A 54,898-nucleotide genomic window follows, 5' to 3' on the forward strand; every position below is an offset into this window, starting at 1 on the left:
CCCCCCGGCCCATAGTCAAATTAGCCTTTGGCGGGCCATATGACACGCGGTTTGGAATGAAATGCATATTGTTTTCTTGAACGGCAACGAATTCAAAGGCAGCTGGCAGGATTTTATGCGCGCCTTGCGCCATCCGTTGTTCGTGGCGCTGATCCTTGGGATGACGGGCATCGTGTTTTTGCTGGGCCCGTATGACCATATTTTGCCGGACGCGGTGATCGCGCGGGTGTTGATCGTGGTGAGTTCGGTCTGCGTGTACATCGCCACCGCGGTTGCATGGGTCGCGCAGTCGCGCCGATGGGCATTCATGGCATTTTCATTCCCAACATTGCTGACGGCGGTGATGGTGACATCGCTGTGGGGCGTCAACATGAGCGTGGCAGCCGGGGGCCAAGCGATTGACGCGATGCAATGGGTGCAACTGATCGCGTTCAACATTGTTTTTTGCGTTGTTGGCGAACTGGTGCTGGCAAGCTTTTTGATCGAACGGATTGCGGCGGAAACGGGGATGAAGGCGCGCCCGATTCTGGCCTATGGCAGCGAGGAGGCCGCGAGGTTTGTGCCGCCCGCCGCAACTGAAATCGCAGCCAAAATTGCAACCGAAATCGCAGCCGAAATCGTACCAGAATGGGCGGATATTTTGGGCGAAAAGCTGGCGATTGACCATATTTGGCACATCAAAGCTGAGGAGCATTATGTGGCCGTTGGGCTGCGCTGCGGGCGGTCGGTGCTGCTGCGTGGGCGGCTGGCCGATGCGATTGCACAACTGCCGCCGGGCGCGGGGATGCAGGTGCATCGCAGCCATTGGGTGGCGGTGGCAGCACTGGCAAAGGTGTGGCGCGCGCGGGAAGGGTGGCGGCTGCGGTTGCAAACCGGGCATGAAGTGCCGATTGCGCGCAACCGAACGGTGCAAGCCCGCGATTGGGCAACGGCGGTTTTGCAGGGCAAATAACGGCGGGAAGGCGCAAAAAAAAGCCCCCTGCACGCGCGGTGCAAGGGGCGATAAAGCGGATGCGTGCCGGGTTATTTGGACCGGCGCGGGGCCTTGCCGTCGTCTTCGTCTTCATCCTCATCATCTTCGTCTGCGTCGGGCAGATTGAAGAAGCTGTCGGCATCGGAATAATCGGCTGATTTCTCCTCCGGCTCGGACAGGGTGAAGTTTTCAAGGCCTGCGATGGAAGATGGCATTTTCGGTTCATCCGGCATGGCCAGCGACTGCTCGGTGCTGACCAGCTTGCGGCGTTCATCATCCGACATCACACCGCCCGCTGCGGCCTTTTTACGCACGGCGATTTGCACGGCGGCGTCAAGTTCGGTCTGTTTGCACAGGCCAAGGGCGACCGGATCAATCGGGGTGATGTTGTTGATGTTCCAATGCGTGCGTTCGCGAATCGCCAAAATGGTGGGTTTCGTTGTGCCAACCAGCTTGCTGACTTGACCATCGGTCAATTCCGGGTGGAATTTCACCAGCCACAAGATGGACGCAGGGCGATCTTGACGTTTGGACAAGGGCGTATAGCGCGGGCCACGGCGTTTCTCCTCGCCCACCGCGGACGCGATGAATTTAAGGCGCAGGCGGTAGGCAGGATCGGCCTGCCCTTTTTCAATTTCGCCCGGTTCCAACTGGTTGTTGCCAACGGGATCAAAGCCTTTGACGCCGGTTGCGACGTCGCCATCCGCAATGCCCTGCACCTCCAGCTCGTGCAGACCACAAAAGTCTGCGACCTGTTTGAAGGTCAGGGTCGTGTTGTCCACCAGCCAGACGGCGGTTGCTTTGGACATCAGTGGCTTGTTCATCGCAACACTCCTTTACAAATCCCTTCCATGCCGGGAAAACGGTTGCGGGCCGAGGCACCGCGTCGTGTTCGTTTTCGGGGAAGTCACGGTGCGTATAATCGCCCCAGAGGGCAGAGGAAAGAGAAAATGCGTGTATTTGCAGTGGTGATCGGGTTTGTGATGGCTTTTTCGGGGGCCGTGGCGCGGGCAGAGGGCGAAAAAGCGGGAGAATTTGACTATTATGTGATGGCGTTAAGCTGGTCATCGAACTGGTGCGCGCTGGAAGGCGATGCGCGGGGCGAGGACCAATGCCTGCCCGGCAAGGGGTTGACGTTCACGTTGCACGGGCTGTGGCCGCAATACGAATTGGGCTGGCCGGATTTTTGCCGCACCACGGCGCGGGACCCGTCGCGCGCGCAATCGGCCGGGATGGAGGATATTATGGGCAGCGCGGGGCTGGCCTGGTATCAATGGAAAAAGCATGGGCGCTGCACGGGGTTGGCGGCGGATGCGTATTTTGCAACATCGCGCAAAGCGTTTGCGAAGGTTAAGCAGCCAGAGATTTTTGCCAAGATTAGCAATACGTTGGAGGTGCCTGCGGCTGTGGTGGAGGAGGCGTTTTTGGCCGCCAATCCGGCGTTGACGCGCGACATGATCACGGTGACGTGCCGGGCGGGGATGATCCAAGAGGTGCGGCTGTGCCTGACCAAAGATTTGGAGCCACGGGTGTGTGGAGCCGACACGGTGCGCGATTGTACGATGCAGGATGCGGTTTTGGGGGCTGTGCGATAAGGGGCCTATCAAACTGGCCGCCCGTGTGTGACGCGGGCGGCGCAGAGGTATTTAAGCCAAGGCGAATTGGGGATTAATCCGCGACCTTGAGGACGATCTTGCCGATATGGCCCGGGGTTTCGATCCGCCAATGGGCGGCGGGGGCCTGATCCAGCGGGTATTCGCTGTCCATCACGGGTTTGAACGCGCCGCGGGCGATCATGGGCCAAACGTGTTGTTCGACGGCCGCTGCGATGCGCGCCTTTGCCAGATCGGATTGCGGGCGCAGGGTGGAGCCGGTGAGGGTGAGGCGGCGGATCATAATCTCGGCGAAATTCAGTTCCATTTTCGCGCCGGTGAGGAAGGCGATTTGCACAAGCCGGCCATCATCGGCAAGGCTTTGGATGTTGCGGGGCAGGTATTTGCCGCCGACCATGTCAAGGATAAGGTCGGCGCCGCCTGCGGATTTCATCATCTCCACATAATCATCGGTGGTGTAGTCGATGGCTTGTTCGGCACCCAGTTCCTTGCAAACATTGACCTTTTTATCCGACCCGGCGGTGGCGAAAACGCGGGCGCCAAGAGCGTGGGCGATTTGGATGGCGGTGGTGCCGATGCCGGAGGTGCCGCCGTGGACAAGGAATTTCTCCCCCGCCTTGAGCCGCCCGCGCATCACGATGTTGGACCAGACGGTGAAGCAGGTTTCGGGCAAACAGGCCGCTTGGTCCATTGGCATGCCGGGGGGCACTGGCAGCGCGTGGTCGGCGGCGGTCAGGGCATATTCGGCGTAACCTCCGCCCGGCAGCAGCGCGCAAACCGCATCGCCCACAGCCCAGCGCGTGACGCCCGGACCCACAGCGGCGACATAGCCCGAACATTCCAGCCCCGGCAGCGGCGATGCGTTGGCGGGTGGGTTGTAACTGCCCGCGCGTTGCAGCGCGTCAGGGCGGTTCACGCCCGCATAGGCAACCCGGATGAGGATTTGGCCATGCAGCGGCACGGGTACTGGCACCGAGCAAGGGTGCAGCACATCGGGGGGGCCGGGTTGTGTAATCTCAATCGCGAGCATGGCATCGGGTACGGACATGGCGGCTTCTTTCTGTTTGGGCGGTTAGCGGCGGGTGCGGCCCGGCAAATCATCTGGCCGTTTTGGCATCTTTACCTTTTCCATCCAGTTAACCACCCCTTGAATTGGCCCCGAAAGTGGGCCGTTTTGCAGGAAATTTGCCACGGGGTTATCGCGCAGGGCGGATTTGGCCTTTTCGATCTGCATCACGTTGGCGATGCGGCGGTCCAAAAACTCCCATGTGTTGCTGTGGTTTTGGCTGTCATCTCCCAGCCAGAACAGCACGGTCGCGGCGTAGACGCCCGACAGGGTGGCGCGTTTGGTGTACCAATTCACATCGGTGCTGGTGTCGCCCAACGCGCGCCAAATCGCATCGGCGGTGCCCCAAATGGCCTTTGCCCCCTCGCCCGCGTTTTGCGGCAGGGCGAACAGGGTGGTGCCCCGGCGCACCAGTTCTTTATCCCCCACCAATTCCAACCGGGTGCGAATGGCAAAGGCCACGCGGTCGGAATAACGGTAAGTGCCGAGGTTGGCGGTGGCCAAGCGGTCGGTCATCGCATCATCGCCCGCGTGGTGAAAGGCCAGCGCAAGGTCGATGCCGCCGCGCGGGAACAGCGCGCGGGCCAGACCATCCGCCACGCCCGAATCAGTGATCGCCGCGCGAAAAGTGGTTTCGGTCCACCCATCAAAGGCGACATGCGGCAATGCTGCCTGCAAAATGGCCTGTTTTGTGGCATCGGTTCCGGTGGATTGGGTTTCATTAGTCATCATCGGTCCCCTTTGGTCGCTATGGTAGACAAGCCTACCCCCCTTTGATATAGGGCGAATTGCCTGCACATCCGTGCAAATTTAACTTAGAAAGGTGGTGAAAACCACATGCAGGTCAGCGTCCGCGACAATAACGTCGAACAAGCCCTTCGGGCCTTGAAGAAAAAGCTCCAGCGCGAAGGCGTGTTCCGCGAAATGAAACTTAAACAGCATTTCGAGAAACCGTCTGTCAAAAAAGCCCGTGAGCAAGCTGAAGCCATTCGACGTGCGCGCAAACTCGCGCGTAAGAAGCTCCAGCGCGAAGGCGGAATGTAAATTCCCTTTTCGACGCGTGTACACTGGGCAAGGTAACTTGCCGGTCTAAAATCACCCCCTTGCGCAAGCCGGGGGGTTTTTCTTTGCCGCCATTGTTTTGGGGTGCTATTTGTGCAAAACCGCACGCCGATAGTCCCAAACAAAGGCCGCCCCTGAAATGTCCGCAAGCATGATGTCCACCGTGATTAAGCCCATTCATCGCGAAGGGTGGCGGTTTATTCCGATTTTTGCGGCTGTGACCGTGGTTTTGTTTATCATTTGGCAACCACTGGGCTGGATTGGGCTGGGCCTGACCATTTGGTGTTATTACTTTTTCCGCGACCCAAAGCGGGTGACGCCCACGCGCGAAGGGTTGATTATTAGCCCCGCCGATGGCGTGATTTCGTTGTTGGAACCCGCCGTGCCGCCCACCGAATTGGGACTGGGGCCAGAGCCGATGATGCGGGTATCGGTGTTTATGAACGTGTTTAACTGCCATGTGAACCGCCTGCCGATTGAAGGGCAGATCACGAAAATCGCGTATCGCCCCGGCAAGTTCCTGAACGCATCGCTGGACAAGGCAAGCGTGGACAATGAGCGCAACGCGCTGGTGGTGCGGATGAATGATGGGCGCGATTTGGCCGTGGTGCAGATCGCAGGTTTGGTGGCGCGCCGCATTGTGTGCGAGGTGCCCGAGGGCGCGCGCCTGCAAACCGGCGAACGGTTTGGCATGATCCGCTTTGGGTCGCGGCTGGATGTGTACCTGCCCGAAGGGGTGGAGCCGTTGGTCTGTCTGGGCCAAACCATGGTCGCGGGCGAGACGGTTTTGGCCGATATTCATGCGGTTGAGACACCGCGCCTGGGCCGCGAGAGATGAGCGTGGAGCCGCAAAAAAAGCGTGACAGCCTGTCGTTGATCCTGATGTTGCCCAATATGGTGACGATTTTGGGGTTATGTGCGGGGCTGACATCCATCCGGTTTGTGCTGGTGGGGCGTTACGATATTGCGGCGGCGTTGATTATTTTTGCAGCCCTGATTGATGGGTTGGACGGATTGCTGGCGCGGCGGTTGAACGCGGCCAGCGATATTGGCGGCGAGTTGGACAGCCTGTCGGATTTTCTGTGTTTTGGCGTGGCACCCGGCATTTTGGTGTTTCAATTTGCGTTAAGCCGCGATTTCACGACCGGCTGGATGTTCGTGCTGATCTATGTTTGCTGTGCCTGTTTGCGGCTGGCGCGGTTCAACGTGTCGCGCGATGACCCTGCCCCCACGGGCAAGCCGCATTTTGTGGGCGTGCCTGCGCCTGCGGGGGCGATGTTGGCGCTGTTGCCGCTGTTTTTGACCCAGCAAGGCGCGATTGATGCGCGCGATTACCCCGAGGTGTTTGGGATTTGGATTGTGATTGTGGCGTGGCTGATGGTCAGCAAAGTGCCCACAATTTCGTCCAAGGCAATCCGGGTGCCGCGCGAATGGCAGTTGGTGGTGTTGCTGGCGGGCGCAGTCGTTGTGGGCCTGATGGTAACGCGGTTTTGGCTGCTGCTGGTGATTTTGGATTTGGCCTATGCTGCGGTGACGGTGGTGGCCGTGGTGCGGCATTTCCGGGCGCGGCGCGCGGGTTGATCAGCGGACCCCTTGCGCGGTAGGGTTTACCGAACAAGGGAGGTGTCTATGATTATCGGCTGTCCAAAGGAAATCAAACCGCAAGAGTTTCGGGTGGGCCTGACGCCGGGGGCCGCCCTTGAGGCGGTAAAGCATGGCCACCAAGTGATGGTGCAAACCGGGGCCGGAATTGGTGCCGGGTTTGAGGATGCCGATTATCTGGCGGCCGGCGCACAAATTCTGGGCACCGCCGAGGAGGTTTTTGCTAACGCGGAGATGATCGTCAAGGTCAAGGAGCCCCAAGCGGCGGAGCGCGCGCGGTTGCGCAAAGGCCAAGTTTTGTTTACCTATCTGCACCTTGCGCCCGACCGTGCGCAGACCACGGATTTGCTGGCATCAGGTGTCACCGCGATTGCCTATGAAACCGTGACGGATGCGCGGGGCGGCTTGCCGTTGCTGGCGCCCATGTCCGAGGTGGCGGGCCGGTTGGCGCCGCAGGTGGGAGCGTGGACGCTGCAAAAGGCCAATGGTGGGCGGGGGATTTTGCTGGGCGGTGTGCCCGGTGTGCTGCCCGGCAATGTCGTGGTGATTGGCGGCGGCGTGGTGGGCACGGCGGCGGCACGCGTGGCGATTGGGATGGGGGCCAATGTGACGGTGCTGGACCGCTCGCTGGCGCGCCTAAGCTGGCTGGATGATCTGTGGCAGGGGCGGTTGATCACGCAATACGCATCGGCGGCGGCCACGGCGGAGTCGATAAAAACCGCCGATATGGTGATTGGCGCGGTGTTGGTGCCGGGGGCTGCAGCGCCCAAATTGATCAGCCGGGCGCAGTTGGCAACCATGCGGCCGGGTGCGGTGCTGGTCGATGTGGCGATTGACCAAGGCGGGTGTTTTGAGACGTCACGCGCCACCACCCACCAAGACCCGATTTATGAGGTGGAGGGCATCATGCATTATTGCGTGGCGAATATGCCGGGGGCCGTGGCGCGCACATCGACGCTGGCCTTGGGCAATGCGACCATGCCGTTTATGCTGGCGCTGGCGAATAAGGGCTGGAAACAGGCCTGCGCCGATGATGCGCATTTGCTGGCGGGGCTGAACACGCATGCGGGCCATCTGACCTATGCGGCAGTGGGGGCGGCGTTGGATTTGCCGTCCATCACGGGCGCGCAGGCGTTGGCGCAGTAACAAAAAGGCCCCCGGTTTGGGGGCCAATCATCGCTTGCCCATGTGGCAGGCTTATTTCTTTAGCGCGGCCAAAATTTCGGCCAACAGTTCGGTTTCGGTTGGCCCGGCGGGGGTTTCGGGGGCTGCAGCCTCCTCCTTGGCGGACGCGTCTTTCAAACGGTTCACCCCTTTGACCAACATAAACACCACAAAGGCGATGATCACAAAGTTGATGCAAGCCGTGATGAATGCCCCATAAGCAAACACCGCCGCCCCGGATTCGCGCGCGGTCTCAAGGCCAACACCTTGTACAACAGTCCCGCTGAGGACCACATACATATTGGCAAAATCAACGCCGCCCAGCACCAAACCAACAAGCGGATTGATCAGATCGGCAACAAGTGAGCTGACGATGGCCGTAAACGCCGCCCCGATGATAATCCCCACAGCAAGGTCCATAACATTGCCCTTGGCGATGAAATCCTTGAATTCTTTGATCATTTTTGGTTCCTTTGGTTTTTTGGGATCAGTACGGCCAATGCCCAGTGTTCACATACGCACACCTTGGCGCGCATAATGCCCGAAATCCAAGGGTTAATCAGGGGGGAAAAGCCCCCTATACTGGGCAAAATCCATAAAAGGACATCTGACATGCTTCCCTTCCAAAACCATCCTATCCAAACCCGCTGGCCCGCCAAATCGCCGCAGCTGTTGCAACTCTATTCCCTGCCCACCCCCAACGGCGTCAAAGTGTCGATCGCGCTGGAGGAGATGGGCATCGCATACGAGCCGCATCTGGTGGATTTCGCGACCAACGATCAAATGACACCAGAATTTTTGGCCTTGAACCCCAACAACAAAATCCCCGCGATCATTGACCCGAACGGGGCAAACGGCCCGGTTGCGCTGTTTGAAAGCGGTGCGATCTTGATTTATCTGGCGGAAAAATCGGGGCAATTGCTGCCGGATGCCAACCGGTACGAGGTGCTGCAATGGCTGATGTTTCAAATGGGCGGGCTTGGTCCGATGTTCGGGCAATTGGGCTATTTCCACCATTTCGCGGGCAAAGAGATTGACGATCCCCGCCCCAAAGAACGCTACCGTGCGGAAGCCGCGCGGCTGCTGATGGTGCTGGACGGCGCATTGGCGGGGCGCGATTGGATTGCGGGCGACTATTCCATCGCCGATATCGCGATTGGCCCGTGGCTGCGCACCCTGCGCGATTTCTACAAAGCGGGCGATATTGCAGGCTGGCAAGATTTGAAAAACGTGCCAGCCTATCTGGACCGTTTTCTAGCCCGCCCTGCGGTGCAAAAGGGGCTGACCATCCCGGCCCGCCCTGCTTAAACCGCGTGCCGCGAAAACCGCCCCCTGATTTCATCTTGGTCCAAATACCTCTCCACCCTTTGCCACGCGGGCGGGGGTGGGTCAGGGGCGCGGGGCGGCCGCCCGGCGCAAACGGTCGTTGATCGCGCGGCCAAGGCCCACTTCGGGCACCGGCGCAAACGCGATGCCGCCCGCGCCCGCCAGATCATCGGCCTGTCGCAAGATGTGAAACAGGTTCGCCGCCGCCTGCACCAAATCGCCCGTTAGTGACAGCGACAGCGCGGCACCGGCGCAATCGCCAAACCCCACCCATACTTCGCCAGCGCGCGGTACGGCGACACCCAACCGCACCCCCGCGACAGGCGCGTAATGTGAGGCGAGTTGCCCCGGCGCGCTGGGTTTCATCGCATCCCCGTCCGCATCCCCCCCTGCGGGCAGGGCCATGCCCAAAGCGGCCTCCAACGCCTCGGCCGGCACACCGCCGGGGCGCAGCAGTACGGGGTCGCCGACCAGCCCCAAAATCGTGCTTTCTACACCCACGCCGCAGGGGCCTGCATCCAGTACCGCGTCGATGCGCCCCGAAAGCCCCGCCAAAACATGGTCCGCGCGGGTGGGTGACACGCGCCCTGACGGGTTGGCAGATGGGGCGGCCAGTGGCCCGCCAAACGCGCGCAGCAGCGCCAGCGCCACTGGATGCGCGGGCACGCGGATTGCCACACTGTCCAGCCCCGCCGTGACCAGTGGCGACAGCCCTGCATCTGCGCGCAAAGGCAACACCAGCGTCAAGGGACCGGGCCAAAACGCGCGGGCAATCGCCAATGCTTGGTCAGAAAAATGCGCATAGGCGCGCGCGCTGTCCAGATCGGGCACATGCACGATCAGCGGATTGAACTGCGGCCGCCCTTTGGCCGCAAATATCCGCGCCACCGCCACATCATCCCGCGCATCGCCGCCAAGGCCATACACCGTTTCGGTGGCAAACCCCACCAGCCCGCCTGCGCGCAGAACCGCCGCCGCCGCCGCGATTCCCCCCGATGTTGCATCAAAATTTTGGGTTTTCATCGACATTGTGACGCAGCGTTGACCTTGAAGGGGCGGGGGGCGGAGTTAAACCTTGAACCAATGCCCCGACATACTTGGGCAGCGGTGTTTTGCCAAGTCTGCCTCGCCTGCCCTGAAATGGAGAATGTGATGCCTTACCGCGCCCCCCTGACCGAATATCGGTTCTTGCTGGATCATGTTGTGGGGTTCGACCAAGTGGCGGCCATGCCGTTGTTTGCCGATGCCACCCCCGACACGGTTGGCGCGGTGTTGGGGGAGGCGGCGAAAATGTGCGAAGGCGTGCTTGCCCCCTTGCAGCGCGTGGGCGACCAGCACCCGGCGCGGTTGGAAAATGGGGGGGTGCGCACGCCGCCCGGCTTTGCCGATGGATACCGCGCGATTGTGGATGGGGGCTGGGTGTCAATCTGCGCCAGCCCGGAATTTGGCGGCATGGGCTTGCCAATGGCGCTGACATCGGCGGTGAATGAGATGATAGGCTCGGCCTGTCTGTCGTTACAGTTGAACCCTTTGATGACCCAAGGCCAGATTGAGGCGTTGGACCATCACGCATCGGACGCGATCAAGGCGCTGTATATCCCCAAGCTGATTTCGGGCGAATGGTGCGGCACGATGAACCTGACCGAGGCGCAGGCGGGGTCTGACGTCGGCGCGCTGCGCACCAAGGCCGAGGATAATGGCGACGGGACCTATGCGGTTTCGGGGCAGAAAATCTATATCAGCTGGGGGGATAATGATTTTACCAGCAATGTGTGCCATTTGGTCCTGGCGCGTTTGCCGGGTGGCGGGCCGGGGACCAAGGGCATCAGCCTGTTTATGGTGCCGAAATTCATCCCCGATGCGCAGGGCAATGCGGGCCTGCGCAACACGCTGTCGGTGGTCAGTTTGGAACATAAGATGGGCCTGCACGGCAGCCCCACCGCCGTTATGCAATATGACCGCGCCACAGGCTGGCTGATTGGTGAGGCGCACAAGGGCATGGCGGCGATGTTCACCATGATGAACAACGCGCGGTTGGGGGTTGGCGTGCAGGGCGTCTCCGCCGCCGAAGGAGCGTATCAACACGCGCTGGCCTATGCGATGGGACGCAAGCAGGGGCAAACGCCGATGCCCGGCAATGACGCCATCACGGGCCACGCCGATGTGCGCCGGATGCTGGCCACGATGAAGGCCGAGGTGTTTTCGGCGCGTGCGCTGGCGCTGGCCTGTGCGGTGGCGATTGATATGGCGCGCGCCACCGATGCGCCCGAATGGCACGCCCGCGCGGCATTGTTGGTGCCAATCAACAAGGCATTTGGCACGGATACCGGCATCGCCGTGGCCGATATGAGCATCCAAGTGCATGGCGGCATGGGATTTATTGAAGAAGCGGGGGCCGCCCAATACTTGCGCGATGTGCGCGTGACAGCGATTTATGAAGGCACCAATGGCATCCAAGCGATGGACCTTGTGGGTCGCAAGATGATGGATAACGGCGAGGCGGCGTTCCGCCTGATCGAAGAAATCCAAACCAACGCCCATGGCGTGCGCGCGCAATACCCCAACATGGCGACCGCCGTGTGGAACGCCGCCGAAAGTTTGCGTGAGGCGACCGAAGGTTTGGTGGCCCAAAATATGAACGACCGTTTTGCGGGGGCTGTGGCGTATCAGCGGGCCTTTGGCCGTATCCTTGGCAGCCATTACCATCTGTGCGCCGCCATGGCGGAATTGGGGGCCGCAGGGGTCGATGGCCCCCGCACAGCCCTTGCCCGCGTGGCGATCAAACGGTTGTTGCCCGAACATGCAGCACTGCTGGCGCAAGTGCGGGAAGGGGCTGCGGGCCTTTATGCGCTGTCGGATGCGGACCTGTTGGCGTGACCGACACCAAAACAGGCATCCGATACCCGTTTGACACCCCACCGGCCGAAGGTGAGGCAACCGAGGTGGCCCCCGGCGTTTTATGGATGCGCCTGCCGCTGCCCATGGCGTTGGACCATGTGAATGTCTTTGCGCTGGATGATGGTGACGCGTGGACCATCATCGACACCGGGTTTGACAGCAAACGGGGCCGCGCGATTTGGGGGCGGTTGCTGGCGGGGCCGTTGGCGGGCAAACCCGTGGCCCGCGTTGTGGTCACGCATCACCACCCCGACCACATCGGCCTTGCCGGCTGGTTTCAGGCGCAAGGCGCGGAGTTGTTGACCACCCGCACCGCATGGCTGTATGCGCGGATGCTGACCTTGGATGAACAGGCCCTGCCGCTGCCGCAGCAAATCGCGTTTTGGCGCGCAGCGGGGATGCCAGACGACATGCTGGCGGCGCGTGCCACCCAACGCCCCTTCAACTTTGCCGATGTGGTGGCCCCCCTGCCCCTTGGGTTCACCCGGTTGAACGAGGGGCAAGTGGTCACGCTGGGGCAGCGGCGCTGGCGGGTGCATATGGGCAACGGCCACGCGCCCGAACATGCCACGTTTTGGTCGCTGGATGATAACCTGATCCTTGGCGGTGACCAATTGCTGCCGTCGATTTCGGCCAATATCGGGGTGTATCCAACCGAACCGGACGCGGACCCGCTGGGCGAATGGTTGACCAGCTGTGCGGCTTTTGCCCCCATGGCGCGCGCCGACCATCTGGTGCTGCCGGGGCATAAACTGCCTTTTACCGGGCTACCGCTGCGCTTGCACCAAATGGCCGAAAACCACCACGGTGCCTTGGCGCGGCTGCGCGCGCACCTGTCCACCCCCCGCACCGCCGCCGATTGTTTTATGCCGGTTTTCAAACGCGAAATTTTGGGCGATGCGTATGGTTTGGCACTGGTCGAGGCGGTGGCGCATTTGAACCACCTGTTGCATCAAGGCGCGGTTTGCCGGACCATGCAGGACGGTGTTTGGCTGTGGAAGGCACAGAATGGGGAGGGCAACAGATGGATGAGATTATGACCGCAGCCGAGGCGATGGAGGCATCCGCGATGCCCTGCGCCCGCGTGGTGCATTGCGACGATGGTACGGCACCCACCCCCGAACAACTGCCCCTGCCCGCGGCACTGGCGAAAAAGCCCGTTGGCGACAAAGGCCAAGCGGAATGGGCGTATGAACGGCTGGTGCTGTACCTGAAAAACTTTGAGGACCAGCTGGACAAGAATCATGAAATTGCGATGGGATTCGCAGGCGGCACCGCAGGCGTGTTGCGCATCGAAGGGGTCGGGTATTTCAACCCCGACATCGTCACCTTTTATGGCGCGGATGAGGCGGGGACCAAAATGCAGTTGATCCAGCACGTCACCCAACTGAATGTGGTGTTGCGCGCCGTGACAAAAGCCACCCCCGAGGCCGAACCCCCGCGGCGCATCGGCTTTCGCCTTGTTCAAGATTTGGACGAGGCGGCCAAAATCACAACCGCCGATGCGTCCAAATAGCATCGCTTGCCCCCGTGACAGGGCGGCGATATTCGGCTATGGGCAATGAAACGACTTGAACAAAGGGAGATATCCGATGGCCGAACATAAGCATGGCAGCATGGACACCAAAGAGCAGGAAAAAACCTTTGATGGGTTCATCCGTTTGGTGACTTGGGGCAGCGTTATTTCCATTGGCGTGTTGATTTTCATGGCATTGGCCAACGGTTAAACCACCGCTACCAGATTTTCGGCGCGGATCAGCTGCGCCCAAGGGATACCTATGCGCCGCATTCTTGTAAGTTTGATCGCCGTGTTGTTTGTTGCTGCCTGTGGCGCTGCGGAACCCAAATGGGCCCCCGATGCCGATGTGGCGCAGGCTCGTTATGTGCATGATGGCCCCAAATCCATCACGCTGTTCACCGTTTTGACCACGGAAAACGGGTCGGGCGCGCATGCGGGGTTGTTGATCAACGGTTCGCAGCGCGTGATATTTGACCCGGCGGGCACATGGCACCACCCGCGCCTGCCCGAACGCAACGATGTGCATTTCGGGATGCGGCCTTTGATGGTGGATTTCTACATCGACTATCACGCGCGCGAAACCTATGATGTGATTGAACAAACCGTCACCGTATCCCCTGCGGTGGCCGAGGCGGCGCTGCGGGCGGTTATGGCCTATGGTGCGGTGCCAAAGGCGCAATGCACGTTGGCGATATCGTCGGTTTTGCGCGATTTGCCGGGATTTGAAAGCATCCGCACCACATGGTATCCGAAAAATCTGATGGATGCGTTTGGCGCCTTGCCGGGGGTGAAAACCCGCAAAATCACCGACACTGACACCAATGACAACCACGGCGTTTTGATGGTGCAAGCGGGTGATCCGCGGCTGCAATGACCGCGCGCATTCACCACGGCCTGCCCGACACGCTGCGCGATGCCGCCGCGGTTTTATATTGGGAGGCGTTTGGCGCAAAGCTGGGCCGCGTGATGGGCCCCACCCCAAAGGCGCTGGCGTTTTTGGCCCAGACATTGCGCAGCAATCATGCCGTTGTGGCGATTTCCCCTGCGGGGGAATTGCTGGGCATCGCCGGGTTCAAATCCTATCACGGGTCGTTTGCGGGGGGCGATTGGGCCGATCTGCGCGCGGTTTACGGGGTGCCGGGTGCGGCGTGGCGCGCGGCTGCGCTGTCGCTGTTGGAGCGCGATGTGGAAAATGAACGGTTTTTGATGGATGGGATTTGCGTGTCGGCGCAAGCGCGCGGCCAAGGCGTGGGCACCTTATTGCTGAACGCGATCTGCGCAGAGGCGCGGGCGCGCCATTACCGCGCTGTGCGGCTGGATGTGATCGACACCAACCCCCGGGCGCGCGCGCTGTACGCCCGCATGGGATTTGTGGAGGGCAAAACCGACCGGATGGGGGTGTTGCGCCATATCTTTGGGTTTGAGGCGGCGACGACGATGATCAAGACGCTGTAAGGGTTGCACGCAACGCTTTAATCAAACGTGCCTGTAACGCGGCCCAGCAGCATAAATGCGCGGGCAGTGCGGGTTTCGGCCAGATCGGCCAGTTCGGCGTCGGTCGCGTTTTTCTCAAATTCCGCGAAAGTTTTGTCGAAACTGCGCAGGAAATGATGCGCGGCGTCGCGAAACACCGGATCTTCGCGCATGCGAGAGGCGGACAATGCAAGGCTGGACCGATCGCGAATCCCCCCCAAGCCCGCAATTTCACGCCCGCGTTCGCCGCTGGCAAAACGGCGCCACACTTCGGGGCGGCAGCGTTCGGGTTTCAGGTCATCCATATAGATGCCTTCTTGGCTTAGCAGGGTCAGCACATCTTGGGCGGCGCGAATAAGGCGCGATGTTTGACGATCTTCCAGTGCAAGGCGCAGGGCGCGAAAACCTGCTTTATCTTCGGGGTTTTCGGGGAAATGCAGCGCGCGCACAAAATCGCCCACCGACAACGGCGCGCGCAGATCATCGGCCGGAGTGCCCAACGCAAACGATGGTTCGGCGTCACTGACGCGTTTCACGGGCAATGCCAGCGCCGCCTTACGGTCCGCCGATGGCACGGTCAGCGCGGTATCGCGGCGCGAGGTGAACATGGCCAGCGCGGTTTCGGTTTTGCGCTGCGCCGCTGCAATTTCATCCAACTTTTTTTCAACTGACGGCTGGCTGCCACCTTGTTGGCCCAAAACATACGCATGGCGCATGGCATCGACGGCAACTTGCAAATGCTGCGCCTCATCGCGCAGGGCGCGGATGGTGCGGGCGGTGGACACGATACCCCAGATCAGCGCCAGCGGCATGAACACCACCAACAGCAGCATTAAAAACGACAAAGGCCCGGTCAAAACCGCGCCGGGCGACAAGATCAATTGCACCGCAATCGCGATCACCCAAACCACGGCCAGCGCCAAAGCAACCATTTCCGACACCCCAAGGGCGTTGGCGTCTGGCGCAGGGGCCTGTTTTGGCTTGGATCGGTCGATCATCCGTCTGTCTCGTCCATTTTGGCGTTAGGCGTTAGCTGTATTTGATGGACAGCACTTCGTAACTGCGCCGTCCGCCGGGGGTGTTCACCTCGACCGTGTCGCCTTCGTCTTTGCCGATCAGCGCGCGTGCCAGCGGAGATTTTAGGTTCAACAGGCCGCGTTCCAAATCCGCCTCCGGTTCCCCCACGATTTGGAACTTACGTTCTTCATTCGTGTCTTCATCCACCAAGGTCACATGCGCGCCAAATTTGACGGTGCCGGAGAATTTGGAATAATCAATGACATCGGCCAGCGACAAAATCGCCTCCAGCTCCTTCACGCGGCCTTCGATAAAGCTCTGTTTTTCGCGGGCGGCGTGGTATTCGGCGTTTTCCGACAAATCGCCATGTTCGCGCGCCTCCGCAATCGCGCGGATCACGGCGGGACGTTCCACCGATTTCAACTGCCTCAATTCGGTGTCCAGTTCGGTGAAACCACCGCGTGTCATCGGAATTTTTTCCATGGGCCTACACATAAAAGTAAAAGCCACAGTCCTTTCGGGCCATGACCTTGGTTAGGGTTGCTGCGTTTCACCCAACAGCAGCGCGCGCCCAATTGCAAGCGGAATGGGATGCCATGCGCGGCGCATTGTCGCGTGGGGGGCCGCGTGCGCGCTGTGCTACACAACGTAGGGGCTGAAAACCGCGCAAAAACCCCCTATATTTCATCGGTAAAGATTGAATTGGCGCGCAGCCTGCGCTAGCCAGCTTTCAATGGTTTTGCCCGTGCCCCGCACGCGCCACAATGATGCAAAGGACACCCGATGGCCCAGATTGAACGCGAAACGATGGACTATGACGTGGTGATCGTGGGCGCGGGGCCTGCGGGCCTGTCGGCGGCGATCCGGTTGAAACAACTGGACGCCGATCTGTCGGTCGTGGTGCTGGAAAAAGGGTCCGAGGTGGGGGCGCATATCCTGTCGGGCGCGGTGCTGGACCCGAGCGGTTTAGACGCCCTGCTGCCCGATTGGCGCGCGATGGGCAGCCCGATCAAGACCGAGGTGGTGGCGGATGAATTTTTCATGCTGGGCGAAGGCGGCAAAATCCGCATCCCCAACTTTCCCATGCCCCCGTTGATGAGCAATCATGGCAATTACATCGTGTCGATGGCCAATGTCTGCCGCTGGATGGCCGAAATTGCCGAAGGGTTGGGCGTGGAGGTGTTCCCCGGCATGTCCTGTTCGGCGCTGGTGTATGGGGGTGACGGGTCCGTAAAGGGCGTTGTGGCGGGCGAAATGGGGCTGGCCGCGGATGGCACGCCGGGCCCAAACTATGAGCCGGGCATGGAGCTGCACGGCAAATATGTGTTCCTTGGCGAAGGGGTGCGCGGGTCGCTGGCCAAAGAGGTGATCGCGAAATACGACCTGGCCGCAGGCCACGAGCCGCAAAAATACGGCCTTGGCATGAAGGAAATTTGGGAAATTGACCCCGCAAAGCATCGCCTTGGCACGGTGACGCATACGATGGGTTGGCCGCTGGGCAGCAATGCGGGTGGCGGGTCGTTTATCTATCATATTGAAGGCAATCAGGTTTATGTCGGGTTTGTGGTTCATTTGAACTATCAAAACCCGCATCTGTACCCCTACATGGAATTTCAGCGCTTCAAACATCACCCGATGGTCGCGGAGTTGTTGCGCGGCGGCAAGCGCGTGGCTTACGGCGCGCGCGCGATTTCCGAAGGTGGTTATCAGTCGATGCCCAAAATGGTGGCCCCCGGTGTGGCGATGCTGGGCTGTTCGGTGGGCATGGTCAACGTGCCGCGCATCAAGGGCAACCACAACGCCATGCTGTCGGGCAAGGCCGCAGCCGAGGCGGCGTTTGCCGCGATTCGTGCGGGGCGCGCAGGCGATGAATTGGCGGCCTATGAGGCGGATGTGCGCACCGGCGCGATTGGGCAAGATTTGAAAAAGGTGCGCAACGTCAAACCCTTGTGGTCCAAATTTGGGCTGGTGGCATCCTTGATGGGTGGGGGCCTTGATATGTGGACCAACACGCTGGGGTTTTCGCTGTTTGGCACGCTGAAACATGGCAAAACCGATGCGGCGGCCACCGGAAAGGCCAAGGATTTTGCACCCATCACCTATCCCCGCCCCGATGGTGTGCTGTCGTTTGACCGCCTGACCAACGTGGCGTTTTCATTCACCAACCATGAGGAAAGCCAGCCCGCGCATTTGCACCTGAAGGATGCCAGCATCCCGATCATGGTCAACTTGCCCGAATACGCCGAGCCCGCGCAACGCTATTGCCCGGCGGGGGTGTATGAGGTGGTATCTGAGGCAGGCAAAGACCCGCGTTTCGTGATCAACTTTCAAAACTGCGTGCATTGCAAAACCTGCGACATCAAGGACCCCAGCCAGAACATCAACTGGACCACGCCGCAGGGGGGTGACGGCCCGAATTATCCCAATATGTAGGCCCGCTTGGGCAAGGATCGTCGCGCAAGCAGTGACAATCGCGCGAGGGGCGGCAGTTTGCCCCCGCGCCGCATTGCCACGGCCCGCACAGCACCCTAAGTTCGCGACATGCCAATGGGAGGCCATTTGATGAAGTTTCGCCCCGTTCTTGCCGCCACGCTGCTGGCCCTTTGGGCGCAGCCCATGGTTTTACAGGCCGAAACAACCGCCACAACGCCCGCCGAAACGCTGGACATCGAAACACTCGATTCGGGCGCTTATTTGGCCGCGCGGGTGGCTGGCGCGGATAATGATTACCGCGAGGCGGCGCATTGGTTCACCCGCGCGTTGCTGGCCGACCCCGACAACCTGTGGCTGATGGATGGGGCGATCGCCGCGCATCTGGGCGCGGGCAATTTTGACGCGGCGACTGCGATTGCCCAACGCCTAAAGGCCAAGGGCGCAAAATCGCAAAGCGCCGAAATGCTGGCGATTGCGGACCTTGTGAAACGCGAAAATTTCGACGTGCTGCGGGCGTTGCCACCCGCGGATAAAACGGGGGCGTTGCTGCTGGACGGTTTGGTGCAGGCCTGGGCGGAACTGGGCGCTGGCAAAATGTCGGATGCGCAGGCCGCCTTTGACAGCTTGACAAAAACCGAAGGGTTGCAGGTGTTTGGCCTGTTTCACAAAGCGCTGGCGCTGGCATCGGCAGGCGATTTTGAAGGGGCCGAAGAAATTTTGTCGGGTGAGGCGGGCGCGGCGATCACCAGCATGCGGCGCGGCACCTTGGCCCATATCCAAATCCTAAGCCAGTTGGAGCGCAACCCAGACGCGCTGGCCCTGCTGGACACGGCGTTTTTGGGCGATACTGACCCCGCCCTGACCGCCCTGCGCGCGCGTTTAACCGCAGGCGAACCCCTGCCGTTTGATGTGGTGCGCAACGCCACTGACGGCTTTGCCGAGGTGTTTTTCACCCTTGCGCTGGCCCTGAACGGCGAGGCGGATGATGCCTTTACCCTGCAATATACCCGCATCGCCACCGCCTTGCGCCCTGACCATGCCGAGGCGCAATTGCTGACGGGCGCGTTGCTGGAAAACCAAAAACAGTTCGATCTGGCGTCCGAAGCCTATGCAAAAGTGCCGCCCACCGATGCCGGGTTTTTTGCCGCCGAAATTGGCCGCGCGCGGGCGTTGAACGGCGCGGACAAGCTGGAGGAATCGCTGGGCGTACTGAACGCGCTGTTGCGCACCGACCCCACGCTGTTGCCCGTGCAACTGGCGCTTGGCGACACGTTGCGCGGCGCGGAACGCTGGCCCGAGGCGTCTGCCGCCTATGACGCCGCCGTGGCCCTGATCCCGCAGCCCCCCACGGCCAATTTTTGGTCGGTCTATTACAGCCGCGCCATCACTTTGGAACGCCAAAAGCTATGGGAGCGTGCAGAGGCTGATTTTCGCCAAGCCCTTGTTCTTGCCCCCGATCAGCCGCAGGTTTTGAACTACCTTGGCTACAGCTTTTTGGAACGCGGTGAGAATTTTGTCGAAGCGTTGGACATGATCGAACGCGCGGTCAAACAGCGCCCCGACAGCGGTTATATCATCGACAGTCTGGCTTGGGGGTATTTCCTTGCGGGGCGGTATGCCGAGGCGGTGGAGCCGATGGAACGCGCATCGGTGCTGGAACCCGTGGACCCGGTGGTGACCGACCATTTGGGCGATGTGTATTGGGCCGTGGGCCGCAAACGCGAGGCGAATTTCCAATGGCGCCGCGCCCTGTCGTTTGAGCCGGAGGAGGAGTTGGCAATCCGCATCCGCCGCAAGCTGGAGATTGGGCTGGACGCCGTGCTGGATGCCGAAGGCGCGCGGTCGCTGGCGGATGTGGCGGCAGATCACGCGAATGATAAATGAATTCGGCTATGCCAAGGTCAATCTGACGCTGCATGTGACGGGCCAGCGGCCCGACGGTTATCACCTGTTGGACAGTTTGGTGGTGTTTGCGGGCATTGGTGACAGACTTTACGCCGCGCGGTCGGGGGTGTCATCGCTGACCGTTGAAGGGCCGTTTGGCGCAGATATTCCCACCGATATGGGCAACCTTGTGCTGCGCGCGGCGGCGCTGTTTTCGCCGCATCAAGGGGTCGCGTTCACGTTGCAAAAAAACCTGCCGCCCGCGTCTGGCATTGGCGGCGGGTCCGCCGATGCGGCGGCGGCCATTCGTGCGATTTTGAGGATGCTGGCAGATGAAAACGACGCCACCGCGACCGATGATATTTTTGCGGGGCTGGACCGAGACGCCGTGCTGCGCCTTGGGGCCGATGTGCCCGTGTGCCTATATTCCCGCCCCGCCCGGATGCAGGGGATTGGTGATAATGTGGCGCAAGTGGCCTGCCCGGAGTTTTGGATAACGCTGGTCAATCCGCGAGTGGCGGTGCCAACACCCCAAGTGTTCGCGGGCCTTGCCAGCAAAACCAACGCGCCCATGCCCGATTTGCCCGTTTGGCCCGATGCGGCGGCGCTGGCCGATTGGCTGCACAGCCAGCGCAATGATCTGGAAGCGCCCGCGCTGCACATCGCCCCGGTGATTGCCGATGTGCTGCGCGCCTTGCGCGCCCAACCCGGCACGCTGATTGCCCGGATGTCGGGGTCTGGGGCGACCTGTTTCGCGCTGGCCGCGGATGAGGCCACAGCAAAGGCCACCGCCACCGCCATCCAAGCCGCCCACCCCGGCTGGTGGGCCGCCGCGGGCCGGGTGTTCCCCAGTTAGCTGATGCGTTCCACCACATAATCGGCCAAATCTGCCAGCATATCGCGCAATTCATGCGCGGGCAGCGTGCCAATCGCCGTGCGCGCCTTGGCGGCCCAAGCCAGCGCATCTTGGCGCGCCGCCTCCATCGCGCCGTGCCGCGCCATGATCGCCATGGCCTGTGCCAAATCACCGTCCTGCTGGTCGCCCTTGGCGATGGTGCGGGTCCAAAACGCGCGCTCGGTCGCATCTGCCTGCGCCACGGCTTTGATCACCGGCAGGGTCAATTTACGTTCACGAAAATCATCGCCGGGGTTCTTGCCAATCGCCGCTACCGTGCCGCCGTAATCCAGCAAATCGTCGACAATTTGAAACGCCACCCCCAGCGCATCGCCATAATCAAACAGCGCGCGCACATGGCGCTCATCCGCGCCCGCAATCACGCCGCCCACTTCGGTCGCCGCCGAAAACAGCGCCGCCGTTTTGCCGCGCACCACTTGCAAATACACACCTTCGGTCGTGGCCAAATCCTGTGCGGCGGTCAGTTGCAACACCTCGCCTTCGGCAATGGTGGCGGATGCGTTGGCCAAAATATCCAAAACCCGCAGCGACCCGGTTTCCACCATCAACTGAAAGCTGCGCGAAAACAGATAATCGCCCACCAGAACGGAGGTTTTGTTATCCCACAACAAATTCGCCGTGGGCCGCCCCCGCCTGCGCGCGCTTTCATCCACCACATCATCATGCAGCAAGGTCGCAGTGTGGATAAATTCCACCGTTGCCGCCAAATGCACATGGAACGGCCCATCATACCCGCACATCCGTGCCGCAGCCAGCGTCAGCAAGGGGCGCAACCGCTTGCCCCCAGCCTCCACCAAATGCGCGGTGACTTCGGGGATGCGGGGCGCATGTTCAGACGCCATGCGCGTGCGGATCAAGCCATTGACCAAATCCATATCCTGCGCCAGCCATGCGGCCAGCCGATCTTGTGGTTTTGCAGCTTGGTCCATCATTTTTTCGCCCCTATAGGTCACACTTATATCACCGACCTCGACAGACAAGCGCCTAACGATTATGCCAAAGGGATGAAAGAGCTTTTGCGCACCACTGACCCGACGATCATCCCCTGGGCCACTGCCATTTTGCAAGGCGAAGGCATAGAGGTGTTTGAATTTGACGTGCATATGAGCGTGCTGGACGGGTCAATGGGCATTTTGCCGCGCCGCCTGATGGTGGGGGATCGCGATTTGTTCATGGCGCTGGCGGTGCTGAAGGATAACAATATCCCCACAGGTCAATGATCGGGCCAATAGCAAAGGACGCCTATGTTCCCAGATGACGCGCTGACGGATGATGCGTTTTTGGGCGGGCAGTTGCACCTGTGGCAACCGCGAACAGGGTATCGCGCCGCAACGGACCCGGTTTTGCTGGCGGCCTGTTGCCCGGCGGGGACAAGCCAATCGGTGCTGGATTTGGGCTGCGGGGTGGGGGCGGCGGCGCTGTGTTTGGGCGTGCGGGTGCCGGGGCTGGTGCTGTCTGGGCTGGAATTGCAACCCGATTACGCCGCATTGGCCCTGCGCAATGCGGCGCGCGCGGGGTTGGCGCTGAAGGTGGTTGAAGGGTCCATTCTGGATATGCCGCCTGCGCTGCGCCGAGATTTTGACCATGTCATCACCAATCCGCCTTACCGCCCGCCCGTGGGCACACCCGCGCGCGATGCGGGGCGCAATCTGGCGCTGCGCGAACAGGTCACGCTGGCGGATTGGATAGGGCTGGCGTGCCGCCGCGTGGCACAATCGGGCTGGCTGACGATGATTTTGCGCGCCGACCGGATGGGTGATGCGCTGGCCGCCCTTGGCCCCAGCATGGGGTCGGTTTCGGTGCTGCCCTTTGCGCCGCGCGCGGGCCGGGATGCGGGGCGCGTGGTGATCCGCGCGCGCAAAGGCGGGCGGGGGGCGCTGCGCCTGCTGGCGCCATTCGTGCTGCATGACGGGGGCGCCCACCCCGGCGATCACGACCACCACACCCCCGCCGCCCGCGCGGTGTTTCGAGGTGGCGCGGGTTTAGATGCGCTGTTTAACTGAATTGTCGGCAATCCTTGGCCGATCCATTCCGGTTTTTGGTGACTTTGGGTTTAAGATATGTTGCACTGATGGAACGGACACCGTTTTACAGGAGGATACGAATGACAATTGCTTCGCACCTGCAGGAACTCCGCCGCAAGCACGAAAGCCTTTCAACCATCGTTGAACAAACACAGCGCAGCCCGGGCGCCGACCAGCTGAAAGTTGCTGAACTGAAAAAGAAAAAGCTGAAGCTGAAGGAAGAAATTACGCGTCTGGCGCAATAACCGGACGCGCGGCACTAGCCTTGGCCGCCAGTGCCGCACCCGCCGTAATCAGCACCGTTGCCACGGCCAAAGTGACCGTGGGCTGTGCAACACCCGCTGCAACCAAAACTAGCGTGGACAACAACGGCGCGGCATAGGAGGCGACACCCAGCAATTGGATGTCGCCTTTTTTCATCCCAATATCCCAAGTGAAAAACGCAGCCCCCACAGGGCCTATGCCCAGCGCCGCGATCGACAGCCAACCCACCGGGGACGCAGGCCATGACGTTTGTTCAAACGCCAGATGCGCGGCGAGTGACAGCGCAGCGGTGGCAAGGCAAAACACCGTCACCGATTCTGTCGGCACCGCGCCAAACCGGCGCGAGAGGACCGAATAGCTGGACCACGTCAGCGCGCACAGGAACGCCAGTACCAAGGCCAGCGGATTGGTGCTGTTGCCCGCACCCGCGCTGACCACAATCAACCCCGCGCCGCACAGCGCAACCACGGCCCCGATGATATGCCCCCGGCGCAGCGTTTCGCCCGGCAACAGGCCCGACAAAAGCACAATAAACAGCGGCCACAGATAGGCGATCAGGCCGGTCGCCGCACTTGGGCCAATGCGAAAGGCGGTGAAATAGAGGAAGTGATAGCCAAAAAGCCCAAGCGTGCCAAAGGCATAGACCCGCCAAGGGACCGTGCGCAGCACGCGCAGCCCGGCCCCCCGCGCGGTCCAGGCCAGCCCAATGATGCCGCCAATCGCAAAACACAGCGTCGACAGCAAAAACGGTGGGACCGGGGCCGAACCGATGGTCAAAACCGCCAGCAGCGCCCACATCATGACGGCGCTGAACCCAATGGCCGTGGCTTTGCTGCGCGTCATGTCCGGGGCCTTGCCATAGGGGAAAACCAGATAGGTATTTAAGCCAAGTCGAATCGGCAAGGCATGAAAAAGGGGCCAGCACAGCGGCGGCCCCTTTTGTGAGTTTTAGCAAGCTTAGACGAAATATTGACCGCCGTTTGCGGTGATCGTGGCGCCGGTGATAAAGCCCGCATCCTCGGCGGCCAAGAACACCACGCAGCGCGCGATTTCCTCCGGCTCGCCCAAACGGCCCACGGGGATTTGTGGAATGATGCGTTCGTTCAGCACTTTTTCATCAATCGCGCGCACCATTTCGGTGCCAATATAACCGGGGCAAATCGCGTTCACGGTGATGCCTGCCCGCGCGCCTTCTTGCGCCAATGCTTTGGTCATGCCCAGATCGCCGGCTTTGGCGGCGGAATAATTGGCCTGCCCTGCTTGCCCTTTTTGCCCGTTGATCGAGGAGATGTTGATCACTCGGCCAAATTTGCGGTCGCGCATCCCGCCCCAGATCGGATGGGTCATGTTGAACACGCCCGAAAGGTTCGTGTCGATCACCTCTTTCCACATTTGCGGCGTCATTTTGTGGAACATCGCATCGCGCGTGATGCCTGCGTTGTTGACCAAAACCGCGACCGGGCCCAAATCCGCCTCCACTTGCGCGACACCTGCGGCGCAGGCGTCATAATCGGCAACCGACCATTTATAGGTTTTAATCCCGGTTTCGGCGGTGAATTTCTCGGCCGCTTCATCATTGCCCGCATAGTTGGCGGCGACGGTGTAGCCGGCGTTTTTCAAAGCGATGGAAATGGCAGCGCCAATGCCGCGCGCCCCCCCGGTAACAAGTGCAACTTTCGACATATGATCCCCTCCACGAGATTGGTTTGAAATAGTATTATCCATAATGGAAGATGGGCGCAACATTGTTGCGCCCATAATTTTCAATCATTGATGCGGCTTAGGCCCCACTTACGGACGCTCAAGGCACATGGCCACGCCCATACCGCCGCCGATGCACAAGGTTGCAAGGCCCTTTTTCGCATCGCGGCGCTTCATTTCAAACAACAACGTGTTCAAAATCCGCGCACCCGAGGCACCGATCGGGTGGCCAATCGCAATCGCACCGCCGTTCACGTTGACCACATCAGGGTTCCAGCCCATTTCCTTGTTCACTGCGCAGGCTTGGGCAGCGAACGCTTCATTCGCCTCCACCAAATCCAGATCGGCGGCGGACCAGCCAGCCTTGGCCAGTGCTTTGCGGCTGGCATGAATTGGGCCGACGCCCATGATCGCCGGGTCAAGGCCCGCTGTGGAATAGGACGCGATTCGCGCCAGCACGGTCAGCCCGCGCTTTGCCGCCTCCGCCTCAGACATCAGCAGCACTGCCGCCGCGCCATCGTTCAAGCCCGATGCGTTGGCCGCCGTTACAGACCCATCTTTGGTGAACGCGGGGCGCAGTTTTTGCATCGCTTCCATCGTGGCGCCGTGGCGAATGTATTCATCGGCATCAACCACGGTGTCGCCTTTGCGGCCCTTGATGGTGAAACCCATAATCTCATCGACAAAACGCCCGGCCTTTTGCGCGGCTTCGGCCTTGTTCTGGCTGGCCACAGCAAAGGTGTCTTGCATGTCGCGGGTAATTTCCCATTTTGTCGCGACGTTTTCGGCGGTTTGGCCCATGTGATAGCCGTTGAACGCATCCCACAACCCGTCTTTGATCATGCTGTCGATGAAGGCCATATCACCCATTTTATGGCCAGCCCGCAAATGTGCCACATGGGGCGACATCGACATATTCTCTTGGCCGCCGGCAACCACAATCGCCGCATCGCCCAGTTGCACATGCTGCGCGCCCAGCGCCACCGCCCGCAGGCCCGAACCGCAGACTTGGTTCAGCGACCACGCGCTGCTTTCTTGGGCCAAACCGGCCAGAATATGCGCTTGGCGGGCTGGGTTTTGGCCCTGCCCCGCAGTCAGAACCTGACCCAAGATGGTTTCTTCGACCTCTGCCTTGTCGATGCCTGCGCGCGCCACCACTTCGGCGATCACAGCCGCGCCCAGCTCATGCGCGGGGGTACCTGCAAAAGCGCCCATAAAGCTGCCCACCGCTGTGCGTGCGGCCGAAACGATTACAACATTGGTCATATCTGGTCCTCTCCCTGTGGCAAAACCGGGCGAGGGTGCCCCCGCCACTCTCCCTCAGGGCTAAGCGCAAACCTGCATGAAAGCAAGGTTTTCACGCCACAAACAAAGGGTTGATCGACAGGGCAAGCGTTATATCAACCAGATTTTTTGCCGCGCACCTCCATCCACTCAGGGCGGACGGTGGGGGCACCGAACAGATACCCCTGCATGCAGTCAATGCCCGCCGCCTGCAACCATTGGGCGTCTTGTACGGTTTCCACCGACTCCGCCACCGTCATCATGTTGAAATGCTGCCCAATCGACATCAACGCCCGCGTCAACGCTTGATTGTCACCATCCCGAGACACGTTGCGGATGAACTGCCCATCAATCTTGACCACGTCAAAAAAGAAATCGCGGAAATACCGGAACGATGTTTGCCCCGCGCCAAAATCATCCAGCGCAAATGATACGCCTAACCCCTGCAATTCATCCATAAACGCGATCACCAGTTCCGGGATCATCATGGCCGAGGATTCGGTAACTTCCAAAATCAACCGCTCACCAATCGTTTGATCGGCCGACAGCCCTTTGCGCAAAATCCGCATCCAGCGGGGATAACCGACCGACCGCGCCGACATATTCACCGACAGCCGGATATTTCGATGCCGCGCCAACGTGGTCAACCCGATATCCAGCGCCAAACAGTCAATCTGGCGTCCCAGTTCATCCCCTTCCACCCCGTCGATAAAATCGCGCGCGGGGATAACGCGGCCCGTGGGGTCGACAACCCGCATCAACCCTTCGTAAAACGCAATGCGCGACGGGTCCGACCCCAGCACAACAGGTTGAAACGCCAGCCGCATCCGTTTTTCATGGATCGCATGGCGCACCATTGCCATGGTTTCACCATCCCGCGCCGAAATAACCGCCGCCAAAGGACTTTCATCGCCCGGTTGTCGGTCAATCCGTGAGAGTAGTGCCATGTTCGCCCCCGTACCGTTCAGGGAATCCCCCCGCAGATGCGTTCACAATGCCGCCACAACAGTAAACAGGTGGTAAAATTTCGCGCTTTGTTCTAATTTTAGGGAAAAGTTCCAACCCACAGAAAGTGCCTTTATGACCGCCTGCACATGGCTCGGCACCGACCCGCAATATCTGGATTATCACGACACCGAATGGGGCGTGCCGGAATGGGACAGCCGCGCGTTGTGGGAAAAACTAATTCTTGATGGCTTTCAGGCGGGCCTGTCGTGGATCACCATTCTGCGCAAACGCGACGCGTTTCGCGAGTCTTTTCAAGGGTTTCACCCCGAAATTATCGCCACTTGGGGCGAACAGGATGTGCAGCGTTTGCTGGCCAACCCCGGCATCGTGCGGCATCGGGGCAAGATTGAAGGTGCGATAAAATCTGCCCGCGCCTATCTGATTATCAACCAAACCACCGGGTTTTCCAATTGGCTGTGGGCCTATGTGGACGGCGCGCCGCTGCAAACCAACCGCCCCAGCATGGCCGATGTGCCGGGCTTCACGCCGCTGTCGACGCAAATTTCCAAGGATCTGAAAAAGGCGGGGTTCACCTTTTGCGGCCCCACCATCGTTTATGCGTTCATGCAGGCGACAGGCATGGTGAACGACCATATGGTCGGCTGCCCCTGCCACGCGGCTGTGGCGGCGCTGGGGCCGCGTGCGACAGGTTGATATAGAAAGGGTTATGATGATCGAGGGTTTGCACCACATTCAATTGGCCATGCCATTTGGCGGGGAACAGCGGGCACGCGCCTTTTATATCAATATCCTGGGCTTTACGGAGGTGGAAAAACCCACCGCTTTGCAAGGGCGCGGCGGCGTCTGGTTTGCAGCGGCGGATGTGCAGCTACATCTGGGTGTCGAAACGCCGTTTACCGCCGCCAAAAAGGCACACCCCGCGTTTCGGGTGGCGTCGCTGGATAACACCATCCTACACTTGCAGGCGCAGGGCATCGCCCACCGCTGGGATGTCGATCTGCCCGCAATCTGCAGAATTTATATTGATGATCCTTTTGGAAACCGCATCGAACTGCTGGAAATGACCTGACACCGGCCCAAAACCGGGGCTTTGGGCACCCCCGTCATTCCGCCAGCAACGCCGCAAACATCGCCAGCGCGTCTTGGCTGTCCCATTCCGCGTCGCCGATCAGCCGCGCCACCTCGCGCCCCTCGGGGTCCAAGATCACGGTCAAGGGCAGGCCAAACACCCCCATTTGCCGCGCCAACTGCGACTTGGGGTCCAGCAGCACGGGCAAGTTCGCCACGCCAATTTCCTCAAAAAATCGGGTGATCGCGGGGGGCGGGTTGCGGCCTGTGGCCACGGTCACCACGTCCACATCGCCCATCGCGGCCAACCTATCCAGCCCCGGCATTTCCTTACGGCAGGGCGCGCACCATGTGGCCCAGAAATTCAGCACCACCCAGCGGCCGTGATACCCCGAAAACGGGCGGTCCACCCCGTCCATATCTTGCAACACCATGTCGGGCAGCGTCACCGCATCGGCAAACACCAGCTTGCGCATATCGCCCGCCAGCACCGCTTGCGCCGCCACCACATCGGCCTGCACCGGGTTTGCACCAAGCACCAAGCCGGTATACAGAACGAACAACAGATTTCGCAGCATGATCTCTCCTTACAGGCAGGCCCCCATGACCCAAACATCCAAACCCGGCGCAAACACCATGTGGGGCGGTCGCTTTGACGGCGGCCCCGATGCGATCATGCAGGCCATCAACGCCTCCATCGGGTTTGACCGCCGCTTGGCCGCCCAAGATATTGCAGGGTCACGCGCGCATGCCGCCATGTTAGCCGACACCGGTATCCTAACCGTTGCGGACGCCGATGCCATCCAAAAAGGCCTGCTCACGGTGTTGTCAGAAATCGAGGCCGGGAATTTCAATTTCCGCGTTGATCTGGAAGATATCCACATGAACGTGGAATCCCGGTTGAAAGAGATTATCGGCGAACCCGCAGGCCGCCTGCACACCGGGCGCAGTCGCAATGACCAAGTCGCGGTCGATTTCCGCCTGTGGGTGCGCGATCAATGCGATGCAGCCATCACGGGGTTGGAGGCGTTGATGCGTGCCTTCCTGTCGCAAGCCGAACAGGGGGCCGATTGGGTGATGCCCGGCTTTACCCACCTGCAAACCGCGCAACCCGTGACATGGGGCCACCATATGATGGCTTACGTTGAAATGTTCGCCCGCGACCGGTCCCGCTTTATCGACGCCCGCAAACGGATGAACGAATGTCCTTTGGGGGCCGCCGCTCTTGCTGGCACATCCTTCCCCATCGACCGCCACGCCACGGCAGCCGCTTTGGGCTTTGACCGCCCCACCGCCAACAGCCTTGATTCGGTATCGGACCGCGATTTCGCGCTGGAATTTTTGGGGGCTGCGTCGATCACCGCCATGCACCTAAGTCGGTTTGCCGAAGAACTCGTGATCTGGTCCTCCGCCCAATTTCGGTTCGTGCGCTTGTCGGACAAATGGACCACGGGCAGCTCTATCATGCCGCAAAAGAAAAACCCCGATGCGGCGGAACTGCTGCGCTCCAAACTCGGGCGTATCCTTGGGGCGACTGTGGCGCTGTTTACCGTGATGAAGGGCCTTGCCCTGACCTATTCCAAGGACATGCAAGAGGATAAGGAACAAACATTCGACGCGGCCGATAACCTGATGCTGGGGCTTGCCGCCATGACCGGGATGGTCGGCGATATGACCGCGATGCGCGACACGCTGAAAACTGCCGCAGCATCCGGTTTTTCCACCGCCACCGACCTTGCCGATTGGCTGGTGCGCGAACTCAACATGCCGTTTCGCGATGCGCACCACGTCACCGGCACGCTGGTCGCCATGGCCGAAAAGGCGGGCATTGATCTGCCCGACCTAACGCTGGCGCAAATGCAATCGGTCCATGCCGCCATCCGCGCCGATGTTTTCGACGTGCTGGGTGTGGAAAATTCCGTGCGCAGCCGTATGTCGTATGGCGGCACCGCGCCTGAACAGGTGCGCGCCCAAATCCAACGCTGGAAAGACGCCTTGTGACACCCCGCACCGCCATAACGCCCATCCTCGCGCTCGCGCTGTTGGCCGCCTGTTCCAGCCCCGGCGTGAATGCAAACGTGGGGATTACCCCCAGCGGCGTCACGCTTACCCCCTCGGCAAGTGTCCGCATTGCCGGGGCAAACGTCACCATCAGCCCATAAAAAGGGACCATCATGCGCATCACTCTCGCCCTTCTTACCGCCCTCACCCTCGCCGCTTGCGGGGCCGATGGCGCACCAACCGCCCCAACTGAAACAGGCGTCACCATCAGTGGCGACGCGCGCGTTGGGGTGACATCGTGATGTCGCCGTTGCGCATGGTCTATCTGGCGCTGGCGGTTTGGGGCGCGGTGCATCCGATGTATTGGTTCGTGACCTATATGCGCGAAACCGGCACTGGCCTGATGGGGTTGATTGATGCGTGGTATGTCAACGCATCGACCACGGGGCTGACATGGGATTTGACCATCGCAGCCATCACCCTAACCGTGTGGATTATCGCCGAAACCACCACGCGCAAAAACTGGACCGCGCTGGTCGCCATTCCCGCCACGTTCTGCATCGGCGTGTCTTGCGGCTTGCCGCTGTATTTGTTCCTGCGCACGCGTCCCGTCACCTAAAGCCACGTCCTAACACCAAACCGCTTGCCCAAAGGGCTGCTTGCCGCCACCATACGGCCAAGCAACCCCGGAGGCATATGATGGACCACCCCACCACCCACAACCTGTCGCACCACGCCCAGCGCGTCGATATGGCCGCCGCCTTTCGCTGGACCGCGCACCTGAATATGCATGAGGCGGTTGCCAACCACTTTTCCCTCGCCGTCAGTGACGATGGCAAACAATTCCTGATCAACCCCAACCAGCGCCATTTCTCACTGATCAAAGCCAGCGATTTGCTGCACCTTGATGCCGATGACCCCGACACCTTAAACCGCCCCAATGCGCCCGACCCCACCGCGTGGGGCCTGCACGCCGCCATGCACCGCGACGTGCCGCATGCGCGCTGCGTGATGCATGTGCATTCCATCTTTTCCACCGTTCTCGCCAGCCTTGCCGACAGTCGCCTGCCCGCGATCGACCAAAATTCCGCGATGTTTTTCAACCGCGTGGTGGTGGATGCCCATTACGGCGGCCTCGCATTCGCGGATGAAGGTGCGCGCTGCGCCGCCCAACTGACCGACCCGTTGAAACGCGTGATGGTCATGGGCAACCACGGCATTTTGGTGCTGGGGTCCGATGTGGCCGACACGTTCAACCGCATGTATTACTTTGAACGCTCTGCAGAAACCTACATTCGCGCGCTGCAAACGGGCCAAACGTTGCGCTATTTGTCCGATGATGTGGCCGAAAGTGTTGCCGCGGAAATGGACGTGTACCCAGATCAGGCCACCCGTTTCCTGACCGATATCAAACAAATGCTGGACCAATCCGACCCCAGCTACGCCACCTAAGCCTGCTTGGCCTTTTGCGCCATTCAATATAGATGGCACATGCACGGCAAAAAGGGGCAAGCATGGACCACTTTCAATATAAAAACGGTGTGCTGCACGCCGAGGACGTCGCCTTGGCCGATATCGTGGCCCAAGTCGGCACCCCGTTTTATTGCTATTCCACCGCCACCCTAACCCGCCATTACCAACTGTTTACCGAGGCGCTGTCGCCCATGCCGCATCTGGTGTGCTTTGCCATCAAATCCCTGTCCAACATCGCTGTGCTCAAGGTACTGGCAGACCTTGGCGCAGGCATGGACGTAGTGTCAGCTGGCGAATATGCCCGCGCCCGCGCCGCAGGGGTGCCCGGCGACCGCATCGTGTTTTCCGGCGTCGGCAAAACCCGCGATGAAATGCGCATGGCCCTGACCGGGGGCATCCGCCAGTTCAACGTCGAATCCGAACCCGAAATGCGCGCGCTGTCCCAAGTCGCCACCGCATTGGGCAAGGTCGCCCCCATCACCATCCGCGTGAACCCTGATGTGGACGCCAAAACCCACGAAAAAATCTCTACGGGTAAAAAAGGCGACAAATTCGGCATCCCGATTTCCCGCGCGCGTGAGGTGTACGCCGAGGCCGCCACCCTGCCCGGCCTTAAAATCATCGGCATCGACGTGCACATCGGCAGCCAACTGACCAGTCTGGACCCGTTTGAGGCGGCTTATCTGAAAATCGCCGACCTCACCCAGCAACTCCGCGCCGATGGTCACACCATCGACCGCCTTGATCTGGGCGGCGGCCTTGGCATCCCCTATGCCCGCGACAACAACGCGCCGCCCCTGCCCTCCGATTACGGCGCGATGGTCAAACGCACCGTAGGCCATCTGGGGTGTGAAATTGAAATCGAACCGGGTCGCTTGATTTCGGGCAACGCAGGGATTCTGGTCAGCCAAGTCATCTATGTCAAAAACGGTGATGACCGCGATTTTCTGATCATCGACGCCGCCATGAATGACCTCATTCGCCCGGCCATGTACGGCTCGCACCACGATATCATCCCGCTGAATGAACCCCCGGCGGGTGCCGATCAACAGCCGTTCGACATCGTCGGCCCCATCTGCGAATCGGGCGACACCTTCGCCAAATCCCGCAACCTGCCCGAAATGACCGAAGGCGCGCTGATCGCCTTCCGCTCCGCAGGTGCTTATGGCGCGGTGATGTCGTCCGAATACAACTCTCGCCCGCTGATACCGGAGGTTTTGGTGCGCGGTGATCACTTTGCAGTCATCCGCGCGCGGCCAACCCTTGATGAAATGCTCGCCCGCGATACCATACCCGAATGGCTGTGACCCCCACGGCCCCAAAGGCAGGCCCCATGACCCAACCGCCCGACCTCACAAAACAGCTCAAGCGCCCCGTGGCGCTGACCCTTGCCGGGCTGTGGGCGGAACGTCTGGCGCGCGGCTTTTGGCCCCTTACCACCGTCTTGCTGGCAACCCTCGCCGCCCTCGCGTTCGGCATCCAAGATACAGCACCCCTATGGGCCGTACGCGCAGCCCTCGCCCTTGCCGCCACCGCCGCCTTTATCACCGCCTATCTCGGTTGGCGCAACTTCCAAAAACCCACCCCCCGCGATGCCCTGCTGCGCCTTGATGCCACCCTGCCCGGTCGCCCCATCGCCACCCTAACCGATACCCAAGCCATCGGCGCCACAGACCCCGCATCGCAGGCCGTCTGGGCCGCCCACCAACAGCGCATGGCCCGCGCCGCCGCAACCGCCCGCGCGGTTGCCCCCAACCTGCAACTCGCCTCCCGCGACCCTTACGGCTTGCGCTACATCGCGCTGACCGCCTTCACCGTCGCCCTCATCTTCGGCTCCATCTTCCGCATCGCCTCCGTCGCGGGGCTTGGCCCCACGCAGGCCGCAGCACTCGCCAATGGTCCCAGTTGGGAAGGGTGGGTGCAACCGCCCCCCTACACCGGCAAACCCGCGCTGTACCTCAACGACATCACCCGCCCGGAATTTGAGGTGCCAACCGGCAGCCGCATACAGTTGCGCTTTTACGGCGAGGTGGGCGCGCTGGCGTTGGAACAAACCGTCTCCACCACGCCCCCGCCCGTCGATCAACCACCCGTGGAACCCACCGCCCCGGCCCAAGATTTCGACATCACCCAAAGCGGCACGTTGGCGATCACCGGCCCCAATGGCCGCAGTTGGGCCATCATCGCCACCCGCGATGCGCCGCCCACCATCACCGGCACCGCTGAATTGGAACGCCAAACCGATGGCAGCCTGCAAATGCCCTTCACCGCCACCGATGATTTTGGTGTGACCGCAGGCACCGCCACCATTGCGCTGGATATGCCCGCAATCGACCGCCGTTACGGCCTTGCCGCCACCCCCGAACCCACCGCCCCCATCACCCTTGATCTGCCCATCCCCATCAGCGGCCAACGCACCGATTTCACCGAAACGCTGGTCGATGATCTGTCCAAACACGTCTTTGCTAACCTGCCCGTCACCATCACCCTGTCCGCCACCGATGCCACGGGCCAACAAGGCACCGCCGCCCCCCTAAACCTTATCCTGCCCGGCAAACGGTTTTTCGACCCCGTGGCTGCGGCGGTGATTGAACTGCGCCGTGATCTGCTCTGGTCGCGCAGCAACGCGCCGCGTGCCGCCCAGATTTTCAAAGCGATCACCAACCGCCCCGAAGGATTGATCCGCAACGAACGTGCCTATTTGCAACTGCGCGTGGCCCTGCGCCGCCTTGATACGCAGGCCAAAACCCTAAGCATAGAGGCGCGCGATGAACTGGCCGACGCCCTGTGGGACATCGCCGTGTTGATGGAGGCGGGCGATCTACAATCCGCCCGCGAACGCCTGAAACGCGCTCAGGATCAATTGGACGAAGCGATTAAAAACGGCGCTGACCCGGACGAGATCGACAAGCTGATGCAAGAACTGCGTGAGGCGATGGATGATTACATGCGCCAATTGGCCGAGGAGGCAGAGCGCAACCCAGACGGTGAGGCCGCGAACGAACAAAATTCGATGGAAATGACCGGCGACCAGTTGCAAGAAATGCTGCAAGAACTGCAAAAGCTGCTGGAAGAAGGCCGGATGGAAGAGGCCGCCGAGCTGATGGAAATGCTGCGTCAGTTGATGGAAAACATGCAAGTCACCCAAGGCGAAGGCGGCCAAGGCGGCCCCGGCCAACAGGCAATGCGCGACCTTGGCGAAACCCTGCGCGACCAACAAGACCTGTCGGATGACAGCTTTTCCGAACTGCAAAACCCCGGCGAACAGGGGGGCGAACAGCCCGGCGACCAAGGCGAAGGTCAACAGGGTGAAGGCCAGCAAGGCGAGGGCCAACAGCCCGGTCAAGACGGTCAAGGCGGCGAACAGGGTCAAGGTCAGCAGAGCGAGGGTCAGCAAGAACGGGGCCAAAACGGCCAAGCCCAAGAAGGCACGGGCCAACAAGGCGAGGGCAGCGGCCAAAGCCTGCAAGACCGCCAGCGCGGATTGCGCAACCGTTTGGGCCTGCTGAACGGCGGCAACCTGCCCGGTGCAGGGTCAGAGGCGGGCGAAGCAGGTCGCCGCGCGCTAGAAGACGTGGGCCGCGCCATGCGCGAAGCCGAACGCAATCTGGAAAGTGGCGATTTGCCCGGCGCGCTGGACCGCCAAGCCGACGCCATGCGCGCCTTGCGCGAAGGGATGCGGAACTTGGGCGAGGCGCAGGCCCAAGACCAGCGTGAGAACGGCCAAGATGGTCAGGGAGAGGCGGTTGGCCGCGCCGACCCCAACGGCGCGCGTGACCCCTTGGGCCGCGAACCGGGCGACGGTGCGCGCATCGGGTCCGACCGCAATCTGTTGCAGGGCGATGATGTGTACCGCCGCGCGCAAGATTTGCTGGATGAAATTCGCCGCCGCCAAGGCGAACAGGCCCGCCCCGAAACTGAACGCGATTACCTGCGCCGATTGCTGGATATGTATTGATCCGCAGCGCCAAAACGCTGGCGTTTAGGAACAACCAGACCTGCGAAAGCACGGCTTAGACGCGCTGAGGAAAATGGGCGCTTTGAAAAAGAACACATAAAAAACGGGCAATCACCCGCCTGTCAGGCCCTGCAATCCTGCAATCGCTTTTTTCATCGTGCCATCCAGCCAAATCCGTGCAGCATCAATCCCGCCAACATATTGCGTCAACGCGCCGCGCGCGGCGGGAAACTGTTCCGCAATCCGGGGGGCCGCGACATAAGCCACCACCAACACAACCGCGAACAACAGCATCAGGGAAAACCCGCTGCGAAACCCAGTGGTGGCGGGCGGTTTGTCCTGCACCAAAGCGGTGTAATCCGTGGCGGCACTGCGGTTTTCGGTGCTGGCGCGCAAAGTGGAATTGATTTCCTCAATATCGGGCAGTAAATCACGGCGCGCGACGGGTTTTTCCGGCTCCGGTTCCGGCCCACGCAGACGCGCCAAACGGTCGCGCACGGCCTTGGCTGCACTGGCCGCGCCGCTGGTTTCCTCCAACCCTAAATCGGTCTGGCTTTCCAGCGCGCGCGGTTCGGATTTCGGGGTTTCGGAACGGCGCACCGCGGTTTCGCGGTCCGCCTCCTCCCGCAGCACGGCCAGCAGGCTTTCATCCAGCCCGCGCCGCGGTGCCAACGGCGGCGGCGTCATCGACGCGGCATCACCAAGCCCCCCAGCAGGTTGGCCAGCAGCATTTTGGCCAGCAACATTTTGGCCAGCAACATTTTGCCGCGCAACAGGCGACACATCGCCCGCCGCCTCATCGTCATCGTCGTCCTCATCATCCCAAACCGATTGCGCCCGCACAGCAGTCGGCGCAGCAGTTGGCGCAGCAACCTTCGCAGTCGCAACAGCCGCCGCAACCTCGGGGGCCGCCGCCGCCCTTACCGCCCCAAACAGCGCCTCTTCGGCCTCCATCTCGGCCTCAAGGTCCGGGGGGCCTTGGAACCATCCATGCCCACAATTTGAACATTGAACATCGCGCCCCTCCTCTGGGATGGCGCTCGTATCAACTTCGTATTGCGCATCGCAATTTGGACAAACCAGTCTCATCTGCGCGTTCCCACCTCGTAATCACTTGTCCCAACACAGATTGTAGCGCCGATAACGCATATATCCAAGCCTTTGTCCCTATTCAGTCGACAATAACCCGTTGAATCCTCCAACACTCTGCGCAAAACTGCAACACACGCGGCACGTGCGCGCGCATAGGGGTAGATTTGTGATCGCTTTTGAAAATGTCGCCTATTCCTATGGCGGGGGGGAATTGCTGTCGGATGTCAGTTTGCGCCTTGCCCCCGGCTCTTTCCATTTCCTCACCGGGCCTTCGGGGGCGGGCAAATCCACCTTCCTCAAACTTTGTTACGCCGAACTGCAGCCCACCGCAGGCCGCATCACCCTGTTCGACCATGACGTGCGCAGCCTGAACCGCGATGATGTCGCCCGCACCCGCCGCCGCATGGGCGTGGTGCATCAAGATTGCCAATTTCTGGACCATTTGCCCCTGTCCGCCAATGTCACCCTGCCCGCGATGGTCGCAGGGCGCGGGGCCGAAGCCGCGGATATGAAAGACCTTTTGAACTGGGTTGGCCTTGCGAAACTCGCGGGTGCGCTGCCGCCGCAACTGTCGGGGGGCGAACGCCAACGCGCCGCCTTGGCCCGCGCGGTCATCATGTCGCCCGATGTGGTGCTGGCCGATGAACCCACGGGCAACCTGGATTGGGAGATGTCGCTGCGCCTGCTGACGCTGTTGGTGGAGTTGAACAAGATGGGCAAAACCATCCTGATCGCCACCCACGACCTCAACCTTATCCGGGCTGCGAAACAACAGGTGCCCGCCCGCGTGCTGCGCATCGCCAAACGGCGCGTGCAATTGGCGGGGGCAGATTTGTGAAACTGACCGCCCTTACCGATATGCTGCGCGGCGATGCGCAGGCCGACCGCGTGGTGCCGCCATCGGGCCACACCGCGTGGCTTACCAGCTTTACCGCTGCGGCCATGACCTTCCTTGCCGTGTTCGCGCTGGCCCTATCGCTGGCCGCAGGCCGCATGGCAGACCGTTGGGGCGACGCGCTGGCCCGCAGCGCCACCATCCGCATCTCCGCCCCCACAGGCCAGATCGACCAACAAACCCGCGCGGTGCTGGATGTGCTGGCCACCACGCCGGGCATCTCATCGGCCCGCGCGATGGATGACGCCGAACAACGCGCCCTGCTGGAACCGTGGTTCGGCCCCGACCTGCCGCTGGACGCGCTGCCCATCCCACGGCTGATCGAGGTGACAGAGGATAGCGCAGGCTACGACAGCGAGGGCCTTCGCCAACGGCTGGCGGCCGAGGCGCCGGGCGCCGTGCTGGACGATCACACCCGCTGGCGCAAACCGCTGGCAGTGGCAGCGGGGCGGCTGCGCTTGCTCGGCCTCACCTCCATCCTGCTGATCGGGGGCGCAATGGCCGCGATGATCACGCTGGCCGCGAACGCATCGCTGGCCGCCAATGCCCAGGTCATCCGCGTGCTGCGATTGGTCGGGGCGCGCGACGCGTTCATCGCCCGCGCTTTTGTTCGCCGCTTTACCTTGCGCGCGACGGCAGGCTCGGCGGCAGGCGCACTCGCGGGGCTGGTGGGCGTGGCCCTGCTGCCCAGCGCCGATATGGCGGGCGGGTTCCTGACGGGGCTTGGGTTTCAAGGCGCGGGCTGGCTTTGGCCGTTTCTTTTGCCCCCCCTCGCGGCTATGGTCGCCTTCATCGCCACCCGATTTGCGGCCTTTCGCAAACTCAAGGAACTGACCTAAATGCTTGCTGCCCTGCGCCACGCCACCCAATGGACGCTATCCCTGATTTTCATCGTGCAAATGTATGTGGCGATGCTGGTGGTCGGCATTTTATACCTGCCCTATGCGCTGATATCGCCGGATGGGGCGCTGGCCGGATGCCACGCCTATTGCCGCTGGGTGATTTTCAGCTTGCGGATGCTGACCGGCATGCGGACCGAGGTGCGCGGCACCCCCCCCACCCATCCCGTGCTGGTCGCTGCCAAACACCAAAGTTTTCTGGACGTGCTGATGATCTTTCACGCCATGCCGCGCGGGCGGTTTATCATGAAACGCGTGCTGATGTATGCGCCCGTGATCGGCTGGTTTGGCCTGCGCATTGGCTGCATCCCGGTGGACCGGGGCAAACGCGGCCAAGCGATCACCAAAATGATGGCGCAGGTCAAGGCGGGCACGCAAAAACCGGGGCAGTTGATTATTTACAGCCAAGGGACGCGCGTCGCCCCCGGTGTGAAAATGCCGTACAAGGCGGGCACCGGGGCGCTTTACACCCAAATGGGGATGGATTGCGCGCCCGTGGCCACCAATGTGGGCGTGCTGTGGCCGAAACACGGCATCATGCGCAAACGCGGCGTGGCGGTGGTGGAATTTTTGCCCCTAATCCCGCCGGGCCTGCCCGCCCGCGACTTCCTCGCCCGGCTGGAGGCGGAGGTGGAAACCGCATCCAACGCTTTGATGGCCGAGGCGGGGTTCAAAGGCCCAACCAAAACGCCCGCTTAAACAAGCCGCCGCCTTGGGGGGCATCGAGCCCCCGCGCGGCGGCGCTGACGCGTCTTTGCACCCGCAGGCGTCACACGGGGATGCGAATTCGCCCTTCGCTGATGCGCACCGCTGTGCCCGCCACCCGCACCGATTGCACGCCCGCTTGGTCACAAACCACCGTCAGCGCAATCTGGCTGGGCCGCCCCATTTCCACCCCTTGCCGCAGCGCCAACCGAGTCTCACCGGGGGCAATGGCCCTCGCCGCCCACAATTGCGCCGCCAAAATGGCGGATGCGGACCCGGTCGCAGGGTCCTCGGGGATGCCTGCCCCCGGCGAAAACATGCGGGCGCGGTAATCGGCATCGGCACCCGGCGTGTACAAATACGCGCTGTCCACGCCGCAAAGGTCCATCAATCGGTCCCATTCCGGCTGTTGCGGTTGCGCGCGGCCCAGCGCCGCAAGATCACGCACAGGCACATATAAAAACGCAGGGCCGCCCTGCCAAACGCCGGGGCGATGCGCGCCAAACCCAATGTCACCGCGCCACAATCCCAGCGCCGCTGCGATCAAGCCCGCCTCCAACCCACCCGCCGCCACCGGGGCGCCGTGCGGCACGACGGGCGCTGTCAATTCCGCCACAATGCGGTCGCCGTCACGGGTCAAGGTGACAGGCACCAACCCCGCCTCCTCCTCCAACACCAAGCGCAGGGGGGCATCGCCTAATGCGCCTTCGCCCAGCAAAATCGCGCAGCCAATCGTCGGATGCCCCGCAAAGGGGATTTCGGCGGTGGGGAAAAATATCCGCACCCGCGCGGTATGGGCCGGGTCGCGCGGTGCTTGCACAAAGATGGTTTCCGACAGGTTAAATTCCCGCGCAATGGTTTGCATTTGCGCGGTGGTCAAACCATCCGCGCCCAAAACAACCGCCAAGGGATTGCCTGCAAAGGTGGTGTCCGTGAACACGTCCAACGTATGAAACGCCAACATAAAACCCCCGCGATACCCGCGATCCGAACGATATCGCAGGTTAATATTTGGTTAAAATTTTTTGCACTATCGTTTAAATTCAATTGATTACCAACCGCATCGCGCGCGATACCTTACGACAGCATCCCGCCATCACTGTCGTCGCCCGCTTCCTCCAGCAGGGCATCAAAATCAGGGACCGTGACGTGCCGCTTGCCTTCCAAGCTGATAATCCCATCCTTGCGCAACGCCGAGATTTGGCGCGACACCGTTTCCAAGGTCAGGCCCAGATAATCAGCCATTTCTTCGCGCGTTAGGGGCAAATCAAACACAATCCGCCCCGATGGACGCGTCAACCCAAGGCTGGCATCGCGCCGCGCAATGATCGCAAGCAGGCTGGCAATCTTTTCCCGCGCCGTTTTGCGGCCCAACAAAAGCATCCATTCCCGCGCCGAATCCAATTCATCCAACGTCATTTCCAACAACCGCTGCCCGATATGCGGGGTCGTGATCATCATCTCCTCGAACGGTTTTTTGCGGAAACAACACATCACCAAATCGGTGGCCGCGGTCACATCATAGGCGGCACTCGCACGCCCCGGACGGCCCACAAAATCAGACGGCAACAAAAGGCCCACCATCTGGCGGCGCCCATCCTCCATCGTCTGGCTCAAGGTGGCGACACCGCTGACAACCGAAGCCACAAAATCCATCCGGTCCCCGGACCAGATCACAGTTTGCCCCGCCTGATAGCTGCGATAATACTTCATATCCTCCAGCCGCGACAGCTCATCCTCCTCGCAGCGCGCACAAACGGCCCGGTGCCGGATCGGGCAGGCCCCACATTCCGCCGCGAAAGAAACTGTATCGAGCATGGGCATGGCCGCCCTCCGTTTGATCTGAATCAATGTCTTTCAAAACCATATACGCCAACGATTGAAATATGAACACTCAAAGCACCCTCAAGCGCCTCGGACTATTTGACGCGCGCGTTCCCCGCTACACCAGCTATCCCACCGCCCCGCAGTTCAATCCGGGTGTGGGGCCAGAAACCTTTGCCAAATGGATCTCAGCCGTGCCATCCGGCGCGCAAATCTCGCTCTATATCCACGTTCCGTTTTGCAAACGATTGTGCTGGTTCTGCGCCTGCCGGACGCAAGGCACATCATCGGATGCGCCCGTGATCGCTTATGCCGAAATGCTGCGCGCCGAAATTGACCTGTTGCGCCGCCATTTGGCCCCCGGTGTCACCCTGTCGCGGCTGCACTGGGGTGGCGGCACGCCCACGCTTTTGATGCCCGACCTGATCCGGGCTTTGGCTGACCAAGTGTTCGATGTGGTCCCAATGGCACCGGGTGGTGAGTTTTCGGTTGAAATTGACCCCAATGAAATCGACGCGTCCCGCCTTGATGCGCTGGTGGCGGCGGGGATGAACCGCGCCTCTATCGGGGTACAGGATTTTGACCCCGAGATTCAGAAAACCATCGGCCGCGAGCAAAGCTTTGAGCTGACCAAGCAAGTCGCCGATATGATCCGCGACCGCGGCGTGGCCAGCCTAAACGCGGATATCCTGTATGGCCTACCCGATCAAACCAATGCCCGCATCGCGGATTCTGTGCAAAAACTGCTGGCCTTGTCCCCCGACCGGGTGGCCCTGTACGGCTATGCCCATGTGCCCTGGATGAGCCGCCGCCAGCAGATGATTCCTTCCGACAAAATCCCCTTGGCCGAAGCGCGCCTTGGCCTGTTTGAAACCGCCCGCAACCTGTTTGTGGCCGATGGATATGCCGAAATTGGCATCGATCATTTCGCGCGCCCGACCGATGGGCTGGCGATTGCGGCAGCAAAGGGCGACCTGCGCCGCAATTTCCAAGGCTATACCGATGATACCGCGACCGCGTTGATCGGGCTGGGCGCATCGTCGATCTCGCGCTTCCCGCAAGGGTTCGCACAAAATGCCAGCGCCACGGCCGCCCATACCAAGCAAATCCGCGAGGGCAAGTTTTCCACCCATCGCGGTCACGTCTTTGCGGGCGACGACCTGCTGCGCGCCCGGATTATTGAAGCGTTGATGTGCGATTTCCGCGTGAACCGCGAGGAGTTGCAGCGCGATTTCAACGCCGACCCTGCGGTGGTGCAAGCGATGTTCCAAGCCGCCATGGACACGTTTGGCGACATGGTGCATCTGGACCACACGGGCCTTGCAATTGCCAAACGCGGGCGGCCCCTGACCCGGCTTATCGCGCGGGCATTTGATGCCTATGACCAATCCGCGGCGCAACATTCGACGGCGATTTAGGGTTGGGGCCCAAAACTTTCGACATAATCGACCATGCGCGGCATGCAGGTGCCGTGAAGGTCGTACCCGTCCAGAATGGTCTGGCGCGCCGCCGCACGCAGAGGAATGAAACGCGCTGGGTTGGCCAGCGCGTCAATCAACGCGGCAGACCAGCCTTTGATATCAAAGAAATCGACCAGCGTGCCGTTTACACCATCGGTGATCAACTCCTCCACCGGGGCGGACCGTGACCCGATCACATGCGCGCCTGCCGACATCGCCTCCAGCATCGACCAGGACAGCACGAACGGATAGGTCAGGTATGCATGCGCGCGGCTGATCTGCATCAGCGCGACAAACTGCGCATAGGGCACTTTGCCGATGAAATGGACGCGCGACAGGTCCAACCTATCCCGCACCTCATCCAGAAAAATGTCTTTCCACTTTTTGCCGTCCGGGGCGGCCGCGCCATAGCTGACATCATCACCGCCCACGATCACAACCTGCGCGTTGGGCCGCGCCGCCATCACATCGGGCAACGCGCGCATAAAGGTGTGATAGCCGCGATACGGTTCCAAATTGCGGTTCACAAAGGTCAACACCTCATCCCCCGCAGCGATGGTTTGGCCGTTGGGCAAGGTCATGCTGGCGGTTGGATTGGGGGTCACGGTGGCGGTGTTCACGCCATCAAAAATCACCTTTATCATGGGCTGCAACGCGGGCGGATAGGTGCTGGCCTGCCATTTCGTGGGGGCCATTGCCGCATCGGCGTGCAACAAGGATTGGCCCAGATGCGCCGCACGCGCTTGCGCAGTCATCACCGGATCAAACCCTGCGCGGCTGAATTCGGGGTCAAACCCCACATCGCGGTCCACGCCGCGATAGTAAAATTCGGCGTAAACGATCAGCTTGGCGGTTGGCCACACCTCTTTCAAAAACAGCGTTTCGCCCCAGCCGGAATGGCCGAAAATGACATCGGGGACATAGCCGTGCTTGTCGCACAGCCGCAAGCAGGCGCGCGCGACCGTCACGCCACGGTCGGTCATCTGGGTGAAATTGCGGCCCAAACGGGTTGCGGCGACATCGGGCGGGGCGGCATCATGGCGATAGCGCAGCACGGGAATTACACTATCGCGCTGGTTTTTGATATCGGTCAACGCCCGGCAATCATGGCCGCGCGCCTTAAGCGCCGGGGCGAGATACAGAAACTGGCCGGGAAAATTTTGGTGGACGAACAGAATTTTCACGGCGCAACCTGCCCAAAAGCCGCTGCCATCAACGCGCGGGTATATTCGGTTTGCGGCGCGTCAAACACTTGCGCGCTGGGGCCCGATTCCACCACATCGCCTTGTTTCATCACGATCACTTGGTGGGCAAGCGCGCGAACCACCCGCAAATCATGGCTGATGAACAGATAGGCAAGCCCCTGTTTGCGCTGCAAATCGCGCAACAATTCCACAATTTGCACCTGCACGGTCATATCCAGCGCCGATGTCGGTTCATCCAACAGCACCAATTTCGGCCGCAAAATCATCGCGCGGGCAATCGCCACACGCTGGCGCTGACCGCCCGAAAATTCATGTGGATAGCGGCCCATGGTGGCGGGGTCCAATCCCACCTCGGTCATAATATCTGACACCAATTGGCGATGATCTTGGCCCATGGCGGTGCCGTGAACCCCCAGCCCTTCGGCAATGATCTGTTCAATCGTCATGCGCGGCGACAGGCTGCCGTAGGGGTCTTGGAACACCACCTGCATGGTGCGGCGCAAGGGGCGCATTTGTTTGGCGTTCAGCCCTTGGATGTTTTGGCCCATAAAAACTACCGGACCATCGGACGCGATCAGCCGCAAAATGGCCAGCGCCAGCGTGGTTTTGCCCGACCCGCTTTCGCCCACAATGCCCAACGTCTCGCCCGCGCGAATGGTCAGGGTGGCGGCGTTCACCGCCTTTACATGCCCCACGGTGCGGCGCAAAAACCCGCGTTGAATGGGAAACCAAACGCGCAAATCCGATGTTTCCACGATAACCTCACCACCCGCAGGGGCAGGTTCGGCACGCCCCTTTGGTTCGGCGGCCAGCAGGGTTTTGGTATAGGGATGCTGGGGGTTGTCAAAAATCTGGGCCGTTGGTCCTTGTTCCACAATCTCGCCGCCTTGCATCACGCAGACCCGATCCGCGATGCGGCGCACGATGCCAAGGTCGTGGGTGATGAACAAAAGGCTCAACCCCTCCTCCCGCTTCAGGTCCGCCAGCAGGTCGAGGATTTGCGCTTGGATGGTGACGTCCAGCGCGGTTGTCGGCTCATCCGCGATCAACAATTCCGGCCCATTCGCCAGCGCCATTGCGATCATCACGCGCTGGCGTTGCCCGCCGGAAAGCTGATGCGGATAGGCACCCAAACGGCTTTCAGCGTCGCGGATGCCGACCTTATCCAACAGCTCCAATATCCGCTTGCGGGCCGCCGTCCCCTCAAGGCCCTGATGCAACGACAGGCTTTCGGCCAATTGGGTTTCAATTGTGTGCAGGGGGTTCAAACTCGTCATCGGCTCTTGGAAAATGAAGCTGATGTCGTTGCCGCGCACCCGCCGCAAATCGCCCTCCGCCGCGCCGATCATCTGCGTGCCGTTGTACAGGATGGATCCCGCAACCTGCGCTGACCCCGGCAACAGCGCCACGGTGGACAGGGCTGTGACTGATTTGCCCGACCCGCTTTCCCCCACAAGTGCCACGGTTTCGCCCTTTGCCACCGTGAAAGACACGCCTTTGACAGCCTGCACCACCCGCCCATCCTGGCGGAAGCCCACAGTCAGGTTTTCGACGGAAAGAACGGTGTCGGTCATTGAAAAGTCTTTCGCGGATCAAAGGCGTCGCGCACGCCTTCAAATATGAACACCAGCAGCGACAGCATGGTCGCAAACACACCAAACGCGGTAAAGGCGAGCCATGGCGCTTGCAGGTTTTGTTTGGCTTGCAACGTCAACTCGCCAAGGGAGGGGGCCGAGGCGGGCAGGCCAAACCCAAGGAAATCCAGCACGGCGAGCGAGCCGATGGTGCCCGTGATGATAAACGGCAGCATGGTCAGCGTGGCAACCATCGCGTTGGGCAACACATGGCGGAACATGATCACGCGGTCCGACACCCCCAGCGCGCGGGCAGCGCGGACATATTCGAAATTGCGGGCGCGCAGAAATTCGGCGCGCACCACACCCACCAGCGATGTCCAGCCAAACAACACCATCAAGCCCACCAACAGCCAAAAGTTCATCCGCCAAATCGCGGCGACGATGATGATGATGTAAAGGCTGGGGGTGGAGCCCCAAATTTCCAGCACGCGTTGGAATATCAGGTCCACCCAGCCGCCGAAATACCCCTGCACCGCCCCCGCCATAACCCCAATGATGGAGGTGAGGAAGGTCACGATCAGCGCAAATGACACCGACAACCGAAAGCCGTAAATCACGCGCGCTGCCACATCGCGCGCAGTATCATCGGTGCCCAGCCAATGGTTGGCATCGGGCGGGCTGGGGGCGGCACGGCCAATATCGTTGATGGTGTTGAAACTGTAAGGGATGGGCGGCCAGATCACCCAACCGGGGATGGCCCCGTCCAGCGTGCCCGCATCGAGTTCGGCCAGCGCCGTGTCAGGGTCGTCCAAACACGCCTCCACCCCGCCCGACCTGATCAAACACCGCACTTCGGGGTCGCGGTATTTGGCCTCGGTCCGGAAATCGCCGCCAAAGGCTGTTTCGGGGTAAAATTGCAAAAACGGCGCGCGAATTTCGCCTTGGTAATTGACCAACAGCGGTTTGTCGTTGGCCAACACTTCGGCAAACAGCGACAGACCATACAGGAACAGCAGCAGCCACAACGACCAAAACGCACGGCGGTTGGCCTTGAAATTACGCCAGCGGCGTTGGTTTAGGGGGGATAGGGCCATCTTACCGCCTCCCCTCAAAATCAATGCGGGGATCAATCCAGACATACATCATGTCTGACAGAATACCCACGATCAACCCCATGATGCCAAAGGCATAAAGCGTGCCGAACATCACCGGGTAATCGCGTTCGACTACCGCCTTGAACCCCATTTGGCCCAGACCATCCAGCGAAAATATCGTCTCAATAATCAAGCTTTGACCAAAGAAGATCGACACAAACGCCGCCGGAAAGCCCGCGATCACGATCAGCATCGCGTTGCGAAACACATGACCGTACAAAACGCGGCCCTCGGTCAACCCCTTGGCGCGGGCGGTCATCACATATTGCTTGCCGATTTCATCCAGAAAACTGTTTTTGGTCAGCAGCGTCAGGGTGGCGAAACTGGCGATGGTCGATGCCAAAATCGGCAGCGCCATGTGCCACGCATAATCGCCAATTTTGCCCAGCAGGGACAAATCCTCAAACCCCTCGGACGTCAGGCCGCGCAGGGGGAAAATCTTGAAATAGGACCCGCCCGCGAACAGCACCAACAGCAAAATCGCGAACAAAAACCCAGGAATGGCATAGGCGACGATGATCACCCCCGATGTCCACGTGTCAAACCGCGACCCGTCGCGCATTGCCTTGCGGATGCCCAGCGGGATGGAAATCATGTAAGCGATCAACGTCGACCACAGGCCCAAACTGATCGACACCGGCATTTTTTCCAGCACTAAATCGGTGACGGAAATTGACCGGAAATAGCTTTCGCCAAAATCAAACCGGGCGTAATTCCACATCATGTCCAAAAAACGCTGCAAGGGCGGTTTGTCGAACCCGAACTGCTTTTCCAGCTCTGCAATAAACTCGGGCGGCAGGCCGCGCGCGCCAAGGTATTCGCTGCTACCCTGCCCCTCGCTGCCCGCATCGCCCGACCCGGTGATCGCGGCCAAACTGTCGCCGCCGCCATCCAGTCGCGCCAAAATCTGTTCAATCGGGCCGCCCGGCACAAACTGCACCAACGAGAAATTAATGATCATAATCCCGATCAACGTCGGAATAATCAGCATCAACCGCCGAAGGATATAGGCACCCATACTGCTCACCCGCCGTTTTTTATCGTTATTTCAGCACGCCAGACGCTTTCAGCGCCGCCGCCTTTTCCGCGTTGTACCACCAGAACGACATTTCGCCCAGTGCATAGGGGGGCAGGTTTTCGGGATGTTCAAAAATGTCGTAATAGGCGATTGTGTGCGTGCCCTTGTACCATTGAAAAATCGCAAAGCGTTCGGCGCGCATCACCCGGTCCAGCGCCATTGTGGCTGTGGTCAGGGTTTCCAAACTGTCAGCGGCCAGCACCACCTCAATCATCCGGTCCACCGCCGGGCTTTTCAGCCCCATCGCGTTGAAACTGGACACATCGGCGGTTTCAGAACCATAATATTGCTTCAACTCAGTGCCCGAAAAAATGCTGGTCTGGGCGAAATGGTTGGTCATATCAAAGTCATAGTTTGGCGGGCGCGTGCGATCCTCCATCTGGGCGTTGTCAACGCGGGTCATCACCGCGTCCACGCCAAGGCTGCGCAGGTTTTCCACAAAGGGGTTGATCACGCGGTCAAAGCTGGCGCTGTCGTTCAAAAACTCCACGCGCAGCAACTCGTTTTTGGCGTTGCGGCGCATCCCATCTGCGCCAACGGGCCAGCCCGCGGCATCGAGCAGCGCAGACGCGCGCCGCAAATTGCCCCGGTCCAACTGCCGCGCGCCGGACACGGGCGGCATGATCGCCTCATTCGTCAGCAGGCTTGCACCAATCAGCCCGTCATCCACCAAAGGCTGCAACAGCGCCGCTTCGGCGGGCGAGGGCACGCCCTTTGCCTCCATAAAGCTGTTGCCCCAATAGGAGGGGATGCGATCGTAAATGCCGTAAAACAGCGTCTCGTCGGACCATTCAAAGTTGAACATCAGGCCAATCGCCTCACGCACGCGGGAATCTTGGAACTTTTCGCGCCGCAGGTTGAAGATGAAGGATTGCCCGGTGGATTTTGCACCCGATGGCAGTTCCGCCTTGATCACGCCGCCATTCAGCACGGCTGGAAAGTCATATCCCGTGGCCCATTTGATCGACGATGCCTCATTCCGAAACGTGTAGGTGCCGCCGACAAAGCCCACAAACGCCGCGTCATAATCGGCGAAATATTCGATGCGGATGGTGTCAAAGTTGTTGGTGCCGACCCGCATCGGGTGGTTGATGCCCCAATAATCGGGATTGCGTTTATAGGTCACGGATTGGCCAATCCGCATGCTGCCCAGCGCATAGGGACCGGAGCCGAGGAACGGCGTCAGGCTGCTTTCGGCCATGTCCAAATTGTTGGCAATCGCATGCGCCTTGGACATGATCGGCAGGCCGCCCACATCTTGCGGCAAATCGCGGGTGGGGATGCCGGGTTTAAAGGTGAATTTCACGCGCATCGGGTCCAGTGCCTCCACCTTCTCCACCTTGGTGGCGAAAATGGTGCGAAAATCGGTCAGGCCCTTGGTCAGGAAGGTTTCATAGGAAAAAATCACGTCCTCGGCGGTTAGCGGCGTGCCGTCCGAAAATTTGACATCATCCCGCAGGTTGAAAATGACCCAAGAGCGATCTTCGGGGTATTCCAGCGTGCTGCACAGCAGGCAATAGGCCGCGCCCACCTCATCATCCGTGCCCTCCAATATCGATTCGTAGGGGGCGGAGGCGAGGGCGGCGGCGCGGCCTTTGATCGAATAGGGGTTCATGCTGTCGAACCCGCCCGAGGTCCATTGCGAAATCTCGCCGCCTTTGGGTGCGTTGGGGTTCACATAGGCCAGATGTTTGAAATCGGGGGCCAGGTTCAATTCGCCAAAAGTGGAAATGCCGTGGGCGGTGATCACGGTTTCGGCCCGCGCGGCGGTGGCAAAGGCGGCCAGCGCCATTATCAATGCGCCCCCAATCAAACCCGCTGTCATCGGCTGTACCGCCCGTGCTGTTTTCGCCTGCATCGCGTATCTCCCCTACTTGGTCCGGCGCGGCTGACTGCGCCAAATCTTTGTGTGATGCTAGTGTGGAACCTGTCGCCGCCTCAAGTTGCGATTGCGTGATTTTGGGCCCGGAAATACAAAAGACCGCCCCGAAAGGCGGCCTTTGGATAAATTCTGCGTCAGATCACGGTTGCGACGTGGCCAGATAAGCAATCAGATCGGCGCGGTCGGCTGGTTTTGGCAAGCCTGCAAAGGCCATCTTGGTGCCCGGCATGTATTTGCGTGGGTTTTCCAAAAAGCCGTTCAGGTTTTCCGGTGTCCATGCTTGATCGGCCACGGCCAAAATGGCATCGGAATAACCGAACCCTGCGGAGGCGGCTTTCATCTTGTCGACGATGCCGTTCAGATGCGGGCCGGTGCCGTCGGAGCCGTCAAGCTTGTGGCAAGCTTTGCATTTGGAGAATACTTTTTCGCCCGATGCCACGTCTGCGGCGGCGTAAAGTTCCGCAAATGCGGGGCCGGCGTCGGCCACTTCGGTCGTCTCCTCGGACCCGGTGTCGATGGTGTAGCCTTGAACCCGCTCACCGCCGTGGCCGCCGCCTGTGGTATAGAGCGCGTCTGCCGCCCAACCGCCCAGCATGAATACCAGCAAAGAGCCGCAAGTGGCCCCCACTACTTTGGTCATTGTCATCGTGTCGAACATGTCGCGCCTCGCCTCGTGTTCACTTTGGCCGCTTCTAACCGCTTCCCATGGGTTATATCAAGGTATAGTAGCGCGACGAAACGCCCCTCCCCCGCTTTTATCGACGGAGAATGATTAAAATGACAGGACGTATCGCCTTTCAGGGGGAATTGGGGGCCTATTCGCATGAGGCGTGCCGACAGGCGCGGCCGGGGATGGAAGCGGTGGCCTGCCGCACCTTTGAGGACGCGATTGAGGCGTGCCGCGCCGGGGATGTGGATTTGGCGATGCTGCCCGTCGAAAATTCCACATATGGCCGCGTGGCCGATATTCACACGCTGCTGCCGGGGTCTGGGTTGCGGATTGTGGATGAAGCGTTTGTGCGGGTCCATATCAATTTGCTGGCGGTGCCGGGCACAGCGTTGGGCGATGTGAAGCGGGCGATGAGCCACACGGTTTTGCTGGGCCAATGCCGCGACTTTTTGAAAACCCATGCGATCACAGCCGTGACGGGGGCGGACACGGCGGGGTCGGCGAAAGTGGTGGCGGAACGGGGGGAGCCTGCGCTGGCGGCGCTGGCATCGGAATTGGCGGGCGAGATTTACGGGCTGGACGTGCTGGCCCGGCAGATTGAAGATCAGGCCAACAATACCACCCGGTTTTTGGTGATGTCGCGGCAGGCGGACCATACCCGCCGGGCGGAAAAGATGATGACCACGTTTACATTCCGGGTGCGAAATATCCCCGCAGCACTTTACAAAGCGATGGGGGGCTTCGCGACCAATGGGGTCAACATGACGAAATTGGAAAGTTATATGGTGGGCGGGTCGTTCACAGCCACGGCGTTTTATGCCGATATTGAAGGCCACCCTGAGGATGAAAATGTAAAGCGGGCGCTGGAGGAGTTGAAATACTTTACATCAGAACGCGACATTTTGGGGGTTTATCCAGCGGACCGCAGGCGCGATTGACGCGGGGTTTGCGGCTGCGATGCGGCGATGCGGCGATGCGGCGGTGCGATTTCGCAATAAATCGCGCGCGATGCGGCGGGTAAGTGTTTGATATTTATGAATATGGTAAATTCTGTTTTACCAAATATTAACCTGCGATTTGTTGCGGATCGCGGGGTTTGGTAGGATATTAGGATGGGCGCGGGAGTCGGGGTGAACACCGACTTACGCAAGCATCAGACCTTTTCGCGGTTGCGATAGCGGTCTTCGACACCGGCGCAAAGTTGTGACAGGCGCAGCGTGAAACGGCGGTTCACCTTGGCCTTTGCCAGCTTGAGCGATTGCAAGAACAAGCGCGCGGCCAAAGTGCGGGGTTTAAGTTCCATGGTCAGCACGATGCGGGTGCGGCGCGGGCCCATTTCGGCCATTTCAATGCCAAAAACCGCCTCGGCCGGTTTTGACATCACATCAAAGCCAAGACTTTGTTCAGCCAGCATCGACGCGAGTTTGATGTTCAACTTTCGGGTTTTGCCGCGAAAGGTAAAGGCCACTTTCCATTCCATGCCAACACCGAGGGCGGGCATGCGGTCTGTGCGTTCCACATCCGCGCCACGGCGCATGGCGGCGCGTTCCCATGTTTCAAAGTCCGTCAACACGGCATTTACAAAGGCAATCGGCGCTTCGATGTCTTCTTTTGCGGTCAGTTTCATGGCTGCGTCTCCTCAATGCTGTCTTACACAGACGGCTGCCTCTTTTTGGGCGATGATTTGAGGCGGTTTATATCCGGCTTTTTCGCAGTTTGCTTTGGTTATTTTTGCCCAAACAGCCCTTAAGTGTTAATTTATGCGGCCTGCCAGCCAGTTTACGATCAGATGATGCGCAATGGCCCCTGCGCGGGCGGGGCGGATGGTGGGGTGGGTGCCTGCCATGACGTCCAACAAATCCTCTTTGCTGACCCACAGGGCGGCTTCGATTTCGGTTGGGTCGATGGTGATGGCGTCGCTGGTGGCGTCACCGACAAAACCCATCATCAGGGAGGCGGGAAAGGGCCACGGCTGGCTGGTGACATAGCGCACATCGCCAACATGGATGCCCGTTTCCTCCATCACTTCGCGGCGGACGGCGGATTCAATCGCCTCACCCGGTTCGACAAAGCCTGCAAGGCAGGAAAACATGCCTTCGGGCCAGCCGGGCGAACGGCCCAAAAGCAGGCTGTTGCCGCGCTGGATCAGCATGATGACCACCGGATCGGTGCGGGGGAAATGTTGGGCGGCACATTTGGGGCAAGCGCGTTGCCAGCCCGCGTTGATCGGGTCCGATTGCGCGCCACAGACCGCGCAAAAGCGGTGGCTGCGGTGCCAGTGCAGCACCGCCTTTGCAGTGGCGACGAGTTCGGCGGCGCGGGGGGTCAGCTGCAGCATGACGCCGCGCAGTTCCAAAAAGGCGTGGGTGTTGGGCAGGCCGGGGTGGAATTGGGCGGAATGGTCGAAAAAGCCCGCCTCCACCGCCTCGGCCCCCGCCTCGGGCGACCAATCGGAAATGTCGGTGGCAAACCGCGGGATGCCATCATCCAGCCCCAAAAACAAAGGCGGGGTGCCGTGGGCAAGGGCGGGGTGGCCGTGGGGCAGCCAGCCCAGGTCAGTGCCATTCACGATCAAGGGTTTGCCGCGCCACAAAGGCAAGATGTGCCCCGATGCCAGCATGTGCGCGATTTGGTCGGGGTCGCTGCGCAGATGCGCGGCACGGTCCAGCGTGGACCCTGAGAAGGTGAGAATGTCGAGAACGCCCATTGATTTGCCCCAGTGGTTGTGGGCGCGGCGGCCCCCCTGTGGCGTGAGTGATGCCATGCGGGCGGGGCCGGTGCAATCATAGTTGCGGGGCGCAGTTAGGGGGAGGGGTTGCGGGCCAGATTGCGGGGCGGGTGTGGCAAAATCAACCTAAGGAAGAAAAGATTGTGACGAGTACATTCCTGAGGTGGCAAGTGCCGGAGTGATTTGTTAGGATTAATAATCGCTGGCACATGCTTGCTATATCATTGAAGTTAAACATTAAGGAAACGTGTTGACCGCACCGCACCTTTTTTCGGCCGGTGCCACCGGGACACAAGCCCATCTGCGCATCCTGCAGACAACGGATTTGCACGCGCACGTGTATCCGTTTGATTATTATCAAGATCATGAGGTGGACACGGCCGGTTTGGCGCGCACAGCGGCGTTGATTGCCAGCGCGCGGGCGGAGGTGGCCAATAGCATTTTGTTGGACAATGGCGATTTGCTGCACGGGTCGGCGTTGGGCGATTACATGGCCTATGACCGGGGGTTGCGGGACGGAGATTTGCACCCGGTGATCGCGGCGATGAATGCGTTGCGGTTTGATGCGGCGAATGTGGGCAACCACGAGTTCAACTTTGGCCTGCCGTTTTTGATGGCGGCGTTGGGGCGGGCGGCGTTTCCGGTGATCAGTGCCAATGCGCTGACGCAGGTGGGGGCGGATGCGCGACGCGATGCGCGTTTGTTGCCGCCCTATGTGATTTTGGACCGGATGATCCGCGATGGGCGGGGCGTGCGCCACCCCATTCGCATTGGGGTGTTGGGGCTGTTGCCGCCGCAGATTGTGACCTGGGATGAAGGGTTGTTGCGCGGGCGCATCCAGTCGCGCTGTATGGTGCAGACGGCGGCGGCGTTGATCCCCGAAATACGCGAGGCGGGGGCGGATATTGTGGTGGTGCTGGCGCATACCGGGATTGGGGCGGTGGCGTATAGGGAGGGGATGGAGAATGCGGCCCAGCCCCTTGCGCGGTTGCCGGGGGTCGATGCGCTGATCACCGGGCACACGCATATGGTGTTTCCATCGCCGCAGTTTTCGGGCGTCGATACGTTTGACCTGCAGCGGGGCAGGATTTCGGGGACGCCCGCCGTGATGGCCGGGTTTTGGGGGTCGCATCTGGGGTTGATTGATTTGGTGCTGGACCGTGATGGCGGGCGGTGGCGGGTGTTGGACAGCCAGTCGATGGCGCGGCCCATTGCGGTGCAGGGCCGCGACGGGGACGCGATTGGGTTGGTGCGGTCGGTGCCTGCGGTCACACGCGCGGCGCGGGGCGGGCATGAGGCGACGCTGGACTATATGCGCAGTGCGGTGGGGGAAACGCAGGTGCCGTTGCACAGCTATTTCGCGGTGATCAAGGATTGCCCCAGTGTGCAGATTATCTGCCAAGCGCAGGCACGGTTTGTGGCGCAGCAATTGGCGGGGACCGAGCATGGCGCGTTGCCTTTGCTATCGGCGGCGGCACCTTTCAAGGTGGGGGGCTGGGCGGGGCCGCAAAATTACACGCATATTCCGGTGGGGCCGTTGTACCAGCGCAATCTGGCGGATTTATACTGTTTTCCCAACACGATTTCGGCGTTGCGCCTGACCGGGGCGGATGTGGTGGAGTGGTTGGAGCGGTCGGCATCGGCGTTTTGCCAAGTGACCTTGGGTGTGCAAGATCAAGTGCTGTTGAATGATGGGTTCCCGTCGTATAATTTCGATGTGATCGCAGGCCTGACCTATGAAATCGACCCAACGAAGCCTGCGCGCTATTCGGTGACGGGGCAGTTGGTAGATGCGCGTCAGGGGCGCATACGAAATCTATGTCACGCAGGCCAACCAATTGATGTTACAGCAGAGTTTATTCTGGCGACCAACAATTATCGTGCCAGCACGCAAGGGGCCTTAAACACGGCGGGTACGATACGCGAGGTGTTTTCGGCCACCAGCACCATCCGCAATATTTTGCTGAATGAAGTTTCGCAAGCGTCGCCATTGGCGCTGAAACCTGTTGCGAATTGGCGGTTTGTGGCGATGCCGGATACC

At 60.7% G+C, this 54,898-nt stretch carries 57 protein-coding genes and 1 pseudogene (1 of these 58 running past the window's edge); 34 read left to right on the forward strand and 24 right to left on the reverse strand.

The window, feature by feature from the left end; translation table 11 throughout:
* Positions 1-61: 61 nt before the first annotated feature.
* Positions 62-952, forward strand: coding sequence for a LytTR family DNA-binding domain-containing protein (locus BMY36_RS00315; RefSeq protein WP_050521345.1), 891 nt, complete (start codon positions 62-64; stop codon positions 950-952).
* 71 nt (positions 953-1,023) lie between these two features.
* On the opposite strand, the gene BMY36_RS00320 is transcribed toward BMY36_RS00315, so the two are convergent.
* Positions 1,024-1,797 (reverse strand): DUF1013 domain-containing protein, encoded by a 774-nt coding sequence (locus BMY36_RS00320; RefSeq protein WP_050521346.1) that lies wholly within the window; start codon positions 1,795-1,797, stop codon positions 1,024-1,026.
* Positions 1,798-1,923: 126 nt separating this feature from the next.
* Here BMY36_RS00320 and BMY36_RS00325 point away from each other — a divergent pair, with 126 nt between their 5' ends.
* Positions 1,924-2,568 (forward strand): ribonuclease T2 family protein, encoded by a 645-nt coding sequence (locus BMY36_RS00325; protein ID WP_050521347.1) that lies wholly within the window; start codon positions 1,924-1,926, stop codon positions 2,566-2,568.
* Positions 2,569-2,641: 73 nt separating this feature from the next.
* On the opposite strand, the gene BMY36_RS00330 is transcribed toward BMY36_RS00325, so the two are convergent.
* A complete protein-coding gene (locus BMY36_RS00330) occupies positions 2,642-3,634 on the reverse strand; it encodes an NAD(P)H-quinone oxidoreductase (RefSeq protein WP_050521348.1) in 993 nt (330 codons plus the stop codon).
* Between the two features lie 24 nt (positions 3,635-3,658).
* Positions 3,659-4,384 carry a COQ9 family protein gene (locus BMY36_RS00335; protein ID WP_050521349.1) on the reverse strand — a complete coding sequence of 242 codons (726 nt, stop codon included), beginning with the start codon at positions 4,382-4,384 and terminating at the stop codon, positions 3,659-3,661.
* Positions 4,385-4,489: 105 nt separating this feature from the next.
* Between BMY36_RS00335 and rpsU the strand changes: the two genes are divergently transcribed.
* From rpsU to ald, 4 genes and pseudogenes are all read left to right on the forward strand, one after another.
* Positions 4,490-4,696, forward strand: coding sequence for a 30S ribosomal protein S21 (gene rpsU / locus BMY36_RS00340; protein ID WP_074818335.1), 207 nt, complete (start codon positions 4,490-4,492; stop codon positions 4,694-4,696).
* A 154-nt stretch (positions 4,697-4,850) separates the two neighbouring features.
* A pseudogene (locus tag BMY36_RS00345) lies at positions 4,851-5,552 on the forward strand (phosphatidylserine decarboxylase); the annotation flags it as partial.
* Complete coding sequence (gene pssA, locus BMY36_RS00350) at positions 5,549-6,295, forward strand: CDP-diacylglycerol--serine O-phosphatidyltransferase (protein WP_050521352.1); 747 nt, start codon at positions 5,549-5,551, stop codon at positions 6,293-6,295. The pseudogene BMY36_RS00345 and the gene pssA, both read left to right, overlap by 4 nt.
* Before the next feature lie 48 nt (positions 6,296-6,343).
* A complete protein-coding gene (ald, locus tag BMY36_RS00355; RefSeq protein ID WP_050521353.1) occupies positions 6,344-7,462 on the forward strand; it encodes an alanine dehydrogenase in 1,119 nt (372 codons plus the stop codon).
* 51 nt (positions 7,463-7,513) lie between these two features.
* On the opposite strand, the gene mscL is transcribed toward ald, so the two are convergent.
* On the reverse strand, positions 7,514-7,942 hold the full coding sequence (mscL, locus tag BMY36_RS00360; protein WP_050521354.1) for a large conductance mechanosensitive channel protein MscL: 429 nt from the start codon (positions 7,940-7,942) through the stop codon (positions 7,514-7,516).
* A gap of 150 nt (positions 7,943-8,092) precedes the next feature.
* On the opposite strand from mscL, the gene BMY36_RS00365 reads away from it, so the two are divergent.
* Positions 8,093-8,788, forward strand: a complete 696-nt coding sequence (locus tag BMY36_RS00365; protein WP_050521355.1) for a glutathione S-transferase family protein — start codon at positions 8,093-8,095, stop codon at positions 8,786-8,788.
* A gap of 81 nt (positions 8,789-8,869) precedes the next feature.
* Here the strand turns inward: BMY36_RS00365 and BMY36_RS00370 are convergent, their stop codons facing one another.
* Positions 8,870-9,835 (reverse strand): L-threonylcarbamoyladenylate synthase, encoded by a 966-nt coding sequence (locus BMY36_RS00370; RefSeq protein WP_082224973.1) that lies wholly within the window; start codon positions 9,833-9,835, stop codon positions 8,870-8,872.
* A 123-nt stretch (positions 9,836-9,958) separates the two neighbouring features.
* On the opposite strand from BMY36_RS00370, the gene BMY36_RS00375 reads away from it, so the two are divergent.
* The 6 genes from BMY36_RS00375 (at position 9,959) to BMY36_RS00400 (ending at position 14,678) form a co-directional block, all read left to right on the forward strand.
* Positions 9,959-11,683 carry an acyl-CoA dehydrogenase gene (locus BMY36_RS00375; protein ID WP_050521356.1) on the forward strand — a complete coding sequence of 575 codons (1,725 nt, stop codon included), beginning with the start codon at positions 9,959-9,961 and terminating at the stop codon, positions 11,681-11,683.
* A complete protein-coding gene (locus BMY36_RS00380) occupies positions 11,680-12,744 on the forward strand; it encodes an MBL fold metallo-hydrolase (RefSeq protein WP_050521357.1) in 1,065 nt (354 codons plus the stop codon). The genes BMY36_RS00375 and BMY36_RS00380 overlap by 4 nt, the downstream gene beginning before the upstream one ends.
* Positions 12,729-13,220, forward strand: a complete 492-nt coding sequence (locus BMY36_RS00385; protein WP_050521358.1) for a DUF6173 family protein — start codon at positions 12,729-12,731, stop codon at positions 13,218-13,220. Before BMY36_RS00380 ends, BMY36_RS00385 begins: the two co-directional genes overlap by 16 nt.
* Before the next feature lie 76 nt (positions 13,221-13,296).
* Positions 13,297-13,431: an aa3-type cytochrome c oxidase subunit IV gene (locus BMY36_RS00390; RefSeq protein WP_050521359.1), complete on the forward strand. Its 135-nt coding sequence runs from the start codon at positions 13,297-13,299 to the stop codon at positions 13,429-13,431.
* A 51-nt stretch (positions 13,432-13,482) separates the two neighbouring features.
* Complete coding sequence (locus BMY36_RS00395) at positions 13,483-14,097, forward strand: hypothetical protein (protein ID WP_050521360.1); 615 nt, start codon at positions 13,483-13,485, stop codon at positions 14,095-14,097.
* Complete coding sequence (locus BMY36_RS00400; RefSeq protein WP_050521361.1) at positions 14,094-14,678, forward strand: GNAT family N-acetyltransferase; 585 nt, start codon at positions 14,094-14,096, stop codon at positions 14,676-14,678. Before BMY36_RS00395 ends, BMY36_RS00400 begins: the two co-directional genes overlap by 4 nt.
* 17 nt (positions 14,679-14,695) lie before the next feature.
* Here BMY36_RS00400 and BMY36_RS00405 read toward each other — a convergent pair whose 3' ends face one another.
* Together BMY36_RS00405 and greA are read right to left on the reverse strand one after the other, a co-directional pair.
* Entirely contained in the window at positions 14,696-15,694 is a 999-nt protein-coding gene (locus BMY36_RS00405) for a hypothetical protein (RefSeq protein WP_050521362.1), read from the reverse strand.
* Positions 15,695-15,725: 31 nt separating this feature from the next.
* Complete coding sequence (greA, locus tag BMY36_RS00410) at positions 15,726-16,196, reverse strand: transcription elongation factor GreA (RefSeq protein ID WP_050521363.1); 471 nt, start codon at positions 16,194-16,196, stop codon at positions 15,726-15,728.
* Positions 16,197-16,496: 300 nt separating this feature from the next.
* Between greA and BMY36_RS00420 the strand changes: the two genes are divergently transcribed.
* The 3 genes from BMY36_RS00420 (at position 16,497) to BMY36_RS00430 (ending at position 20,886) form a co-directional block, all read left to right on the forward strand.
* Positions 16,497-18,146, forward strand: a complete 1,650-nt coding sequence (locus BMY36_RS00420) for an electron transfer flavoprotein-ubiquinone oxidoreductase (RefSeq protein WP_050521364.1) — start codon at positions 16,497-16,499, stop codon at positions 18,144-18,146.
* 108 nt (positions 18,147-18,254) lie between these two features.
* Entirely contained in the window at positions 18,255-20,030 is a 1,776-nt protein-coding gene (locus BMY36_RS00425) for a tetratricopeptide repeat protein (RefSeq protein ID WP_244888647.1), read from the forward strand.
* Entirely contained in the window at positions 20,020-20,886 is an 867-nt protein-coding gene (locus tag BMY36_RS00430) for a 4-(cytidine 5'-diphospho)-2-C-methyl-D-erythritol kinase (RefSeq protein ID WP_050521473.1), read from the forward strand. The genes BMY36_RS00425 and BMY36_RS00430 overlap by 11 nt, the downstream gene beginning before the upstream one ends.
* Here BMY36_RS00430 and BMY36_RS00435 read toward each other — a convergent pair.
* Positions 20,883-21,878 carry a polyprenyl synthetase family protein gene (locus BMY36_RS00435; protein ID WP_050521366.1) on the reverse strand — a complete coding sequence of 332 codons (996 nt, stop codon included), beginning with the start codon at positions 21,876-21,878 and terminating at the stop codon, positions 20,883-20,885. The genes BMY36_RS00430 and BMY36_RS00435 overlap by 4 nt on opposite strands.
* Before the next feature lie 72 nt (positions 21,879-21,950).
* On the opposite strand from BMY36_RS00435, the gene BMY36_RS00440 reads away from it, so the two are divergent.
* From BMY36_RS00440 to BMY36_RS00450, 3 genes are all read left to right on the forward strand, one after another.
* On the forward strand, positions 21,951-22,166 hold the full coding sequence (locus BMY36_RS00440) for a putative signal transducing protein (protein WP_050521367.1): 216 nt from the start codon (positions 21,951-21,953) through the stop codon (positions 22,164-22,166).
* Between the two features lie 24 nt (positions 22,167-22,190).
* Positions 22,191-22,949 (forward strand): tRNA1(Val) (adenine(37)-N6)-methyltransferase, encoded by a 759-nt coding sequence (locus BMY36_RS00445; RefSeq protein ID WP_050521368.1) that lies wholly within the window; start codon positions 22,191-22,193, stop codon positions 22,947-22,949.
* Positions 22,950-23,050: 101 nt separating this feature from the next.
* Positions 23,051-23,215, forward strand: coding sequence for a DUF465 domain-containing protein (locus tag BMY36_RS00450; protein ID WP_074818339.1), 165 nt, complete (start codon positions 23,051-23,053; stop codon positions 23,213-23,215).
* On the opposite strand, the gene yddG is transcribed toward BMY36_RS00450, so the two are convergent.
* The 4 genes from yddG to BMY36_RS00470 form a co-directional block, all read right to left on the reverse strand.
* Positions 23,196-24,077, reverse strand: coding sequence for an aromatic amino acid exporter YddG (gene yddG, locus BMY36_RS00455; protein WP_050521369.1), 882 nt, complete (start codon positions 24,075-24,077; stop codon positions 23,196-23,198). The genes BMY36_RS00450 and yddG overlap by 20 nt on opposite strands.
* Positions 24,078-24,191: 114 nt before the next feature.
* The gene (gene phbB, locus BMY36_RS00460; protein ID WP_050521370.1) at positions 24,192-24,917 is read right to left on the reverse strand and encodes an acetoacetyl-CoA reductase; all 726 of its coding nucleotides are present in this window, start codon (positions 24,915-24,917) and stop codon (positions 24,192-24,194) included.
* A 108-nt stretch (positions 24,918-25,025) separates the two neighbouring features.
* Entirely contained in the window at positions 25,026-26,201 is a 1,176-nt protein-coding gene (locus BMY36_RS00465) for an acetyl-CoA C-acetyltransferase (RefSeq protein WP_050521371.1), read from the reverse strand.
* A gap of 134 nt (positions 26,202-26,335) precedes the next feature.
* Complete coding sequence (locus BMY36_RS00470; RefSeq protein ID WP_050521372.1) at positions 26,336-27,166, reverse strand: EAL domain-containing protein; 831 nt, start codon at positions 27,164-27,166, stop codon at positions 26,336-26,338.
* Positions 27,167-27,299: 133 nt separating this feature from the next.
* On the opposite strand from BMY36_RS00470, the gene BMY36_RS00475 reads away from it, so the two are divergent.
* Both BMY36_RS00475 and BMY36_RS00480 read left to right on the forward strand, forming a co-directional pair.
* A complete protein-coding gene (locus BMY36_RS00475; RefSeq protein ID WP_050521373.1) occupies positions 27,300-27,881 on the forward strand; it encodes a DNA-3-methyladenine glycosylase I in 582 nt (193 codons plus the stop codon).
* A gap of 16 nt (positions 27,882-27,897) precedes the next feature.
* Positions 27,898-28,257, forward strand: a complete 360-nt coding sequence (locus tag BMY36_RS00480) for a VOC family protein (RefSeq protein WP_244888648.1) — start codon at positions 27,898-27,900, stop codon at positions 28,255-28,257.
* 34 nt (positions 28,258-28,291) lie between these two features.
* Here the strand turns inward: BMY36_RS00480 and BMY36_RS00485 are convergent, their stop codons facing one another.
* Complete coding sequence (locus BMY36_RS00485) at positions 28,292-28,834, reverse strand: TlpA family protein disulfide reductase (RefSeq protein WP_050521375.1); 543 nt, start codon at positions 28,832-28,834, stop codon at positions 28,292-28,294.
* 25 nt (positions 28,835-28,859) lie between these two features.
* Here BMY36_RS00485 and argH point away from each other — a divergent pair, with 25 nt between their 5' ends.
* From argH to BMY36_RS00510, 7 genes are all read left to right on the forward strand, one after another.
* Complete coding sequence (gene argH / locus BMY36_RS00490) at positions 28,860-30,257, forward strand: argininosuccinate lyase (protein WP_050521376.1); 1,398 nt, start codon at positions 28,860-28,862, stop codon at positions 30,255-30,257.
* Entirely contained in the window at positions 30,254-30,418 is a 165-nt protein-coding gene (locus BMY36_RS19765; protein ID WP_156215313.1) for a hypothetical protein, read from the forward strand. The genes argH and BMY36_RS19765 overlap by 4 nt, the downstream gene beginning before the upstream one ends.
* A gap of 12 nt (positions 30,419-30,430) precedes the next feature.
* Positions 30,431-30,559 carry a hypothetical protein gene (locus BMY36_RS20720; protein WP_269430868.1) on the forward strand — a complete coding sequence of 43 codons (129 nt, stop codon included), beginning with the start codon at positions 30,431-30,433 and terminating at the stop codon, positions 30,557-30,559.
* On the forward strand, positions 30,559-30,876 hold the full coding sequence (locus BMY36_RS00495; RefSeq protein ID WP_050521377.1) for a DUF2834 domain-containing protein: 318 nt from the start codon (positions 30,559-30,561) through the stop codon (positions 30,874-30,876). The genes BMY36_RS20720 and BMY36_RS00495 overlap by 1 nt, the downstream gene beginning before the upstream one ends.
* A gap of 77 nt (positions 30,877-30,953) precedes the next feature.
* Positions 30,954-31,709: a class II aldolase and adducin N-terminal domain-containing protein gene (locus BMY36_RS00500; protein WP_050521378.1), complete on the forward strand. Its 756-nt coding sequence runs from the start codon at positions 30,954-30,956 to the stop codon at positions 31,707-31,709.
* A 62-nt stretch (positions 31,710-31,771) separates the two neighbouring features.
* A complete protein-coding gene (gene lysA / locus BMY36_RS00505) occupies positions 31,772-33,037 on the forward strand; it encodes a diaminopimelate decarboxylase (RefSeq protein WP_050521379.1) in 1,266 nt (421 codons plus the stop codon).
* A 26-nt stretch (positions 33,038-33,063) separates the two neighbouring features.
* Positions 33,064-35,688, forward strand: coding sequence for a TIGR02302 family protein (locus BMY36_RS00510; RefSeq protein WP_050521474.1), 2,625 nt, complete (start codon positions 33,064-33,066; stop codon positions 35,686-35,688).
* A 111-nt stretch (positions 35,689-35,799) separates the two neighbouring features.
* Here the strand turns inward: BMY36_RS00510 and BMY36_RS20385 are convergent, their stop codons facing one another.
* Positions 35,800-36,777: a zinc-ribbon domain-containing protein gene (locus tag BMY36_RS20385; RefSeq protein WP_074818342.1), complete on the reverse strand. Its 978-nt coding sequence runs from the start codon at positions 36,775-36,777 to the stop codon at positions 35,800-35,802.
* Positions 36,778-36,946: 169 nt separating this feature from the next.
* Between BMY36_RS20385 and BMY36_RS00520 the strand changes: the two genes are divergently transcribed.
* Genes BMY36_RS00520 through BMY36_RS00530 form a run of 3 tightly spaced genes read left to right on the forward strand, consistent with a single transcriptional unit; the run spans position 36,947 to position 39,273 of the window.
* Positions 36,947-37,618, forward strand: a complete 672-nt coding sequence (locus tag BMY36_RS00520; protein WP_050521381.1) for a cell division ATP-binding protein FtsE — start codon at positions 36,947-36,949, stop codon at positions 37,616-37,618.
* Between the two features lie 20 nt (positions 37,619-37,638).
* Positions 37,639-38,514, forward strand: coding sequence for a cell division protein FtsX (locus BMY36_RS00525; RefSeq protein WP_050521475.1), 876 nt, complete (start codon positions 37,639-37,641; stop codon positions 38,512-38,514).
* Complete coding sequence (locus tag BMY36_RS00530) at positions 38,515-39,273, forward strand: lysophospholipid acyltransferase family protein (protein ID WP_074818345.1); 759 nt, start codon at positions 38,515-38,517, stop codon at positions 39,271-39,273. It begins immediately after the preceding gene.
* Between the two features lie 70 nt (positions 39,274-39,343).
* Here the strand turns inward: BMY36_RS00530 and BMY36_RS00535 are convergent, their stop codons facing one another.
* Both BMY36_RS00535 and fnrL read right to left on the reverse strand, forming a co-directional pair.
* Positions 39,344-40,243 carry a PhzF family protein gene (locus BMY36_RS00535; RefSeq protein ID WP_050521382.1) on the reverse strand — a complete coding sequence of 300 codons (900 nt, stop codon included), beginning with the start codon at positions 40,241-40,243 and terminating at the stop codon, positions 39,344-39,346.
* Between the two features lie 113 nt (positions 40,244-40,356).
* Entirely contained in the window at positions 40,357-41,103 is a 747-nt protein-coding gene (gene fnrL, locus BMY36_RS00540; protein ID WP_414811700.1) for a transcriptional regulator FnrL, read from the reverse strand.
* A gap of 62 nt (positions 41,104-41,165) precedes the next feature.
* Here fnrL and hemN point away from each other — a divergent pair, with 62 nt between their 5' ends.
* A complete protein-coding gene (gene hemN, locus BMY36_RS00545) occupies positions 41,166-42,521 on the forward strand; it encodes an oxygen-independent coproporphyrinogen III oxidase (RefSeq protein ID WP_050521383.1) in 1,356 nt (451 codons plus the stop codon).
* Here hemN and BMY36_RS00550 read toward each other — a convergent pair.
* The 6 genes from BMY36_RS00550 to BMY36_RS00575 form a co-directional block, all read right to left on the reverse strand.
* The gene (locus tag BMY36_RS00550) at positions 42,518-43,747 is read right to left on the reverse strand and encodes a glycosyltransferase (RefSeq protein ID WP_050521384.1); all 1,230 of its coding nucleotides are present in this window, start codon (positions 43,745-43,747) and stop codon (positions 42,518-42,520) included. The genes hemN and BMY36_RS00550 overlap by 4 nt on opposite strands.
* Complete coding sequence (locus BMY36_RS00555) at positions 43,744-45,342, reverse strand: ABC transporter ATP-binding protein (protein WP_050521385.1); 1,599 nt, start codon at positions 45,340-45,342, stop codon at positions 43,744-43,746. The genes BMY36_RS00550 and BMY36_RS00555 overlap by 4 nt, the downstream gene beginning before the upstream one ends.
* Positions 45,339-46,439 (reverse strand): ABC transporter permease, encoded by a 1,101-nt coding sequence (locus BMY36_RS00560; RefSeq protein ID WP_050521386.1) that lies wholly within the window; start codon positions 46,437-46,439, stop codon positions 45,339-45,341. The genes BMY36_RS00555 and BMY36_RS00560 overlap by 4 nt, the downstream gene beginning before the upstream one ends.
* 1 nt (position 46,440) lies before the next feature.
* Complete coding sequence (locus BMY36_RS00565; RefSeq protein ID WP_050521387.1) at positions 46,441-47,517, reverse strand: microcin C ABC transporter permease YejB; 1,077 nt, start codon at positions 47,515-47,517, stop codon at positions 46,441-46,443.
* 25 nt (positions 47,518-47,542) lie between these two features.
* Positions 47,543-49,435, reverse strand: coding sequence for an extracellular solute-binding protein (locus BMY36_RS00570; RefSeq protein WP_050521388.1), 1,893 nt, complete (start codon positions 49,433-49,435; stop codon positions 47,543-47,545).
* A gap of 163 nt (positions 49,436-49,598) precedes the next feature.
* Positions 49,599-50,117, reverse strand: a complete 519-nt coding sequence (locus BMY36_RS00575) for a c-type cytochrome (protein WP_050521389.1) — start codon at positions 50,115-50,117, stop codon at positions 49,599-49,601.
* A 119-nt stretch (positions 50,118-50,236) separates the two neighbouring features.
* Between BMY36_RS00575 and BMY36_RS00580 the strand changes: the two genes are divergently transcribed.
* On the forward strand, positions 50,237-51,067 hold the full coding sequence (locus BMY36_RS00580; RefSeq protein ID WP_050521478.1) for a prephenate dehydratase: 831 nt from the start codon (positions 50,237-50,239) through the stop codon (positions 51,065-51,067).
* Between the two features lie 215 nt (positions 51,068-51,282).
* Here the strand turns inward: BMY36_RS00580 and BMY36_RS00585 are convergent, their stop codons facing one another.
* Together BMY36_RS00585 and nudC are read right to left on the reverse strand one after the other, a co-directional pair.
* A complete protein-coding gene (locus BMY36_RS00585) occupies positions 51,283-51,756 on the reverse strand; it encodes an SRPBCC family protein (protein WP_050521390.1) in 474 nt (157 codons plus the stop codon).
* 126 nt (positions 51,757-51,882) lie between these two features.
* Positions 51,883-52,836 (reverse strand): NAD(+) diphosphatase, encoded by a 954-nt coding sequence (nudC, locus tag BMY36_RS00590; protein WP_050521391.1) that lies wholly within the window; start codon positions 52,834-52,836, stop codon positions 51,883-51,885.
* A 268-nt stretch (positions 52,837-53,104) separates the two neighbouring features.
* Between nudC and BMY36_RS00595 the strand changes: the two genes are divergently transcribed.
* Positions 53,105-54,898 carry the 5' portion of a bifunctional 2',3'-cyclic-nucleotide 2'-phosphodiesterase/3'-nucleotidase gene (locus BMY36_RS00595; RefSeq protein ID WP_050521392.1) on the forward strand. The gene runs 120 nt beyond the window's last position, so the window shows 1,794 of its 1,914 coding nt (coding positions 1-1,794); the start codon lies at positions 53,105-53,107; its stop codon lies beyond the right edge, outside the window.

It is taken from the genome of Pseudorhodobacter antarcticus (assembly GCF_900110135.1).
Classification (GTDB): domain Bacteria; phylum Pseudomonadota; class Alphaproteobacteria; order Rhodobacterales; family Rhodobacteraceae; genus Pseudorhodobacter; species Pseudorhodobacter antarcticus.

What these genes read in the sequence shown, in the direction of transcription:
- BMY36_RS00425 (WP_244888647.1), top strand. Translation starts at nt 18,255, where the DNA reads ATGCCAATGGGAGGCCATTTGATGAAGTTTCGCCCCGTTCTTGCCGCC.
- hemN (WP_050521383.1), top strand. Translation starts at nt 41,166, where the DNA reads ATGAACACTCAAAGCACCCTCAAGCGCCTCGGACTATTTGACGCGCGC.
- BMY36_RS00420 (WP_050521364.1), top strand. Translation starts at nt 16,497, where the DNA reads ATGGCCCAGATTGAACGCGAAACGATGGACTATGACGTGGTGATCGTG.
- argH (WP_050521376.1), top strand. Translation starts at nt 28,860, where the DNA reads ATGACCCAAACATCCAAACCCGGCGCAAACACCATGTGGGGCGGTCGC.
- rpsU (WP_074818335.1), top strand. Translation starts at nt 4,490, where the DNA reads ATGCAGGTCAGCGTCCGCGACAATAACGTCGAACAAGCCCTTCGGGCC.
- BMY36_RS00320 (WP_050521346.1), bottom strand. Translation starts at nt 1,797, where the DNA reads ATGAACAAGCCACTGATGTCCAAAGCAACCGCCGTCTGGCTGGTGGAC.
- BMY36_RS00480 (WP_244888648.1), top strand. Translation starts at nt 27,898, where the DNA reads ATGATCGAGGGTTTGCACCACATTCAATTGGCCATGCCATTTGGCGGG.
- BMY36_RS00435 (WP_050521366.1), bottom strand. Translation starts at nt 21,878, where the DNA reads ATGATGGACCAAGCTGCAAAACCACAAGATCGGCTGGCCGCATGGCTG.
- BMY36_RS00565 (WP_050521387.1), bottom strand. Translation starts at nt 47,517, where the DNA reads ATGGGTGCCTATATCCTTCGGCGGTTGATGCTGATTATTCCGACGTTG.
- BMY36_RS00370 (WP_082224973.1), bottom strand. Translation starts at nt 9,835, where the DNA reads ATGTCGATGAAAACCCAAAATTTTGATGCAACATCGGGGGGAATCGCG.
- BMY36_RS00390 (WP_050521359.1), top strand. Translation starts at nt 13,297, where the DNA reads ATGGCCGAACATAAGCATGGCAGCATGGACACCAAAGAGCAGGAAAAA.
- BMY36_RS00570 (WP_050521388.1), bottom strand. Translation starts at nt 49,435, where the DNA reads ATGCAGGCGAAAACAGCACGGGCGGTACAGCCGATGACAGCGGGTTTG.
- BMY36_RS00450 (WP_074818339.1), top strand. Translation starts at nt 23,051, where the DNA reads ATGACAATTGCTTCGCACCTGCAGGAACTCCGCCGCAAGCACGAAAGC.
- BMY36_RS00470 (WP_050521372.1), bottom strand. Translation starts at nt 27,166, where the DNA reads ATGGCACTACTCTCACGGATTGACCGACAACCGGGCGATGAAAGTCCT.
- BMY36_RS00440 (WP_050521367.1), top strand. Translation starts at nt 21,951, where the DNA reads ATGAAAGAGCTTTTGCGCACCACTGACCCGACGATCATCCCCTGGGCC.
- BMY36_RS00335 (WP_050521349.1), bottom strand. Translation starts at nt 4,384, where the DNA reads ATGATGACTAATGAAACCCAATCCACCGGAACCGATGCCACAAAACAG.
- BMY36_RS00375 (WP_050521356.1), top strand. Translation starts at nt 9,959, where the DNA reads ATGCCTTACCGCGCCCCCCTGACCGAATATCGGTTCTTGCTGGATCAT.
- pssA (WP_050521352.1), top strand. Translation starts at nt 5,549, where the DNA reads ATGAGCGTGGAGCCGCAAAAAAAGCGTGACAGCCTGTCGTTGATCCTG.
- yddG (WP_050521369.1), bottom strand. Translation starts at nt 24,077, where the DNA reads ATGACGCGCAGCAAAGCCACGGCCATTGGGTTCAGCGCCGTCATGATG.
- BMY36_RS20720 (WP_269430868.1), top strand. Translation starts at nt 30,431, where the DNA reads ATGCGCATCACTCTCGCCCTTCTTACCGCCCTCACCCTCGCCGCTTGC.
- mscL (WP_050521354.1), bottom strand. Translation starts at nt 7,942, where the DNA reads ATGATCAAAGAATTCAAGGATTTCATCGCCAAGGGCAATGTTATGGAC.
- BMY36_RS00465 (WP_050521371.1), bottom strand. Translation starts at nt 26,201, where the DNA reads ATGACCAATGTTGTAATCGTTTCGGCCGCACGCACAGCGGTGGGCAGC.
- BMY36_RS00525 (WP_050521475.1), top strand. Translation starts at nt 37,639, where the DNA reads ATGCTGCGCGGCGATGCGCAGGCCGACCGCGTGGTGCCGCCATCGGGC.
- BMY36_RS00405 (WP_050521362.1), bottom strand. Translation starts at nt 15,694, where the DNA reads ATGATCGACCGATCCAAGCCAAAACAGGCCCCTGCGCCAGACGCCAAC.
- fnrL (WP_414811700.1), bottom strand. Translation starts at nt 41,103, where the DNA reads ATGCCCATGCTCGATACAGTTTCTTTCGCGGCGGAATGTGGGGCCTGC.
- BMY36_RS00535 (WP_050521382.1), bottom strand. Translation starts at nt 40,243, where the DNA reads ATGTTGGCGTTTCATACGTTGGACGTGTTCACGGACACCACCTTTGCA.
- BMY36_RS00560 (WP_050521386.1), bottom strand. Translation starts at nt 46,439, where the DNA reads ATGGCCCTATCCCCCCTAAACCAACGCCGCTGGCGTAATTTCAAGGCC.
- BMY36_RS00400 (WP_050521361.1), top strand. Translation starts at nt 14,094, where the DNA reads ATGACCGCGCGCATTCACCACGGCCTGCCCGACACGCTGCGCGATGCC.
- BMY36_RS00430 (WP_050521473.1), top strand. Translation starts at nt 20,020, where the DNA reads ATGATAAATGAATTCGGCTATGCCAAGGTCAATCTGACGCTGCATGTG.
- BMY36_RS00530 (WP_074818345.1), top strand. Translation starts at nt 38,515, where the DNA reads ATGCTTGCTGCCCTGCGCCACGCCACCCAATGGACGCTATCCCTGATT.
- BMY36_RS00500 (WP_050521378.1), top strand. Translation starts at nt 30,954, where the DNA reads ATGATGGACCACCCCACCACCCACAACCTGTCGCACCACGCCCAGCGC.
- BMY36_RS00385 (WP_050521358.1), top strand. Translation starts at nt 12,729, where the DNA reads ATGGATGAGATTATGACCGCAGCCGAGGCGATGGAGGCATCCGCGATG.
- BMY36_RS00365 (WP_050521355.1), top strand. Translation starts at nt 8,093, where the DNA reads ATGCTTCCCTTCCAAAACCATCCTATCCAAACCCGCTGGCCCGCCAAA.
- BMY36_RS00325 (WP_050521347.1), top strand. Translation starts at nt 1,924, where the DNA reads ATGCGTGTATTTGCAGTGGTGATCGGGTTTGTGATGGCTTTTTCGGGG.
- phbB (WP_050521370.1), bottom strand. Translation starts at nt 24,917, where the DNA reads ATGTCGAAAGTTGCACTTGTTACCGGGGGGGCGCGCGGCATTGGCGCT.
- BMY36_RS20385 (WP_074818342.1), bottom strand. Translation starts at nt 36,777, where the DNA reads ATGAGACTGGTTTGTCCAAATTGCGATGCGCAATACGAAGTTGATACG.
- BMY36_RS00395 (WP_050521360.1), top strand. Translation starts at nt 13,483, where the DNA reads ATGCGCCGCATTCTTGTAAGTTTGATCGCCGTGTTGTTTGTTGCTGCC.
- greA (WP_050521363.1), bottom strand. Translation starts at nt 16,196, where the DNA reads ATGGAAAAAATTCCGATGACACGCGGTGGTTTCACCGAACTGGACACC.
- nudC (WP_050521391.1), bottom strand. Translation starts at nt 52,836, where the DNA reads ATGGGCGTTCTCGACATTCTCACCTTCTCAGGGTCCACGCTGGACCGT.
- lysA (WP_050521379.1), top strand. Translation starts at nt 31,772, where the DNA reads ATGGACCACTTTCAATATAAAAACGGTGTGCTGCACGCCGAGGACGTC.
- BMY36_RS00575 (WP_050521389.1), bottom strand. Translation starts at nt 50,117, where the DNA reads ATGTTCGACACGATGACAATGACCAAAGTAGTGGGGGCCACTTGCGGC.
- BMY36_RS00315 (WP_050521345.1), top strand. Translation starts at nt 62, where the DNA reads ATGCATATTGTTTTCTTGAACGGCAACGAATTCAAAGGCAGCTGGCAG.
- BMY36_RS00495 (WP_050521377.1), top strand. Translation starts at nt 30,559, where the DNA reads ATGTCGCCGTTGCGCATGGTCTATCTGGCGCTGGCGGTTTGGGGCGCG.
- BMY36_RS00510 (WP_050521474.1), top strand. Translation starts at nt 33,064, where the DNA reads ATGACCCAACCGCCCGACCTCACAAAACAGCTCAAGCGCCCCGTGGCG.
- BMY36_RS00330 (WP_050521348.1), bottom strand. Translation starts at nt 3,634, where the DNA reads ATGTCCGTACCCGATGCCATGCTCGCGATTGAGATTACACAACCCGGC.
- BMY36_RS00580 (WP_050521478.1), top strand. Translation starts at nt 50,237, where the DNA reads ATGACAGGACGTATCGCCTTTCAGGGGGAATTGGGGGCCTATTCGCAT.
- BMY36_RS00585 (WP_050521390.1), bottom strand. Translation starts at nt 51,756, where the DNA reads ATGAAACTGACCGCAAAAGAAGACATCGAAGCGCCGATTGCCTTTGTA.
- BMY36_RS00445 (WP_050521368.1), top strand. Translation starts at nt 22,191, where the DNA reads ATGTTCCCAGATGACGCGCTGACGGATGATGCGTTTTTGGGCGGGCAG.
- BMY36_RS00475 (WP_050521373.1), top strand. Translation starts at nt 27,300, where the DNA reads ATGACCGCCTGCACATGGCTCGGCACCGACCCGCAATATCTGGATTAT.
- BMY36_RS00555 (WP_050521385.1), bottom strand. Translation starts at nt 45,342, where the DNA reads ATGACCGACACCGTTCTTTCCGTCGAAAACCTGACTGTGGGCTTCCGC.
- BMY36_RS00485 (WP_050521375.1), bottom strand. Translation starts at nt 28,834, where the DNA reads ATGCTGCGAAATCTGTTGTTCGTTCTGTATACCGGCTTGGTGCTTGGT.
- ald (WP_050521353.1), top strand. Translation starts at nt 6,344, where the DNA reads ATGATTATCGGCTGTCCAAAGGAAATCAAACCGCAAGAGTTTCGGGTG.